The organism is Diaphorobacter nitroreducens (assembly GCF_002214645.1).
Classification (GTDB): Bacteria; Pseudomonadota; Gammaproteobacteria; order Burkholderiales; family Burkholderiaceae_C; genus Diaphorobacter; species Diaphorobacter nitroreducens.
The window spans coordinates 2,090,172-2,145,697 of sequence record NZ_CP016278.1; the positions used below are offsets into that span (position 1 = coordinate 2,090,172).

Below are 55,526 nucleotides of genomic sequence, written 5' to 3' on the forward strand. Positions count from 1 at the left end.
CGGGATTTCGCGCCGCGCACTACTGCGCTGCCAGCAACATGTCCTGCGACGGGCGCGGCTGCAGCGTGTGGTTGACGTACTTCGCCATCCGTTCGTGGGCTTGGTGCGTGTGGCGTTCCACCACCGCCTGCAGCACCCACAACTGCGCAAGGATGACGATGGCGGCACCCAGCCACATCCAGAGGCTGGGCATCGACGCAGACTTCACGGGCGGATCCCATGGCCGGGGCGCAGCGGGGGAGGCGGGATCATGGATGGGGCGGGACATGCAGTACTCCTGAAACACTGCAGCCATCCTAGGCAGCGCCACGCAGCCGTACCACCGGCGCAGGGCCAGCCCGCGTGTAGGACGGCGGCAAGCGCCGACGCAGGAGGCGGCGCGCACCCCACGGTCCAGGCCGCGGTCCTTCAGGCAGGTCCTTCAGGCCTTGGGCAGCGTCACCCCGTGCTGGCCCTGGTATTTGCCGTTGCGGTCCTTGTAGCTCACGGCACATTCCTCGTCACCCTGGAAGAAAAGCACCTGCGCGCATCCCTCGCCCGCGTAGATCTTGGCGGGTAACGGCGTGGTGTTGGAGAACTCCAGCGTCACGTAGCCTTCCCACTCGGGCTCGAACGGCGTGACGTTGACGATGATGCCGCAGCGCGCATAGGTGCTCTTGCCCAGGCAGACGGTGAGCACGTCGCGCGGGATGCGGAAGTACTCCACGGTGCGCGCCAGCGCGAAGCTGTTGGGCGGGATGATGCAGTAGTCGCCCTCGAAGTCCACGAAGCTCTTTTCGTCGAAGTTCTTCGGGTCCACCACGGTGCTGTGAATGTTGGTAAAGACCTTGAATTCGCGCGCGCAGCGAATGTCGTAGCCGTAGCTGCTGGTGCCGTAGCTGATGATCTTGCGCCCGTCCTGCTGCCGGATCTGGCCGGGCTCGAACGGCTCGATCATGCCGTGCTGCTCGGCCATGCGGCGGATCCATTTGTCGCTCTTGATGCTCATGGGGTACTCCTGGCGCGTATTCTAGGTGAATGAAAGCTACTTAAATGATAGCTGCTGACGCTTGATACATAAGCGTCAGAGGCAAATATTTCATGCAATGACAGTGCGCTCGATCAAACGGTCGTCGCCGAGCACGATCATCGCGAACAGCAGTTCGTCCAGGTGGGCGGCGCCCGCCGTGCGCCGCGCCAGCAGTGGGGTCGCCCCAGGATTCAGCACCACGAAGTCGGCTTCGCAACCCGGCTGCAGGTTGCCCACCACGCCATCCAGCCCCAACGCCCGCGCGGCACCGGCGGTATGCAGCCACCACAGCCGTTGCGGCGCCAGGCTCAGTCCCGTCTTGGTCTGCCCCTCCCGGCCTACGTAGTACGCGGCCAGCATCGTGTGGAAAGGGCTGAAGCTGGTGCCGCCGCCCACGTCGCTGGCCAAGCCGTAGCCGAAGCCCATGCGGTCCGCGCCCGCAAAGTCAAACTGGCCACTGCCCAGGAACAGGTTGCTCGTGGGGCACACGGCAGCCACCGCGCCGCTCTCGCGCATGGCGGCGCGGTCCTCGTCGTCGAAATGGATGCAATGCGCGTACACCGCGCGCTCACGCAGCAGGCCGACACGGGCATACACATCCAGGTAGCTGCGCGTGCCGGGGAACAGCCCCCGCGCCCAGCGGATCTCCTGCTGGTTCTCCGCCACATGGGACTGCACCCATACGTCGGGGTAGCGCGCGGCCAGAGCACCCGCGCCGCTCAGCTGCTGCGGCGTGCTGGTGGGGGCAAAACGCGGCGTGATCGCATAGCCCAGCCGCCCCTTGCCGTGCCAGCGCTGGATGAGCGCTTCGGTATCGATGAGGGATTGCTCGGTCGCGTCGCGCACGCCGTCGGGCGAGTGGCGGTCTTGCAGCACCTTGCCGGCAATCAGGCGCAGCCGCCGCGCCTGTGCCTGCGCCATCAGCGCATCCACCGAGCCCGGATGCGAGGTGGCGAAGGTGAGCGCGGTGGTCACGCCGTTGCGCTGCAGCTCGTCGAGGAAGAAGCACGCCACCTCGGCGGCATAGGCCGCGTCGCCGAAGCGCGATTCGTGCGGGAAGGTGTAGTTCTCCAGCCAGGGCAGCAGGCCGTCGGCGGGCGAGCCGATCACGTCCAGCTGCGGATAGTGCACATGCATGTCCACGAAGCCCGGTGCAATGATGCGGCCGGGCCAGTGGGTCACCGGCTGCGAGGCCTGAGGAAGATAGAGGGGCGCCAGCGCGCGCCACGCGCCGGCGGCGTGCACGCGCTGCACGCCCCGGTCATCGGGCGCGGTGGCCAACAGGCCGTCTTCTTCGTACAGGGCCGTGCCGTCATCGGCAAAGCGCAGGAGCGCAGATCGGTAAAGGTGCATGGCCCCGGATGATGCCCGCAATACCGGGGGGCGTCAGGGCGCGATGCTGGCGCCGTTTTCGTACCAGCGTTTGAAGGTTTCGCGCTCTTCGTCGGACAGTGCGCCCGGGTTGCCAAATGGCATCTTGCGCAGCTGCACCACCTGTTGGTAGATCTGCTGCGCGTGGCTCTTCACGTCCTGCGGGGTGTCGAACTTCACGTTCTTCTGCGCGATGGTGTTGGCGCTGTGGCACACCACGCAGTGTTTTGCATGACGGCGTGCAGTTGTTCGTAGCCTGCGGCGGCCGGCGCGGCGGCGGACACGGCCGGCGCAGCCGGCTTGAGCCATACCACCACGCCCAACAGCACCACCACGCAGACGGCCGCATAAGGCCAGGGATGGCCGTTGCGGCCCAGCTTGTAGCCGTGGCGCATCACGAAGAACTGGCGAATGGCCGCGCCCGCGAACATCATGAGGATCAGTACCAGCCAGTTCTGCCCATGGTTGTAGAGCCAGCCGTAGTGGTTGGAGAGCATGGCGAACAGCACCGGCAGCGTGAAGTACGTGTTGTGCACGCTGCGCTGCTTGCCGCGCTTGCCATGCACCGGATCCACCGGCTGGCCGGCCTTCAGTGCCGCCACCACCTTGCGCTGGCCGGGAATGATCCAGAAGAACACGTTGGCGCTCATCGAGGTGGCGAGCATCGCGCCCATCAGCAGGAAAGCCGCCTGGCCGGGAAAGATGCGGCAGGCCAGCCACGCGGCGATGCACACCAGGACCAGCACCAGCGCCCCCACGATGGCATCGCCGTTGACCTTCTGGCCGAACACGCGGCAGATGCCGTCGTACAGCAGCCAGAACACCACCAGGAAGGCCAGTGCCGCAGCGATGGCCATGGCGGGCGACATGAGCGGGTTGGCCGGATGCACCAGGTAGATGCCCGCGTTCCACAGATACGAGACCGTGAGCAGCGCAAAGCCGCTGAGCCAGGTGGTGTAGCTCTCCCAGAAGAACCAGTGCAGATGGTCCGGCAGCTTCGGGGGCGCCACGTTGAACTTGACCGGGTGGTAGAAGCCCCCGCCGTGCACAGCCCAAAGCTCGCCGTTCACACCCTGGCGCTGCAGGTCCTCGTCGACCGGCGGCGTGAGGCTGCTGTCCAGAAAGACGAAGTAGAACGAGGAGCCTACCCAGGCGATGGCAGTGATGACGTGCAGCCAGCGCAGCAGCAGATTGGCCCAGTCGAGGAAGTAGCTTTCCATCGTGTTTCAACCTTGGCGGCCCGGCGGGCCGCCTGCAAGCTGCTCACCACTGCGGGCGCTCTGAGCAGAAAAAGAGGGGCCGCGCACCGTGGCAGGAAGCTGCCGGGGCACCGCTGCGACCCGTTTTGTGAACAGGAAGTGTATGCACTTTTCTGACAACGTCCGCTGGAATGGCTCAGGGATTGTCCCTAATCCTGCAGGATGTAATCCGGATGCTGGGCGCATACGTCATCCACCGCGCTGAGCGTGCCCGACAGGTGCTCGCGCAACGCCTCCTGGGCCGCGGGAGCGTTCTGCCGGTCAATGGCGTCGAGGATGGCCCGGTGCTGGCGCATGATGACGCCCGTCTTGCCTGCGGTGGGCAGGTGCAGGCGGCGCAAGCGATCCACATGGCCGGAGTAGCGGCGCACCAGCGCCCACAGGCCCATGACGCCGGCCGCCTCATACATCAGGCGGTGAAAGCCATGGTCCGCACCCAGAAAGTCGTCATAGCGCTGCGCGGCGGCCAGCGATTCCTGCAGTGCGCACTGCGCCTGCAATTGCACTACCAGGCCGGGGGGCGGCTGCAGCGCCAGCGTGCGCACGATCTCCAGCTCGATGGAGCGGCGCAGGAAGTGCGCTTCGCGCGCAGCCGCCACGTCGATGCGGCTGACCAGCGTGGCGTGCTGGGGAAAGACTTCCACCAGGCCCTCCTCTTCCAGGCGCAGCAGCGCCTCGCGGATGGGCGTCTGGCTCACGCCGAATTGCCCGGCCAAGTCGCTGCGCACCAGCATCGCGCCGGGCACCAGCTCCAGCGTCAGAATGGCCTCGCGCAGGCTTTCGAAGACCTGCGGGGCGGCCAGGCGCGAACGGTCAAGGCGAAACTTGGTCAGTATGGGCATACGTGGATTCTCGCATTCGTGCACTAATATATTAGTGTTCCAATATTTCAAATGGCGCGCCTTCACGGCCGTGCCCGCCTCTCCTTTTCTCTGTCCACACACTTCCCAAGGATTCCCATGTCTGCTTCCTCCCCCCACGGCCTGCTCATCAACGGCGAATGGGTTTCCACGTCCCAGGCCGCACCCAACACCAATCCCAGCAACCTGGCCGATGTGGTGGGCGAATACGCCCAGGGCGACGCCTCGCACGTGGACGCCGCCGTAGCGGCCGCCACCGCTGCCTTCCCCGCATGGAGCACGTCGGGCATCCAGGCGCGCCACGATGCGCTGGACAAGATCGGCAATGAAATCCTCGCGCGGCGCGAGGAACTGGGCGCGCTGCTGGCGCGCGAGGAAGGCAAGACCCGTGCAGAAGGCATCGGCGAAGTCGCCCGCGCCGGGCAGATCTTCAAGTTCTTCGCCGGCGAATGCCTGCGCCTGGCGGGCGAGACCGTGCCCTCGGTGCGCCCCGGCATCGGCGTGGAGGTCACGCGCGAGCCCATCGGCGTCGTGGGCCTGATCACGCCGTGGAACTTCCCCATTGCCATCCCCGCCTGGAAGATCGCGCCGGCCCTGGCGTTCGGCAACTGCGTGGTGTTGAAGCCCGCCGACCTGGTGCCCGGCAGTGCGTGGGCGCTGGCCGAGATCATCCACCGCTCGGGCATCCCCGCCGGCGTGTTCAACCTGGTGATGGGCCGCGGGCGCGTGATCGGCGAGGCGCTGGTGCAGCACCCCGGCGTGGCCGCCATCAGCTTCACCGGATCGGTCGGCGTGGGCCGCGGCATCGCCCAGGCGTGCGTGCAGAACGGCAAGAAGGTGCAGCTGGAGATGGGCGGCAAGAATCCGCAGGTGGTGCTGGACGATGCCGACCTCGCGCAGGCGGTGGAGCTGTCCGCACAGAGCGCGTTCTATTCCACGGGCCAGCGCTGCACGGCGTCCAGCCGCCTGATCGTCACCCAGGGCATCTACCCGAAGTTCATCGAGGCGCTCCAGGCACGCATGGCGAAAATCAAAGTGGGTGATGCGCTGGCCACGGGCACCGACGTGGGCCCTGTGGTGAGCCAGGCTCAGCTGGAGCAAGACCTGTCGTACGTAGAGATCGCCAAGGCCGAGGGCGGCGTGCTGGCGGCCGGCGGCCTGCGCGTGGCCTGCCACACGGGCAGCGGCAACGAAGGCTTCTTCATGGCGCCCGCGCTGTTCGTGGATACGGCGCCGGCGATGCGCATCAACCGCGAAGAGGTGTTCGGCCCCGTGGCCAGCGTGATCCGCGTGCGCGACTACGACGAAGCCCTGGCCGTGGCGAATGACACCGAATTCGGCCTGTCCGCCGGCATTGCCACCACCAGCCTGAAATACGCCACGCACTTCAAACGCCATGCACAGGCGGGCATGGTGATGGTGAACCTGCCCACCGCCGGGGTGGACTACCACGTGCCCTTCGGCGGGCGCAAGGGCTCCAGCTACGGCCCGCGGGAACAAGGCCGTTATGCGCAGGAGTTCTTCACGACGGTGAAGACGGCCTATACGCTGGCGTGACCCACGATACTCCTGTAGTAATAGCTGCTGGCGCTCGCTCCATAAGCGCCAGCAGCCATTTTTATACGCAATCTCAGGCCAGCCGCTGCAGCAACTGCGCGGCCACGGCCACGGCGATCACCTCGGGCTGCTTGCCGGCGATTCCGGGCACGCCGATCGGGCAGGTCACCTGCGCCAGCTCGGTATCCGAGAACCCCCGCGCCGCCAGCCGGTGCCGGAAGGTGGCCCACTTGGTGCGGCTGCCGATCAGGCCGATGAACGGCAGATCGCCGCGCGCCCGCTGCCGTGCGAGGCACGCCGCCACGATGTCCAGATCCTCCGCGTGGCTGAAACTCATGATGAGCACGAAGGACTGCGGTGCCACACCCGGCACGGCCGCCTGTACCGGGTCGGACTGCTCACAGACCACGGACGCGCCGTCCCCCTGCGGCGGGAACACGCCATCGCGGCTGTCGATCCAGTGCAGCGCAAACGGCAGCGGCGCCAGCACCCGCGCCAGCGCATGCCCCACATGGCCGCCGCCGAAAAGCGCCACCGGCTGCAGCCGCGGCGCCAGGCGCTCGCGCAAGGCCGGCGCGTCAGCAGCCCCCACGCATTCAAACCGCAGCTGCACCACGCCGCCGCAGCACTGCCCCAGGCTGGGGCCCAGCCCATATCGCACGAGCGGCATGCGCGAAGGGTTGCCAGCCAGGTGCTCCGCCAGGCGTTCACGCGCTTCGCGCAGCGCCTGCAGTTCCAGATGGCCGCCGCCGATGGTGCCGACGAAGTCGTTGCCCACCGCGAACACCGCCAGCCATGCCCCGGCTTCCCGCGGCGCCGAGCCTTGGGTAGACTCCACCGTCACCAGGCAGGCGGGTGCGGTCTTGATACGCTCCAGCAGGCAGTCCAATGCCTTCACTCGCTGATTCCTCCAGCTTGATTCATGCGCGCCACCGCCTTGGTCGTGGTCGCGGTACAGCATAGCGACAAACACCATGCCACAGCTGCCTTCTGCCCCGTCCTCTTCGGCCCAGCGTGCATCCCGTGCGCGCCGAACGTGGTGGCTGCCCGCCGGGGTGATGGCATTGGTCGCGGCGATCGTCTCGGCCTGCAAGTCGGGGCCCGAGGCGCCCTCCGCCCAGGACTCGCGCCTACCGGGCAACGACGCGCGCGTCACCGGTCCGGTGCCGGCCGCCCAGGGCTCGGCACGCGCGTCCTCCGCGGCCACCCCGCGCGCCTACCGGCAGGATGCCGCAAGCCACATTTATGGCCTGAATGCAGCGCGCATCTACAAGGGCAAGCTGCCGCCGCTGCTGCATGCCATTGGCGTGCTGGAGGTGGACATCGACCGTGCGGGCCGCGTGACTTCGCTGCGCTGGATGCGTGCGCCCCGCCATGCGCCCGACGTGGTGGCCGAGATCGAACGCACGGTGCGCGCGGCAGCGCCCTTCCCCGTGCCCACGCGCATGGCGCGCGTGACCTACACCGACACCTGGCTGTGGGACAAGTCCGGGAATTTTCAGCTCGACACGCTGACCGAGGGCCAGCTCTAAGACGCCGCCGCACAGGCCTCCGCGATGGCGCGCGCCCTGGTTTGCAAGGCGCGAATCACAGCAATAGCCGTAGCGACTGCGGGCATCTGCACCGCCGCAGCCCGCCCAAAGCAGGCATGCGCGACTCGCAAGAATTGGCTCCGCGTTGCCCTGCGCCGCGCGGCACACGGCGCGGGCTTGCAGCATCAGGACCCGCGGTAGGTGGAATAGCTCCAGGGGCTGACCAGCAACGGCACGTGGTAATGCTGGTCGGCGTGGGCGATGCCGAAGTCCAGGCTCACGCGGTCCAGGAATGAGGGCTCGGGCAGCATCACGCCTTTCGCCTTGAAATACGCCCCCACATCAAACGTCAGCCGGTAGGTGCCGGTGCGCAGGCTGGCGTTGTCGAACAGCGGCGCATCGGTGCGCCCATCGGGGTTGAGCACCAGGCGCTTGACCAGCGTGGCCTGGTCACCCTGCGTGGCATACAGCGCCACCACCATGCCCGCCGCGGGGCAACCGTGCATGGTGTCAAGAACGTGGGTGCTGAGGCCCATGGTGAAGTCTCCTGCAATGGCAAGCCGCAGCCCGCCGATGGTGATGAGGAATGCGCTGGCGAATGGGGCAGGCGATTGATACGCCCCCCTCCCTACGATCAAAGTGTATACAACTTCTGTACGCGATAAACGCCACGTCCTGTGGTGCGCCATCCAGGACAGTTCCCGCGCGGATCGCCTGATGGGGAACAGCCGGCAGGCCGCGCGTACTCAGGCAGGGCGCGTCCACGCCAGCAGATCAAAAAAGTGAGCTGCCAGCGCTTTATAGAAGCCGCATTCAGATGCATTCGTATCTGAAATCCAGCAACAGCAGGCGTGGCAAGCTACAAAACAAGTAGCGCGCGGAAGTCGTTCACATTGGTGTGCGTGGGCCCGGTGACGACCAGATCGCCCAGCCGCTCGAAGTAGCCGTAGGCGTCGTTGCGGTCCAGATGGTCGCCGATGCGTGCGCCCTGCGCCGCCGCGCGCGCCAGCGTGTCGGGTGCCACGCGTGCGCCGGCGTTGTCTTCCACGCCGTCGATGCCGTCGGTATCGGCCGCCAGCGCCCACACCCCTTCCTGCCCCTGCAGCGCCTGCGCCAGGCCCATGCAGAACTCGCCCGCGCGGCCGCCGCGCCCCTTCGGCGCGCCCGGGGCGCGCGGGCGCACGGTGACCGTGGTCTCGCCGCCTGAAAGGATCACGCACGGCCGCGCAAACGGCTGGCCGTGGCGCGCCACCGCACGCGCCAGCGCGGCGTGCACCTTGCCCACCTCGCGCGACTCGCCCTCCATCTCGTCGGACAGGATGTACGCCGCCACCCCCGCCGCGCGCGCCGCATCCGCCGCTGCCTGCAGCGACTGCTGGGGTGTCGCGATCATGTGCACCGCATGGCCGGCAAAGCGGACATCGCCGGGCTTGGGGGTTTCCAGCGCACCGGCCTGCAGCGCTGTGTGCACGGCGGCGGGAATGTCGATGCGGTAGCGCGCCAGGATGTCCAGCGCGTCAGCGCAGGTGCTGGCGTCGGGGACCGTGGGGCCGCTGGCGATCACGGAAGGGTCGTCCCCCGGCACATCGCTGATGGTCAGCGTGACGACGCGCGCCGGCGCGCAGGCTGCCGCCAGGCGACCGCCCTTGATGCGCGAGAGGTGCTTGCGCACGCAGTTCATCTCGCCGATGGCCGCGCCGCTTTCCAGCAGTGCGCGGTTGATGCGTTGCTTCTCCTCCAGCGTGATGCCTTCGGCCGGCAGCGTGAGCAGCGCCGAGCCACCGCCCGAGATAAGACACAGCACCAGGTCGTCTTCGGTCAGCCCGCGGGTCAGCGCCAGGATGCGCTCGGCCGCGGCCAGGCCCGCCGCGTCGGGCACGGGGTGCGCGGCCTCGACGACTTCCAGGCGCTGCGCCAACCCCTCGGGCCGCGGCGGTATGTGGCCGTAGCGCGTGACCACGAGCCCCGACAGCGGTGCATCCTGCGGCCACAGCGCCTCCAGCGCCTGCGCCATGGAGGCACCCGCCTTGCCCGCGCCCAGCACCACGGTGCGCCCCTTGGGTGGCGGCGGCAGATGCTGCGCCATGCTGTGCAAGGGCTGGGCGCGCTGCACCGCCACGCGGTAGAGGTGCAGCAGGAAGGCTTGAGGGTCTCGCAAGGGGTCTGGGGCTGTCATGGTCATGGGTCGTTGTCTCCGCCGCGCATTATCCAAAGCACGCGGCCGGCACAAGCCCTACCGTCAATCCAGCGAAACCTTGGCTTCCTTGACCAGTCGCGCAAAGCGCGCCGTATCGTCCTTGATCTGACGCGCCATCTGCTCGGGCGTGTTGGCGATGGGATCTGCGCCGATGTCGTCCATCTTCTTACGGAACTCGGGCGACTGGATGATCTTCACCATGTCGGCGTTCAGCCGCGCCACGATGTCCTTGGGCGTGCCCGCTGGCGCCAGCATGCCGAACCACGTCCCCATGTCGAAGCCCGGGAGGCCCGCCTCCTCCAGCGTGGGCACGTCGGGCAGTGCCACCGAGCGCTTGGCCGTGGTCACGGCCAGCGCGCGCAGCTTGCCGGCCTTGATGTGCGGCAGCACCGGCGTGACGGTGTCGAACGACATGCTGATCTGCCCGCCCAGCAGGTCGGTGGTCAGCGGGCCGCTGCCCTTGTAGGGCACGTGCAGCAGCTGCACGCCGCCCATGCCTTCGAACTGCGCGCCGATCAGGTGTTGTCCCGTGCCTGTGCCGTTAGAGCCGTAGGTGAGCTTGCCGGGCTGCGCCTTGGCCTGTGCCAGCAGTTCCTGCACCGTCTTGGCAGGTACCTGCGGATTCACCACCAGCACATTGGGCACCAGGGCCACGGTAGTGATGGGAGCGAAGTCCTTTTCAAAATCGTAGCCCAGCTTGCGGTACACGCTGGTGGCGATGGTGTGGTGCACAGCACCCATGAGCAGCGTGTAGCCGTCCGCCTTGGCCTTGGCCACATAGTCAGCGCCCAGCGTGGCGCCGGCGCCGGGCTTGTTCTCCACCACCACGGGCTGGCCTAGGGTTTTGGAGAGCTCCTGCCCCAGCGCCCGTGCCAGCACGTCGGTAGTTCCGCCCGCGGGGAACGGCACGATGATGCTCACGCTGCGGCTGGGCCAGGTCTGGGCCCAGGCGCCGGGCAACGCGAGCGCCGCGGCGGCGGCCAAAGCACCCAGCAGGGCGCGTTTGCGAAGGTTCCTCATCTCTTGTCTCCTGTGTTGTCGTGATGAAAACGCATGGGCGGTGCGTGCCGCCCACCGGCTCAGGCCAGCGCTGTCTGCTGTCCCACCGGCTGCGCCAGTTGGGCGCACACCGCATCGGTGACCTGCTGCGTGGTGGCCTGGCCGCCCAGGTCGCCCGTGTGCAGCGCAGGGTTGGCGGTGACATGCTCCACGGCACGCATCAGGCGCTGCGCGGCGGCGTGTTCGCCCAGGTGCTCCAGCAGCATCACGCAGCTCCAGAACGTGCCCACCGGGTTGGCCAGGCCCTTGCCCATGATGTCGAAGGCCGAGCCGTGGATGGGCTCAAACATACTGGGGTAGCGGCGCTCGGGATCGATGTTGCCGGTGGGCGCTATCCCCAGGCTGCCCGCCAGCGCGGCGGCCAGGTCGCTCAGGATGTCGGCATGCAGGTTGGTGGCGACGATGGTGTCCAGCGATGCGGGGCGGTTCACCATGCGCGCGGTGGCCGCGTCCACCAGTTCCTTGTCCCACCGCACATCGGGAAATTCGCGGCTGATCTGCACCGCGATTTCGTCCCACATCACCATGGCGTGGCGCTGGGCGTTGCTCTTGGTGACCACCGTGAGCAGCTTACGCGGACGCGACTGCGCCAGTTTGAACGCAAAGCGCATGATGCGCTCCACACCGGCGCGGGTCATCATGCTCACGTCGGTCGCGGCCTCCAGCGGATGGCCCTGGTGCACACGGCCGCCCACGCCGGCGTATTCGCCTTCGGAGTTTTCACGCACGATGACCCAGTCCAGGTCCTGGGGCGCGCAACGCTTGAGCGGCGCATCGATGCCCGGCAGGATGCGCGTGGGGCGCACGTTGGCGTACTGGTCGAACCCCTGGCAGATCTTCAGGCGCAAGCCCCACAGCGTGATGTGATCGGGGATATGCGGGTCGCCGGCCGAACCGAACAGGATGGCGTCCTTGTCCCTGAGCGCCTGCAGGCCGTCGGCCGGCATCATCTCGCCGTGCGCGCGATACCAGTCTCCGCCCCAGCCATAGCTGGTGAACGCAAAGCCCAGGCCCGGCTGGGATGCCGCTAATGCCTCCAGCACGGCCTGGCCGGCGGGGATTACCTCCTTGCCGATGCCGTCGCCGGGGATGCAGGCAATGCGATAGGTCTTGCTCATGGAAATGCTCGCTCCTCAAATCAGAAGGCCGCGCAACATGCGTGGCATGGCCCTGAATCTAGCGATGCCATGCCCACATATCACCGCGTTAAAGTGATGCCATTGTTTACTTTCATTCAACAATGAGCACCCCCTCCACCGCCCCGTCAGAGATGGCTTTCTTCAGCCTGCTGGCGCGCTGGGCCAGCCTGTCGGCCACCGCGCGAGAGCTGGGCATCAGCACGGCGGCGGCCAGCAAGCGCCTGGCGCAGATGGAATCGCGCCTGGGCGTGCAGCTGGTCAGCCGCACCACGCGGCGACTGCACCTGACGGCCGAGGGCAATACCTACCTGCGGCACGCGCGCCGCATCCTGGCGGAGATCGACGCCATGGAGCAACTGGTGAGCGACATGCAGGCCGAGCCCCAGGGCCTGCTGCGTGTGAACGCCACCCTGGGCTTCGGGCGCAGCCACATCGCGCCACTGGTGCCTGCCTTCGTGCGCCGCCATCCGCAGATCCAACTGCAGCTGCAGTTGTCGGTGCAGCCACCGCCGCTGGCGGACGATGGGTTCGACGTGTGCATCCGCTTCGGCGAGCCGCCCGATGCGCGCGTGATTGCGCGGCGCCTCGCCCCAAATCGGCGGCTGCTGTGCGCCGCACCCGCCTACCTGGCGCGCCGCGGAACGCCCACGCGGCCGGCCGAGCTGCCGCAACACGACTGCATCGACATCCGCCAGGGCGACGACGCCCACGGCGTGTGGCGCTTCAACGGCCACCGCAAGCAGGAGACGGTGCGGCTGCGCAACCACCTGAGCACCAACGACGGCGAGATTGCTGTGAACTGGGCACTGGCGGGCATGGGGATCGTCATGCGCGCGGAATGGGACATCGCTCGCTACCTGCGCAGCGGGAGGCTGGTGCAGGTGCTGCGGGACTACGACACGCCGCCGGCGGACATCCACGCCGTGTACCCGCAGCGGCATGCGGCCACCGCGCGGGTCAAGGCCTTCGTTGATTTCGTGGCACAGCACTTCAACGGCAGCGCACCAGGCATTTAACAGTCCACAGAAACTGTATACAAAAATTGTCTTTCACGACTATGATGGCCGCATGGAAACCTCCACCACCGGCTTCATCGTCGAAAGCCTCACGCGCGCCATCGTCGAGCACCGCCTGCTGCCCGGCACCAAGCTGGCCGAGCAGAAGCTCGCCGACCATTTCGGCGTGTCGCGCACGCTGGTGCGCCAGGCGCTGTTCCAGCTGTCGCAGAACCGCCTGATCCGTCTGGAGCCCGCGCGCGGCGCCTTCGTGGCCGCGCCTTCGGTCCAGGAAGCGCGCCAAGTGTTCGCCGTGCGCCGCATGCTGGAGGCCGAGATGGTGCGCGCCTTTTTGGCGCAGAGCACGCCCGCGAAAATCCGCGCGCTGAAGGCCCATGTGGCGGCCGAGAAGAAGGCCATGGAGGGCAACGACGTGGGCCAGCGCACCGAGCTGCTGGGCGACTTCCACGTGCGCATGGCCGAGCTCATGGGCAACGACGTGCTGGCCCAGTTGCTGGGCGAGCTGATCTCGCGCTGCGCCCTCATCACGCTGATGTACCAGTCCACCACCGCCGCCGAGCATTCGCACGAGGAGCACGCCGCCATCGTCGCGGCACTGGCCGCGGGCGACGCGGCGCAAGCCGTGCAGCTGATGCAGCAGCACCTGGACAACGTGGAGGCGGGCCTGACCTTCGACCGCGACCTGCCGACCAACGACCTTTCGATGGCCCTTTCCTCCGTATCGCCATGACCTACGACACGACGGCGCCCTACCCCCGCGACCTGATCGGCTACGGCCGCACGCCCCCGCATCCGCACTGGCCGGGCAACGCCCGCGTGGCCGTGCAGTTCGTGCTGAACTATGAGGAGGGCGGCGAGAACTGCGTGCTCCACGGCGACCCCGCCAGCGAGCAGTTCCTGTCCGAGATGTTCAACCCGGCCGCCTACCCCGAGCGCCACATGAGCATGGAAGGCATCTACGAATACGGCGCGCGCGCCGGCGTGTGGCGCATCCTGCGCGAATTCGAAAAGCGCGGCCTGCTGCTCACGGTGTTCGGCGTGGCCACCGCGCTGCAGCGCCACCGCGAGCTGGCCCAGGCCTTTGCCGAGCTGGGCCACGAGGTGGCCTGCCACGGGCTGAAGTGGATCCACTACCAGAACGTGCCCGAGGAGGTGGAGCGCGCCCACATGGCGCAGTGCCTGGAGATCTTCGACACGCTCTACGGCCACGGCGGCGACCACGGGCTGGGCTGGTACACCGGCCGCGACAGCCCCCGCACCCACCGCCTGGTGGCCGACGACGGGCGCTTTGCCTATGACAGCGACTACTACGGCGACGACCTGCCGTTCTGGATGAAGGTGGCCAAGAGCGACGGCAGCGCGCACCACCAGCTCGTCGTGCCCTATACGCTGGATTGCAACGACATGCGCTTTGCGCTGCCGCAGGGCTACTCGCACGCCGACCCATTCTTTCAGTACCTGAAGGACACGTTCGATGCGCTCTACGCCGAGGGCGACCCGGCCGGCGACAACGCGCCGAAGATGATGAGCATCGGCATGCACTGCCGCCTGCTCGGCCGTCCCGGCCGCATCACGGCGCTGCAGCGCTTCCTGGACCACATCCAGCACCACAACCACGTCTCGGTGTGTCGCCGCATCGACCTGGCGCGCCATTGGGCGCAGCGCTTTCCCGTACCCGCCATTTAAGCCAGATCGGGCTGTAACGCTTATCCAATAAGCGCGAGCAGCTCTTTTTTTGATAGCTATAGGAACCGCCATGGCATGGACCCTGGAACAACTCAACGCCGCCTCCCCCACCGAGGCCCTGCAGATGCTCGACGGCCTGTACGAGCATTCGCCCTGGATCGCCGAGGCGGCGCTGCAGCTGCGCCCCTTCCGCTCGCTGGCCCAGCTCAAGTACGCCATGGTGCAGGTGCTGAACGGCGCCGGCATGGAACGGCAGTTGGAGCTGATCCGCGCCCACCCCGAGTTGGCGGGCAAGGCCATGGTGGCGCAGGCGCTCACGGCCGAGTCCACGAACGAGCAAAGCCAGGCGGGCCTGACCCACTGCACGCCCGAGGAGTTCGCGCGCATCCAGCAACTGAATGCCGACTACAACGCCCGCTTCGGCTTTCCCTTCATCCTGGCGGTGCGCGGGCCGCGCGGCACGGGGTTAGCGAGGCAGGAGATCATCGCCACCTTCGCACGTCGCTTGTCCAACCACCCCGACTTCGAGCGCGCCGAGGCGCTGCGCAACATCCACCGCATTGCCGAGATCCGCCTGAACGACAAGTTCGGCGCCGAGCCGGTGCTGGGCAACGACGTCTGGGACTGGCACGAGCGCCTGGCCCAGCACAGCGACCCGGGCTATGCCGAGAAAGGCCAGCTCACCGTCACCTACCTCACCGATGCGCACCGCGCCTGCGCCCAGCGCATCAGCCATTGGATGCGCGACTGCGGCTTTGACGAGGTCGAGATCGACGCCGTGGGCAACGTGGTCGGCCGCTACAAGCCAGCCACACCCGACGGCAAGTATTTGATGACCGGCAGCCACTACGACACCGTGCGCAACGGCGGCAAGTACGACGGGCGTCTGGGCATCTTCGTGCCCATGGCCTGCGTGCGCGAGCTGCACCGCCAGGCCAGGCGCCTGCCGTTCGGCATCGAGGTGGTGGCGTTTGCCGAAGAGGAAGGCCAGCGCTACAAGGCCACCTTCCTGGGCTCGGGCGCGCTCATCGGCGACTTCCGCAACGAATGGCTGGACCAGAAGGACGCCGACGGCATCACCATGCGCGAGGCCATGCAACACGCCGGTCTGTGCATTGGCGACATCCCCAAGCTGCGGCGCGATGCCGCCCGCTACCTGGGCTTCATCGAGGTGCACATCGAGCAGGGCCCGGTGCTCAACGAACTGGATATCCCGCTGGGCGTGGTCACGTCCATCAACGGCGGCGTGCGCTACGTCTGCGAGATGCTGGGCATGGCCAGCCACGCGGGCACCACGCCCATGGACCGCCGCCGCGACGCCGCCCTGGGCGTGGCCGAGCTGGCGCTGTACATGGAGCAGCGCGCCGCGCGCGATGGCGACAGCGTGGCCACCATCGGCATGCTGCAGGTGCCAGGCGGCTCCATCAACGTGGTGCCGGGCAAGTGCAGTTTCAGCATGGACATGCGCGCGCCCACCGATGCGCAGCGCGATGCCATGGTGGCCGACGTGCTGGCCCAGCTGGAGGAAATCGCCCAACGCCGCGGCCTGCAGTACAAGGCCGAGCTGGCCATGAAGGTCGCCGCAGCCCCCAGCGCCCCGGCCTGGCAGCACCGCTGGGAGAAGGCCGTCGACGCCCTGGGCGTCCCCATCTACCGCATGCCCAGCGGCGCCGGCCATGACGCCATGAAACTGCACGAAATCATGCCGCAGGCCATGCTGTTCGTGCGCGGCCTGCACGGCGGCATCAGCCACAACCCGCTGGAATCCAGCACCGCCGATGACATCCAGTTGGCGGTGGATGCCTTCAGCCATGTGCTGCAGCAGTTGGCCGCCGAATAACCCATCCATGGAACGCTCCGCCATGAACCAAGACCGCCAAGCCACCTATGCCGCACTGGATGCGTGGATCGACCAGCACTTCGACGAGCAGGTGCGCTTTCTGCAAGCACTGGTGCAGGTGCCCACCGACACGCCGCCCGGCAACAATGCACCGCATGCCGAGCGCACCGCTGAACTGATCCAGGCCTTCGGCTTCGAGGCCGAGAAGCACGCCGTTCCCGCGCAGGAGGTCAAGGATTACGGCATGGAGTCCATCACCAACCTGATCGTGCGCCGGCCCTATGGGCCCGCGGGTTCGGGCCGCACCATCGCCCTCAACGCCCACGGCGACGTGGTGCCGCCGGGCGAAGGCTGGACCAGGGACCCGTACGGCGCCCAGATCGAGGGCGGCGCCATGTATGGCCGCGCCACCGCGGTGAGCAAGAGCGACTTCTCCACCTTCACCTTCGCCGTGCGCGCGCTGGAGGCGGTGGCCAAGCCCACGCAGGGCGCGATCGAGCTGCATTTCACCTACGACGAGGAGTTCGGCGGCCTGCTCGGCCCCGGCTGGCTGCTGGCGCAGGGACTGACCCGGCCCGACCTGATGATCGCCGCGGGCTTCAGCTACGAGGTGGTCACCGCCCACAACGGCTGCCTGCAGATGGAGGTCACCGTGCAGGGCAAGATGGCCCATGCCGCGGTGCCGCACACGGGCGTGGACGCACTGCAGGGCGCGGTGGCCATCATGAACGCGCTGTATGCCGAGAATGTGCAGTACCGGCAGGTGACGTCGAAGGTGCCGGGCATCCGGCACCCGTACCTGAACATCGGCCGCATCGAGGGTGGCACCAACACCAACGTGGTGCCCGGCAAGGTGGTGCTGAAGCTCGACCGCCGCATGATCCCGGAGGAGAACCCCGCCGAGGTCGAGGCGCGCATCCGCGCCGTGATCACCCAGGCGGTGGAAGGCTTCAATACCGAGCGCGGCTACGGGAGCGCAGACGCCCTACGCGTGGACATCAAACGCCTGCTGCTGGCCAACGCCATGACGCCGCTGCCCGGCAATCAGCCGCTGGTGGAGGCCATCCAGCAACACGGCGAGGCAGTCTTTGGCGAGAAGCCTCCCGCCGTGGGCACGCCGCTGTACACCGATGTGCGCCTTTATGTGGAGCGCGGCATCCCCGGCGTGATTTACGGCGCGGGCCCGCGCACGGTGCTTGAATCGCACGCCAAACGCGCCGACGAGCGCGTGGTGCTGCAAGACCTGCGCCGCGCCACCAAGGTCATAGCGCGCAGCCTGGCAGACCTGACGGCCTGACGCACAGCCGCACCAATGCTCCAGCCCGGCCCATGCCGGGCTTTTTTACGCCCTGCGCCGATCCCATCGCGCCGACTGGTGGCGAGCACCCGCCGGGCGTAGCTGCGCCGTTGGCTGCCGACACCACCGCTTGGCAAGCAGCAAGGGCAAACCCCTAGCAATTCGACCTTGATCGGGGTCGCCTTACGACAGGCAATTCCGCATACTTTGTATACAGTTTTTGTATGGATTGCTGTGCGCAATGGCAGCCCTGTCCGGCACGGCGGAAGCCCCTTGAACAGCAAGCCAGGATTCCAAGGAACACCCATGTCCACGAACGTTCATCCGGTTGACGAAAAGCTGCCCTGGGGCCGCGCAGCCACGCTGGGTCTGCAACATGTGCTGGTGATGTACGCAGGCGCGGTGGCCGTGCCGCTCATCGTGGGGCGCGCGCTCAACCTGCCGCCCGAGCAGGTGGCGCACCTGATCTCCGCCGACCTCTTCGTCTGCGGGCTGGTCACGCTCATCCAGGCCTGGGGTGCCACGCAGTGGTTTGGCATCAAGCTGCCGGTGATGATGGGCGTGACCTTCGCGGCCGTGGCGCCCATGGTGTCCATGGCGCAAGCCACGGGCGGTCAGGCGGGCGCGGGGCTGATCTTTGGCGCGGTGATCGGGGCGGGCGTGGTCTCGATGCTCATCGCGCCGGTGATCAGCGGCCTGCTGCGGTTCTTTCCGCCGGTGGTCACGGGCACCATCATCGCGGTGATCGGCATCAGCCTGATGCGCGTGGGCATCAACTGGATCTTCGGCAACCCCGTGGGGCCCACGGCCCCGGCCGTTCCCAACCCGGAGCACCTCAAATGGCTGGCCGAGGCCCAGGCCGCCGCCGGCGCGCCCGGCTCCTCGCTGCCGCCAGTGCCCAAGGGCTTCGCCGTGGTGCCCACGCTGCCCAACCCGCGCTATGCCGACCTGACAGGCGTGGGCATCTCGGGCGTCGTGCTGCTCACCATCTTGCTGGTAGCGCGCTTTGGCAGGGGCTTCTGGGCCAACATCTCGGTGCTGCTGGGCATCATCGTGGGCGGGGTGGTCACTGCGTCCATGGGGCTGATGGACTTTCACAAGGTGGCCCAGGCACAGTGGTTCGACATGGTGCTGCCATTCGAGATCGCGCTGCCGGTGTTCGACCCCATCCTGATCCTGACCATGACGCTGGTGATGATCGTCGTGATGATCGAGTCCACCGGCATGTTCCTGGCCCTGGGCGAGATGACGGGGCGCGAGATCTCGCGCGACGATCTCACGCGCGGCCTGCGCACCGACGGCCTGGGCACGCTGATCGGCGGCCTCTTCAACACCTTCCCGTACACCAGCTTCTCGCAGAACGTGGGGCTGGTGGCCGTCACCGGCGTCAAGAGCCGCTGGGTGTGCGTGGCGGGCGGCATGATCCTGATCGTGCTGGGCGTGCTGCCCAAGATGGCGGCGCTGATCGAGTCGCTGCCCACCGTGGTGCTGGGCGGCGCGGGGCTGGTGATGTTCGGCATGGTGGCGGCCACGGGCATCCGCATCCTGTCGAACGTGGACTTTCAGAAGAATCGCAACAACGCGATGATCGTGGCGGTGTCCATCGGGGTGGGCATGATCCCGCTGATCGCACCCAACTTCCGCCAGTGGATGCCCCATGCCATCCATCCGCTGATCGAATCCGGTATTCTGCTGGCCTCGATCACTGCCGTGGTCCTGAACATCTTCTTCAATGGAGCCAGCCGCGACACCTCTGCGGCCGTGCTCGCCGCCCGGCAGGCCGACGCCCACTGAACGTCGCCCTGCCCCGCGCCTTCCACCCGAAGGATCGCGCCCCGCGTGCCGTATGGCGCACGGGGCGCGGAAGGTTTGTTGACGTCCACGCAGGCTGCCGTGCAGGCCCTCTGTTTGCGTCAGCATGCAGTAAGCTTGTCCGGCCCGTGTTGGCCTGTTTTTTCGTGCACCGCACCATTCGTATTTCGTATGACCCAGCCCCTGTCTGCCGCTGAAGCGGCACTGCGCGAAGCCGCGCTCGAATACCACCGCAACATGACGCGCGGCAAGATCGCCGTCACGCCCACCAAGCCCCTGTCCAACCAGCGCGACCTGTCGCTGGCCTACTCGCCTGGCGTGGCCTATCCCTGCCTGGACATCCAGGCCGACCCGACCAAGGCGTTCGACTACACCTCGCGCGGCAACCTGGTCGGTGTGATCACCAACGGCACGGCCGTGCTGGGCCTGGGTGACATTGGCCCGCTGGCCGGCAAGCCGGTGATGGAGGGCAAGGGGTGCCTGTTCAAGAAGTTCGCCGGCGTGGACGTGTTCGACATCGAACTGGACGCACGCGACCCCGACAAGATCATCGAGATCGTGGCAGCACTCGAGCCCACCTTGGGCGGCATCAACCTCGAAGACATCAAGGCGCCCGAGTGCTTCTACATCGAGCGCGAGCTGTCCAAGCGCATGAACATTCCGGTGTTCCATGACGATCAGCACGGCACGGCCATCATCTCCAGCGCCGCGCTGCTCAATGGCCTGGAACTGGTGGGCAAGCAGATCGACCAAGTCAAGGTCGCCGTCTCGGGCGCGGGTGCCGCCGCCATTGCCTGCGTGGGCGTGATGGTGGGCCTGGGCGTGAAGGTGGAAAACATCTTCATGTGCGACTCCAAGGGCGTGATCTACGAAGGCCGCCCCGGCGGCTTCGATGAATCCAAGGCACGCTACGCACAGAAGACCGATGCACGCACGCTGGCCGACGCGGTCAACGGCGCTGACGTATTCCTGGGCTGCTCGGCCCCCGGCGTGCTCACGGCCGAGATGGTCAAGACCATGGCGGACAAGCCCATCATTCTGGCGCTGGCCAACCCCGAGCCCGAGATCCGCCCCGAACTGGCCAAGGCCGTGCGCCCGGACTGCATCATCGCCACCGGCCGCTCGGACTACCCCAACCAGGTCAACAACGTCCTGTGCTTCCCCTACATCTTCCGCGGCGCGCTGGACTGCGGCGCTACCAAGATCACCGAGGCCATGAAGCTGGCCTGCGTGCGCCAGATCGCCGCGCTGGCCAAGGAAAACATCAGCGAGGAAGTGGCTGCCGCCTATGCCGGTCAGGAGCTGACCTTCGGCCCCGATTACCTGATCCCCACGCCGTTTGACTCGCGCCTGATCCTCAAGATCGCCCCCGCCGTGGCGCAGGCAGCGCTGGAGTCGGGCGTGGCCAGCCGTCCCATCGAGGACATGGAGGCGTACAAGGAGAGCCTGTCGCGCTTCGTGTACCAGACCGGCATCCTGATGCGCCCGGTGATCAACGCCGCCAAGACGCTGCCCAACGCGCAAAAACGCGTGGCCTATGCCGACGGCGAGGACGAGCGTGCGCTGCGCGCCGCGCAGTTTGCGATCGACGACCGTATCGCCCACCCGATCCTCATCGGACGCCCGGCGGTGATCGCCGCGCGCATCGCCAAGGCCGGCCTGCGCATGCAGCCGGGCAAGGACGTGGAGATCTGCGACCCCTCGGACGACCCGCGGTTCCGCCAGTATTGGGAGGCCTACCACCAGCTCATGAAGCGTGACGGCGCCACGCCGGAGGTGGCCAAGGCGGCCGTGCGCCGCTCCAACACCATCATCGCCGCGCTGATGGTGAAGCTGGGCGATGCCGATGCAATGATCTGCGGCCTGGTGGGTACCTACGAGACGCACCTGGAGCGCATCCACAGCATCCTAGGCCATGCACCCGGCGTGCAGCAATACGCCGCGCTGAACGCGCTGATGACGACCAACAACGGCACGCTGTTCATCGCCGACACCTACGTCAACGAAGACCCCACGGCAGAGCAACTGGCCGACATTGCCTGGTCTTCGGTGCAGGAAGTGCAGCGCTTTGGCATTCCGCCGAAGGTGGCGTTCCTGTCGCACTCCAGCTTCGGCTCGTCCAAGCGCGCCTCGGCGCGCAAGATGCGCGCCGCTCGCGACCTGTTCGTGGCCCGCCATCCCGAGATCGAATGCGATGGCGAGCTGCATGGCGACGCCGCGCTGGAGCCCAAGATCCGCAACAACTACCTGCCGGACTCCACGCTCACCGGCTCGGCCAACCTGCTGATCTGCCCGAACATCGACTCGGCCAACATCCTCTACAACGTGCTCAAGACCACGACCAGCGGCGGTGTCACCGTGGGCCCGATTCTCATGGGTACCTCCGCCACGGCGTACATCCTCACGCCCGCAGCCACCGTGCGCCGTGTGTTGAACATGACCGCACTGGCCGTCGCCAGCAGCGCCGCGCGCCGCAAGTAAGCGCAGCGCACAGCAGGGCCGCCCGCCAGTCCATGGTGCGCGGCCCTTATTTTTTGACAAATCATTTGAATTCAAATAATTTGTTAGAATAACAAAATGACTGCTGCCTCACCGTCCGATGCCACCCGCCTCGCCAACCCCAAGCGCCTGCTGGGCGTGCGGCTCGTGGGCCTAGGCCGGCGTTGGCGCAAGACGCTGGACGCACAACTGGCCGCCGAAGGGCTGAGCGACGCCGTCTGGACGCCGCTGGTGCACCTGCACCGCCTGGGCGACGGCATCTCGCAGACCGAGCTGGCAGCCGCCGTGGGGCTGGACGGCTCCAGCCTGGTACGGCTGCTGGACGCATTGGCAGCCCAGGGACTGGTCGAGCGCCAGGCGCACGCGAGCGACCGCCGCATCAAGCTCGTGCATCTCACTGCCGCTGGCAAGCGCACGGCCAACGGCATCCGCAAGCGCCTTGCCGCCATCGAGGATGAGTTGCTGGCCGATCTGGACGAGGCCACCGCCCGCACCCTGCTGCAGGCCTTCGAGCAGATCGAAGCGCGCATTGCCAGCGCCCAGCACGAGGACTGATGCCATGGCGTTGCCAACCGGCCCTCTTCTTCCCAGCTCCCACGGCCACGCTCTGCGCCAGGCATTGGCATCCGCGCGGCTGCGGGAGAGCCTGTCGCTGCAGCGCCCCGCCTCGTTGCGCAACGCCACGATTGCCGGCGCGCAGGTGGCGTTGGCGGTGATCCTGGTTGCCGGGCTGCTGCATGTCTCGCCCTGGGCCCAGGTGGCGGGCTTCGGCGGCCTGGGCGCTCTGGCGGCACTGTTCGGGCGCTTCGCGCCGCTGGCCCGCCGCCGCGGCGTCGTCCTCAGGGCCGGGGCGCTGCTGGTCATGCCCGTGGCGCTGCTGTCGCTGCTGGCCTGGTCGGGGCTGGGACCGGTAGCCATGCTGCTGGCCCTGTCGGGCATGGCAGGGCTACTGGCATCACTGGCCCACCGCATGCAGATGGGCGCGCCGGGAGCGGTGATTTTCATCTTCGCGGCCAGCGCCGCGATCAGTCCGGTTGACAGCGCGCTGGCACTGGCCGGGCGCGCCGGCGCCACCGTCCTGGGCGTGGCCGCCGCCTGGCTGTTGTGCCTGCTGACCGACCGCCTGCGCGACCTGGAAGTAGCACCGCCTGCCGCAACACCCGTCCAGGCAACGGCGGGGGCACGTGCCCCGAAGCCCCTCACTCCGGGTTACGCACCCGTGCAGTCGGCACGCGTGGCGCTGTGCGCCGCGCTGGCCGCCCTGCTGGCACACGCCGCGGGCTGGGCGCACCCGGCCTGGGCGTCGATTGGCGCGGTGGCCGTGCTGCAAGGTGCGCACCTGCCGGGCACGGTGCACCGCGGCTGGCAGCGCACGCTGGGCACTGTGGTGGGCGCTGGCATCGCCTGGGCGATCCTCTCGTCCGAGCCATCGTTCTGGACGCTGCTGCTGGCCGTGGCCGTGCTGCAGGTGCTGACTGAGGCGGTGATCGGGTTCAACTACGCACTGGGCCAGATTTTCGTGACGCCGATGGCTCTGCTGATGACGAACATGGCGCACCATGGCGAAGCCGCGGAAATGGCACTGTCACGCATCTTCGATACCACCCTGGGCGCGGCGGTAGGGATTGTGTTGGCGCTGGTACTGTCGTCGCTGGACGAGAGGGTGTACCTTGCGCGCCACCATGGCCGCGCGCAGTGATTTAAGGTCAAACAGGCCTCTAGCGCCCATCCAACAAGCGCCAGCAGCTTTTTTTTTGATAGCAAAACAACAGATCAGCGAGCCCGTGTCCGCCGCTCGCTGGCCAGCGCCGCTGTGAACACAGCCAGGCCGCCCAGGCCCAGCAGCGCCCCCACCCAGCCGGTGGAAGTCCAGCCGCCGCCCGCTGCGATGGCCACACCGCCCAGCCAGGCCCCCAGCGCATTCGCAGCGTTGAAGGCGGAATGGTTGAGCGCGGCCGCCAGGGTCTGCGCATCGCCCGCCACGTCCATCAGACGGATCTGCAGCGCGGGACCGATGGCCACCACCGTACCCAGCAGGAAGACGGACAGCGCCGCCGTCAGCGGGTGGTGCGCCGCCGCGACGAACACCGCCATCACCGCCACCGACCACCACAGCAGCTTGCCCACGGTGGGCATCAGTGCGCGGTCCGCCATGCGCGAGCCCACCAGGTTGCCCGCCACCATGCCCAGGCCAAACAGCGACAGCGTGAACGGCACCAGCGCCGCCGGCATGCCGGCCACTTCCAGTAGCGTGGGCTTGATGTAGCTGAACACCGCGAACATGCCGCCGAAGCCGATGGCGCCGATGCCCAGCGTGAACCACACCTGGCCCCGCGCCAGCGCGCCCAGTTCGCGCCAGGGGCTGGCGCCCTGCGGCGCGGGCATGTCGGGCACCCAGCGCCGCACCATGAACACCGCCGCCAGCGCGATGGCCCCCACAAACACGAAGGCCGCGCGCCAGCCCAGCAGACTGCCCAGCGCCGCCGCGATGGGCACGCCCACCAGCGTCGCGCTGGTCAGCCCCAGCATCACCCAGCCCACGGCCCGGGCGCGCTGGCCCGGCCGTGACAGTGCCGCGGCCACCAGCGCCGCGACGCCGAAGTAGGTGCCGTGCGGCAGGCCGCTGACCAGCCGCAGCAGCCCCAGCGACGCATAACCTGGCGCCAGCGCCGACGCAAAGTTGCCCAGGGCGTAGACCGCCATCAGCGCCATGAGCAGCGCCCGCCGGCCCCAGTGCGCCGCCAGCACGGCCAGCACCGGCGCGCCCACCACCACGCCCAGCGCGTAGGCGCTGATCACGTGCCCGGCCTGCGGAATGCTCACCCCCAGGTCGAGCGCCACCTCGGGCAGCAGGCCCATGATGACGAATTCGCCGGTGCCGATGGCAAAGCCCCCCACGCCCATGGCCAGCACGGCGCGCACCAGCGTGCGCTCGTCCGCGGGGCTGGCGGCCGCGGCATCGGCGGGGGGTGTGACAGTGCTGGAAGTGGGCGTGGCAGAAACAGTCATGGAAAGATCGAAAACCAGGGTTAACCCCAGGGCGCGCGACCATAGCACGCATGGCCCTTCCCCGCCGGCGCACGGGCTTGGGGCGGCTGCACGTACGCGATACAGGTGCTACGCTGCGGCGCAATGCCATCACAGGGCCGACCATGAACGCTGATTCCGCTCTTCAGGAGATCGCCCGCACCGTGCAGGTGCTGGCCTTTGACACCTTTGGCACGGTGGTGGACTGGCACGGCAGCATCGTGCGCGAAATGCAGCAGCGCCACCCCCGCGTGGACGCCGACGCCTTCGCCCGCGCCTGGCGCGCGGGCTACCAGCCAGCGATGGCCCGGGTGATGAGCGGCGCGCAGGGCTGGACGCTGATCGACGCCCTGCACCGCCAGATCCTCGACGAAATCCTGCCGCGCTTTGGCCTGGCGCACCTGGGCGAGGAAGAGCGCGTGCACCTGAACCGCGTGTGGCATCGGCTCTCTCCGTGGCCCGACTGCGTGGCGGGACTGACGCGGCTCAAACGCCGCTACACCATCACTACCCTGTCCAACGGCAACATCGGGTTGCTCACCCACATGGCCAAACGCGCCGGCCTGCCCTGGGACTGCATCCTGAGCGCCGAGGTCTTTCGCGCCTACAAGCCCGATCCCGCCACCTACCTGGGCGTGGCCCGCGTGTTCGACCTGCCGCCGCAGCAGGTGATGCTGGTGGCCGCCCACCACGACGATCTGGCGGGCGCGCGCGCCTGCGGCCTGCGCACGGCTTATATCGAGCGGCCGCTGGAGTTCGGTGCGGGCCACGCCAAGGATGTCTCGCCACGCCCAGCCAACGACCTGCACGCGCGCGATTTGCTGGACCTGGCGGACCAGTTGGGGGCGTGACGGCCGGCGTGCGGGCGCAATGAAAAAGGGCTGGCACCTGACGGCACCAGCCCTCGAGGCAGTCGCACGGACCTGGACAACCAGACCCGTGTATTTGCCGGCTTACTGCTTGACGGCTTCGATCTGCGCCACGATGCGCACGTTCTTGGGGAAGCCGTACTGCACGCCGTAATCCACGCCGAAGGCCGTGCGATCGATCGTGGTCTCGAAGTCGCCGCCGCACACTTCACGCTTGAGCATCGGGCTGTCGTAGCAGGCGAACTGGTTGGCCTTCAGGGTGACGGGCTGCGTCTTGCCCTTGATGGTCAGGTTGCCCGACACGGCCGTGAGCTTGTCGCCCTCGAAGGTGAACTTGTCGCCCACGAACTTGGCGGTGGGGAACTTAGCCGCGTCAAAGATGTCCGCGCTCTGCAGGTGCTTGTCGAACGGCGCGGTACCGGTATTGACGGAGTCGATGTGCAGCGTCAGCTCCACCTTGCCGGTCTTGCCGGCCTTGTCGAACTGCACGGTGCCTTCCTTCTTGTCGAAGCGGCCGCGGTTCACGCTGGCGCCGAAGTGGCTGATCTCGAACGTGGCGAAAGTGTGCGTGGGGTCCACGGCGTACGTGGCGGGCTGGGCGTGCACGGCACCTGCGGTCAGGGCAGCGGCGGCAGCGATGGTCAGGAAGGTGGAACGCATGTCGGTTTCTCCGTAGTAGAGGTTGGTGATTAAAAAGGGGGAAGCGTTAAAGCTTGGGCACGCCGGTCAGGGCCAGCTTGAACTTGACCTGCACCTCGTCGGCCACCATGGACGTATCGGCCCATTCGTTCTCGCCGATCTTGAACGCCAGGCGCTTGATGGCGAAGCTGCCCGCCGCGGTGGTGATGGCGCCGCTTTGGGTCAGGGTGACGGGCACCACGACGTCCTGCGCCGCGCCCTTGATGCTGAGCTTGCCGGCCACTTCGTACTTGCCCGCGCCCACGGCCTTGATGGCGCTGGACTGGAACGTGGCCTGCGGGAACTTGGGCACGTTGAACCACACGGGCTTGGGCAGCTCGGCATCGGTTTCCTTCACGCCCAGCGTGGCACTGCCGGTATCCACGGTGAACGCCACCTTGCTGGTGGCGGGCTTGGCGGGGTCGAACGCGACCTGGGCATCAAACTTCTTGAAGCGGCCCTCGACGGGCACGCCCATCTGCTTGCTCACGAAGACGATCTCGCTCTGCTCGGGCACGAGCTTTTGCTGCGCGAAGGCGCTGCCTGCGGCCAGCAGCGCGGCGCCGGCCAGTGCCATGCCAGCAAGACGGGGAAAGGACGACTGCATCATGGTGAATGCTCCATTCATGGATCTGGACGGGAAGAGAAACGGGCTCAGCCACGCGCCGGCAGCATGCGGCCTACCAGGCCGTCGCGGTCGATGAGCTGGTGCTTGACGGCTGCCGCCACGTGCAACACGACCAGGGCGGTCAAGGCGTAGGCGCTGATGGCATGCAGGGGCTTGATGGCCTCCGCCAGGGCAGGGCTGACCGGCACAAAGTCAGGCAGCGGCACCACGCCGAGGAAAACGATGGGAAAGCCCGCGGCCGAGCTGTAGGCCCAACCCACCAGCGGCACGATGAGGAACAGCGCATACATCAGGTAATGCACGCCATGGTGCGCGGCCTGCTGCCAGCGCGGCATGGCTGCCAGCACCGCCGCAGGCAATGCGGGCGGACGGTGAGTCAGGCGCCACAGCAGCCGCAGCACCGACAGCGCCAGGATGGCCACGCCCGCCCACTTGTGCCAGTTGTAGAGCTTCAGGCGCTGGGGCGAAAACGGCAGCCCCGTCATGTACCAGCCGACACAAATCACGGCCACGATGGACAGGCCCAGGATCCAGTGCAGGGCGATGGCGGTGGCGCCGTAGCGCGCGGGGCGTGGTGCGGAAGCGGTGGTCATACGGAATGGTGGCGGTAGAGGAACAGTGCGCGGCGATTGCCCGGATGGGACCCGCAGCAGAGACGGCGCTCTGTTGAAGTGACGCAGTCTAGAGTGCACTCCGTGCGGTAAGTTTCAACCGTATTGATGTTTCGATTCAAAATTTATGAACGACAGCGGTTAACCACGTTGGACAGGGGCCCTCGCGCACCCGCGTGCGCAGCAGGGCATGTCATGATTCGCGCATTGGCCTTCGCCACCTTTGCGTTCGCCGTCGCCGCACTTTCACCGCATCCCCATGACTCCTCCCTCCACTTCCGTCGTCTACGGCACCGAAGACGTGCTGGTCTCGCTGTGCAACTCCGTGACCCGTGTGCTGTCGGTCGCCACCCAGGGCCCCGTGCACTACTCAGGCATGGTGCAGCGCATCACCAAGACCTGCCTGAAGCCCGACATTGGCTGCTTCGTGCTGTTCGACGGCGGCTTCTCGGGGCTGGTGATCATCAATTTCTCGGCCGCCGCAGCCATGGAAATTTACGAGCGCTACATGCTCAGCATGGGCATGTCGGCGCAGGAGCTGGCCAGTTCTTTCACCTCTGACGAAGTCAGCAACGTCATGGGCGAACTGATGAACCAGGTGGTGGGTGACTTCACCGGCAAGGTGCGCCGCGAACTGCAGACCCACATCACGCAGAACCAGCCCAAGATGCTGGTGCTGAACCAACAGGTGGTGCTGAGCGTGGACGCCAACCTCGACCAGCCCGAGGCCCGCCGCGTGACCTTCTACACGGGCAGCAACAACATCTTCTATCTGGAACTGGCGATCGACCGCACACAGTTCATCAAGCTCTACGACTTCGAACCCCAGGACGCGCCCGACCCCGACGCACTCATGGCGCAGGCGGCAGCACCCGCGCCAGCGGCAGCCCCTGCCAGCGCAACGGATGCCGACACCGAGGCGCTGCTCCGGTCACTCGGGATGTAGCATCATTTTGCTATTAAAAATATAGCTTTTAGCACTTATCCGTAAAGCGCTAAAAGCCATTTTCACTCATAGTCCGCCCGCGTCCTACGACAAAGGAGGCCTGGTGCCGACGGCGCGCCCGCACACGCCTTCTAGGCTGGAAGCCATTTCCACAGCGGAGTGCCACCATGCCCCAACGCACCTGGAGCGCCAAACGCGAGCGCCAATACGAGCACATCAAGGACAGCCTGCTGGAGCGCGGCGAAAAGCGGGACACCGCCGAAGAAATCGCCGCACGCACCGTGAACAAGGAACGTGCCCAGCACGGCGAGGCCAAGCAGGCCGATCCCCACACACTGCAGGACACGCCCGCCCCGGTACGCGGAGGCCAGCGGTCGCACCAGGGCCCGCAAGGCCGCACGCGCGAGCAACTCTACGAGGACGCCCGCCGACGCGGCATCCCCGGGCGCTCCAAGATGAACAAAGCCCAACTGGCGGCTGCGCTAAAGCGCTGACTACGAGCCCCTACAGGGCCACACCACAAGCACTGCGCCGCCCCGCCACCCGCTTACAATAGGCGGCTTCGCGGAGACTTGGGTGAGTGGTTTAAACCAGCAGTCTTGAAAACTGCCGACGGGCAACCGTCCGTGAGTTCGAATCTCACAGTCTCCGCCACCGCCAGAAAAATCAGCGCCTCGCGAGGGCGCTTTTTTTATGTCCATTCGGGGGCGGATGAAGCGGGTTTGCCAGGTTCACATGCCAATCCGTGATGGGCCAATCGCCTCTGGCATTGCGTTCACAGCATGGTGCGCAATGACTCGCCGGTAGCGTCTCCAGCAGCTTCAGGCGCGCGTGTGCCGAGTGACATGGTTCGCATGCGCCTGGCACCACTTCTTTCATGGCCGGTGCGTGGTGCCCCTCCCGAAACACAACGGCCCAAGACCGTTGCGCACCACATCTATGCCGCTGCAAAAAGCAACGCCAATGCGAGTACGGTACCGCCAACATAGGTGCCCAGCGCCCCCACGGCACGGAAAGGGTTGGGACGCGCCAACGTGGCAGAACCCAACACGCCGATCACCAACAGATAGCGCGACGCGGTCACGCCCACCATCACCCAACTGACCCATTCCGCCGAACTCCGCTGACCCAGCAGGTAGATCAGAAGCGCCAGCATGGCTGCATATTCGGCAGTGTTGCCGTGGGCACGCACCGCCTTGGTCAGCGCATGGGCTGGATCGTCTGCCCCTGCGCACAGAATCCGAAACCGAGCGCGGGTCGCACTGACGTACAGGCCGCTCAGAAACAAAAGCAGCGCCAGCGCAGCAATGCAGAAAACAGCCACAGTCGAAGGTTGCATGGTGACTCCCCAAAGGTAGATAAAAACCCCGCCCACCGGCAACGTACGCCAGCCCGGTTACAGGCCTGTTGCGGAGTACCGTTCCAGTGCAGCGTCTTGTACGCAATGCCCAAACGTCCTGGCACCTCATGGAAGTACCGCCGCTCGCCAGGAAGCGTTCCGGCGCCTTTCTACCATCGACACCTGTGGTGCCACGCGGCGAGCGCATTCCGCTGCGCTCACTGCTCCATCAACGCCACCGGTCGCCGGGCACCCCCATTCGCCGTCATGGACCAACCAGTGCCAGCGGCACGCGGCCGCGCTCGCGCTGCAGACAGAGGTTCTGGACGGCGCTGGCGGTGCGCGCCAACGGCGCGATAAAAGGCCGCGCATTCGGCGGCGGTGTGGGCGTGGGGGCCGTTATGGCGTCTCGTTCAACCAATCGCGCTGCGCGGAAGTTTCTTCCAACGCCAGCAGCGCACGCTTGCGCGGCAGGCCGCCGCCAAAGCCGGTCAAGCTGCCGTTGCTGCCGATCACCCGGTGGCAGGGCACGACGATGGAGACCTTGTTCTGCCCGTTGGCCGCAGCGACGGCGCGCGTGGCCGTGGGCTGGCCGATGGTCCGCGCCTGCTGTGCATAGCTGCGCGTCTCGCCGTAAGGGATGGCCAGCAGCGCCTGCCACGCGGCGATCTGGAATGGCGTGCCCACCAGGTCCAGCGGCACACTGAACACGCGGCGGCGGCGCCCGAAGTATTCCGCCAACTCACTGGCCAGCAGCACGGTGACCGCATTGCCCTTCTCCTGCAGGGCCTTACCGCGAGCGGCCTGCACCTGGGCCAATTCACGCTCCACACCCGGCTGCCCCAGGAACTCCAGCAGACACAGCCCCCGGTCCGAAGCCACGGCCAGCATCTCGCCCAACGGGGTAGGCATGGTCTGCGCATACAGCATGGCGCGGCGCCCCCTCAGTCCTCGATGCCGCGCTGCGCGGGAATGCCCGCCTGGAACGCATGCTTGATGAGCTTCATCTCCGTCACCGTGTCGGCGATGGCGATGATTTCCTCGGGGCAGCGGCGGCCCGTCAGGCACACGTGCACGTCCTTGGGCCGCGCCGCCAGGGTGTCCAGCACCTCCTGCAGTGGCAGCCAGCCATAGATCAGGGGATAGGTGATTTCGTCGAGCACAACGAGGAAGTTCTCGCCCGACAGGATGGCCCCACGGGCCTTGGCCCAGCCGTCGCGCGCCAGTTGGGCGGAGTGGTCCAGGTCCTTGCTCTTCCAGCTGAAGCCGTCCCCCAGGCCTTCGATGGACAGGCCGATCTGCTCGAACATGCGGTGCTCGCCGAAGCGGGCGCTGGGCACCTTCATGAACTGGAAGACCTTCACGGCCTTGCCCCGGCCATGCGCGCGCAGCGCCAGGCCGAAAGCCGCCGTGCTCTTGCCCTTACCGTCGCCGGTGTTGACGATGACCAGGCCCCGGCGCTCGCCTTCGGCCTTGTCGTAGCGTTTCTCGGTGGGGGGAGTTTCAATCTGCATGCAATGCCTCAAAAAGAAGTTTTGGGAAATCAAGCCGTCACGGGAAACGATGGAGCACGCCGCGCCTGGAAGGCCGCATCTGGCGCACCAACTGCAGCGCCAGCTCCTCCATCGAGAGGCCGGGTGGCACGCGCAGCGAACGGTAATGCGGCAGGCGCCAGCGCTGCCAGGCTTGCATGAGCATGGAGCCGCGCATCCATAGGGCACGGAGAAAGGCCAGCGCCACCCGCACGGGCGCGGGCCACAGCAGCACCTGCGCGACCTGGGGAAAACCGGCGTCCAAATTCATGCGTTCACACTCCATGCCCTCTGCGGCCGGCCGCCCGCCGCAAGGGGTTCAAGGGAAAAGGGGCGCAGCGCGTTCACCGCTCCATGCGGGGCAGCGCCATCCACAGGCCGTCGATCTCGCGCACCTGGATGCGCCGCTCGAACACCTGCTCCAGCGCGGCGTGCGTGGCCGTGCTCTGGCATGGCCCGTGGTGCACCACGCCGCCGGCGGCCATGATGAGCATGTCGTCGGCCTGCAGCGCGATGGATACCTCGTGCAGCACGCTGACCACGGTACCGCCCTGCCCCACCAGGTCGCGCACGGTGTGCAGCCAATCGGTCTGGTGCGGCGGGTCCAGGTTGGCCAGGGGTTCGTCCATGAGCAGCACGGGCGCCTGCACGGCCAGCGCGCGCGCCAGCAGCACGCGCTGGCGCTCGCCTCCCGACAGTTCCGACAGCGGACGGTCGCGCCAGTCCCACGCCTGAGTGGTGTGCAGCGCCTGCTGCACGGCGGCATGGTCGGCATCGCTGGCCGGCGCCATCCAGGCACGGTGCGGCAGGCGGCCGAGCATGGCCACGTCGTAGGCGGGCAGGTCTTCGGCGGCGGACTCGTTCTGGCCCAGCCAGGCCAGTTGGCGGGCGCGCTCGCGCGGGGGAATGTCGGCCAGCGCGCGGCCCAGCAACTGCACCCGCCCTTGCACACGCGCATGGCGCAGCAGGCCTGCCAGCACCTTGAGCAGCGTGGACTTGCCCGCACCATTGGGGCCGACCACGCTGGTCCAGCGGCCAGCGGGCAGGTCCAGGTCAATGCCGCGCAATATAGAGGCATTTGCGATGCTGGCGCTTATCTGGCGTGCGCTAACAGCTATGTTCTTCATAGCGAGCTTCCCAACACCCGGCGGTGCATGAGCCACAGCAGGTAGCTGCCGCCCAGCGCGGCGGTGAGCACGCCCACGGGCAGTTCCTGCGGCGCCACCACCCAACGCGCCAGGATGTCGGCGGCCAGCAGCAGCACCGCGCCCATCAGGCTGGACAGCCATACGTGCCACTGGTGGGTGACGCGCGCAATCGATCGCACGAGGTGCGGCGCCGCCAGCCCGACGAAGGCAATCAGCCCGGTGTGCGCCACGGCCGTGCCGGTGGCCAGGGCCAGCGCCAGCACCAGCCCCGCGCGCATGGGCACGATGGGCAGGCCCAGGCTGGCGGCCGTGGCTTCACCCAGCATCAGCCCGTCCAGCAGGCGCGACAACGCCCAGGCCGTGGCGGCACACAGCAGCCAGCCGCCAGCCATGATGGCGCAGGCCTGCCAGCCCACGAAGGCCGAACTGCCCATGGTGAAGACCTGCATCGGCTCCAGAATGGCGGGCTGCGCCACCTGGATCAGGTCGCGCGCAGCGCCAAGCACCACGCCCACGATTACGCCCGCCAGCAGCAGGCGCAGCGTGTGTTGCACACCACGGGCCAACACCAGCGTCAGCAGCACGGCGCCCGCAGCACCCGCGAAGGCCAAGCCCGTCACGCCCAGTCGCGCCAGCCAGCTCGCCGTGCTGGGCGACACACCCAGAACGGCCATGGCCACGGCGCCGCCCAGCGCCGCGCCCGACGCGCTGCCCAGCAGGTACGGGTCGGCCAGCGGGTTGCGAAAGAGCCCCTGGGCAATGGCGCCCGCCAGCCCCAGCAGCGCGCCGGCCAACCATGCGCCCAGTGTGCGCGGCAGGCGGATGTCCCACACGATCTGCTGCGCCAGCGGGTCGCCCCGCAGGTTCAGCAAGCTGCCAAAGCCCGTGCTGCCGACGCTGGCGCCGAGCAGCAGCAGCGCCACGCTGGCGGCCAGCAGCCACAGGCCCAGCCAGCGCGCGCGGCGGCCGCTGGCGTCGGGGTGCAAGGAGGTGGCATAGGTTGCTGGCATGGCGGTGGTCGCCACCATGGTAGAGGGCTGCGGGAGGCGCGCGCTCATTCGTACTTCTCCGCCAGGCAGCGGGCCATGATGCGCGCGGCCTCGGCCATGCGCGGGCCGGGGCGCACCACCACGTCTGACAGTTCGGGGCCGAAGTCGCACACGCGGCCCGCCTTGACCGCGGCCAGGTGGTTCCACCCCGGGTATTGGGTCATGGGTTGCATGCTGCGGTTGGCCACCATCAGCACGTCGGGCTGTGCGCGCAGGACGAACTCGGGATTGAGACGCGGAAAGGGCCCCAGCTCGGGCGGGACCACGTTGCGCGCGCCCAGGCGCACCAGCGTCTCGCTGATGAACGAACTGGCCCCCGCCGCATAGGGGCCGCGGCTGACCTCGAAGAACACCCGCGCCCCGCGCGCGCGCTGCGGCAGCGACTGCGCGGCGGCCTGCACGGCGGCATCGATCACGCGCCACACGCGCTCCGCGCCGTGCTCCGGCGGCACGGCCAGCAGTTCACCCAGCACCCCCAGCACGCGGCGCACGTCCGCATGGGTCTTGTGGTCCAGCGCCAGCACCTTCACGCCCAGCGCCTCCAGCCGGTCGCTGACGCGGCTGCTGACCGACAGCAGTACCACGTCCGGGCGCAGCGCGACGATGGCCTCGATGTTCGGGTCCAGCCCGCCACCCACCTGGGGCAGGCGCCGCACGGACGCGGGCCAGTTGGAGTAGCGGTCCACCCCCACCAGGCGCTCACAGCGCTGCAGCTCGCACACGCTCTCGGTCAGCGACGGCAGCAGGCTCACGATGCGCTGGGGCGGCTGGTCGAACCGCAGCGCGCGGCCCCGGTCGTCGGTGATGGTTACCGCGTGGGCGCTGGGCAAGGCCAGCAGCAGGCCCAGCAGCCAGCCGGCGGCAGCAAGCTGGCGGCGCCAGCGAAGAGGCATCATGGTGCGTCCTTCAGGGTAAGCGACAGGCCCGCCGCCATCAGCGTGACGCGCTGGCAGGCTGCCGCCGCGCGCTGGTTCAGGGCGCCCAGCGCGTCCACGAAGGCGCGCACTTCGCGCCCCAGGGGGATCACGCCCAGGCCGATCTCGTTGCCCACCAGCACCACGGGGCCGGGCACGTGCGTCAACGCTTCAAAAAAGTGAGCTGCCTGCGCTTGCCAATCGGTCGCTAGAGGCTGTTTTTGCTCTACATCTTGGGGTTCGGCCGGCATGAGCCAGTTGGTGAGCCACAGGGTGAGGCAGTCCACGACGATCAGGGTCTGTGGGGTGCTGTGGCACGCCAGGGCGTGGGCCAGATCGCGCGGCTCTTCCACGGTCTGCAGGCCGGGCACACGCTCGGCACGCTCGCGCTGGTGGCGGGCAATGCGCGCACGCATCTCGTCGTCCCACGGCTGGCCGGTGGCCAGCAGCAGCGCGCGGTGTGCCGGCGCGGCCTGCAGCCACTGGCGCGCCAGCAGTTCGGCGCGGCGCGACTTGCCGCTCTTTTGTCCACCCAGGATGAGTTCACTGCGGGCGATGGTCTGCGGCGCCGCGTTCATGGCCCCGCCTCCGCACCCAGCAAGGCTGCGGTCGCCTGCGGGCTGGACGCAAACCATGCGTGGAAGTAACTCGCGTGGATGCTGCCGTGGCGGTACACGGCTTCACCGTCGTCCGGTGCCCCTGCATGGTCCGGACGCTGGGCGCGTGCGCACACGGCGGCGGGGCTGTCGGTGACCGAGTAGTGAAAGGTGTGGCCGCGCAACTCATGCGTGCCCATGCGCAGCGCGCGCGGTCCCAGCGCGGCCAGGCGCCGCTGCATGGTGGCATGACCCGGTAGCAGCCCCCACAGGGGCACGCGGCGCCCGTCGGCCAAGGTGATGGACTCCAGCAGCGCCATCATGCCGCCGCACTCCGCCCACACGGGCCGACCCGCCGCCACGTGCGCCTGCAGGCTGTCGCGCATGGCCGTATTGGCGGCCAGCGCATCGGCGTGCAGCTCGGGGTAGCCGCCGGGCAGCCACAGCGCGTCGCAGGCTGGCAGCGCAGCGTCGCGCAGCGGCGAAAAGCGCACCACGCGCGCGCCCAGCTGCTGCAGGGTATCGATGTTGGCTTCGTAGATGAAGCAGAAAGCCTCATCCGCCGCCACGGCCACGGTGCGGCCGGCCAGCAGCGGCGTGATGGCGGCACGGCCCACGGGCGTGCCGCCGAAGTCCACCGCCCAGCGCTGCAGGTCCGCGGCGGACATGCGGCCCAGGGGCGTGCCGGCCAGCGCATCGGCCACGGCGTCCAGCCGCTGCAGGGCATCGGGCAGTTCGTGCGCTGCCACCAGTCCCAGGTGCCGCTCGGGCAGAAGGCCACCAGGCTCCCTCCCGCCCGCAGCGTCACCCACGACCCGTGGCAGCGCACCCAGCCAGTCCGCAGCGTCGGCCAAGCCGTCCCGCAGCATCTGCGCATGGCGGTCGCCCGCCACACGGTTGGCCAAGACACCGGCCCATGGCAGGCCCGCACGGTAGTGCCGCAGCCCATGCACGATGGCGCCCAGCGTGCCCCCCATGGCAGAGGCATCCACCACCGCAAGCACCGGTATGCCGAAGCGCTGCGCCAGGTCGCCCACGCTGTGCTCGCCGTCGAACAATCCCATCACCCCTTCGATGAGCAGCAGGTCTGCTTCGGCCGCCGCGGCGCGCAGGCGTTGCGCGCAATCTGCCGCACCGGTCATCCACAGATCGAGCTGGTGCACGGGGGCGCCGCTGGCCAATTGGTGCCAGTGCGGGTCCAGGAAGTCGGGCCCACACTTGAACACCCGCACGCGCCGGCCTTGGCGTGTGTGCAGGCGCGCCAAAGCGGCGGTGACGGTGGTCTTGCCCTGCCCAGAGGCGGGCGCGGCGATGACCAGGGCGGGACAGCGGCTCATGGTGTGGCAGTCGGTGATGGCGTTACTGCGGCGCCCACTTCAGGCCCACGTAGAACGTGCGGCCGCCGGTGGCGTAGGTGCGCGCCAACTGGTAGTCCTTGTCGGCCAGGTTGTCGACGCGGGCCAGCAGCGTCACGTCGCGCGCCACACGCTTGCTGGTGTAGAGGTTGAGCGTGGTGTAGCCGCCCAGTACGTTGGTGTTGGCCGCGTTGTCGTACCGGCGCGCGGATGCGTAGAGCTCCGCCCCCAGCGTCCAGCCTGCCACCAAGGTGTCGGCACCCAGCGTGGCGTAGCGCTTGGCACGGCGCGCCAGCAGTTTGCCGCTGTCCAGGTCACGCGGGTTCTGCCAGTCGATGGAGCCATGCAGCGACACGCCCGCGATGCGGTGCGCGGCCGACAGCGTCACGCCCTTGTACTCGGCGCGGCCCACGTTCTCGTAGCAGCCGAAGCTGGAATCACAGCGGCCCGCGGCGCCGAAATTGATGAGGTTGCTGACGCGGTTGCGGTACGCCACGACACCCACGCTGCTCTCTCCTTGCGTCCACCGCGCGCCCAGCTCCACGTTGCGCCCCTTCTCGGGCTGCAGGTCGGGCGCGCCGTATTCGCTGAAGCGGTGGTAGAGCGTGGGTGCACGGAAGGACGTGCCGGCCGCTGCGGTGACGCGCCACTGCGGCGTAATGGCGTAGCCATAGGACAGGCTGCCCGTGCTTTTGCCGCCGAACTCGCTGTCGTCGTCATAGCGCAGGTTGGCCTGCAGCGTATGGGCGCCCTGGTTCAGGCCATATCCCAGCGCGAGCGCGTTCTGTGAGCGGTCACGCTGGAGGTCGCCCACGAACTCGGTGGCGGGGTTGTGCAGTTCGTCCTCGCGGCGCTCCAGCGCGGCTGTGAACAGATGCGCGCCCAGGCGCCACTCGTTTTGCAGCAGGTAATTGTGCAGCGTGGTCTCGGTCATGTAGAAGTTGGGCCGGGTGCTGTATTCACTCTGCCCCTGCGTGACCTGCAAGCGCGTGCTGTACACGTCGCTCCACTTGGCCAGCCATGCCAGGCTGGCCGTGCGCAATTGGTGGTGATTGCGGTCGTCGGCCGTTTTGCTGCCGTCGTACTGCGAGTTGAGGTTGCTGGCCAGCAGCGTGCCCTCCAGGCGATGGGTCGTGTCGAACTGCACGCCCAGTCGGGCATTGGCAGAGGTGCGGCGGTAGCCGTCTTCGTCCGGGTTGTAGGCGGAGCCTACGCGGGCACTGAAGCCATCGGCGCGCTCATGCGACAGCCCCAGCGCATAGTCCACCTGCTCGGTGCCGCCACTCACGCCGGCCTGCACCGTCCGCGTGCCCTGGTTGCCCAGGCCCACGCCCACGTAGGGCGCCGGCGCACCCTCGCCCTTTTTGGTGAAGAGCTGGATCACGCCTCCCATGGCATCCGAGCCGTACACAGCAGCCGCTGGCCCGCGCACGACCTCGATGCGGTCGATCTGCGACAACGGGATTTGCTCCCACACCACGCCGCCGGTGGATTGCGAGTCCAGGCGCACGCCGTCCAGGTACACGGCGGTAAAGCGCGACTCCGCGCCGCGCAGGTAGACGCTGCCATTGCTGCCCTGGCCGCCATTGCGCGTGATCTGCACGCCTGGCAGGCGCGAGATCACGTCAATGACGCCTACCGCGCCGCTGGCCTCGATGGTTTCACGGTCGATGACGGACACATCGGACACGATGTCGGCCAGCGGCCGGGCCACGCGGGTTGCCGTGATGACGGTTTCACGCAGTTGGGGTTCTGTGGCTGCCTGGGCCAGCAGGGTCTGGGACACGGCGGGGAAAGCGGCGGCCAGCGCCAGCGGCAGCACGGCGACGCGCGCGTGCACGGAAAGCGCACTCAAGCGCACATTGAACGGACGGGTGTTTGTCATGTGGGGCAAACAGAGAGATCGCCACGGCCGACCTCCCCGTCGGCACCTGGGCATAACGGCCCAGGTTTCACAAAAGGAAACGCGGAGCCACCTCGTTGGCCGGTATCCGGGCTGGCGGAACGCTCTGCATCGCCTTCCCAAACGCTTGTTCAAGGCGCTCAGTGGCTTGTCAATGAAGAGGGAGCCGAGGTACGGCTCATCCGCTGACCGTTGCGGGGGCAGCGCAGGCACAGGACACACTCCATGGCGGAGAGTCCCTCCCTGCTTCCCGTTGAACTGCGGCATGTGAACCACGCCGCGAGCACCAACTGCGCAATTTTACGATGGTTCGCACGCCGATCCCTACAATCGGCAGCGTATGGCCTCCCCCTCTTCCATCGACCAGATCGCCGAGCGCGTTGAGCGGCTGCTGCTGCGCCATGCCGAGTTGCAGCGCACCAATGCCCTGTTGGCGCAGCAGGTCGCGGCGCTCACCCAGGAGCGCGATTCCCTCCAATCCCGCCTGCAGGCTGCCCGTGCGCGCGTGAACGCATTGCTGGACCGCCTGCCTGCCGAGCCCGAACTCCCCGGCACTGCCGAGACGAAAGACGCGCCATGAAGCAGATCGAGGTACAGATCCTCCAGCAAAGCTATCTCCTGGCCTGCCCGGACGGCCAGGAGTCGCGCCTGCTGGAGGCGGTCGAGCGCGTGGATACCGCCATGACGCGCATCCGTGACGCGGGCAAAGTACGCGCGCGTGAGCGCATCGCCGTGCTGGCGGCCCTCAACCTGGCTTTCGAGATCGCCGACCGCGAAGCCGCCGATTTGGCAGCCGCCTCAGCCCCTGCGCGCATCGTCCCCACCCCGGTCGCGCTGCACGTGCACGACAGCGATGAGCGCGTGCAGCAGTTGCTCCTGCGCCTGGACGAGGCGCTGGGCGAGGATGGGCGCCTCCTATAACCATTACGGTAAAAGCCTGGCCCCTGGCTGCACACGGACGGCCCACTACAATGAACATGTCTGCGGTGCTGCCGGGCTTTATATTTCCTTGAACCAATGCTCATTGAGCACGGGCTTGGTACATCGCCCGGTGAGCGTGATCATCTCGCGTCAGATGAACCCAACGCCTGGCTGCCCTCGCCCACCTGAACCCCCGGTTCAGGATGCCGGTCCGGTGGCATTCGCAGACACCTTTTCTCCGGTAATCGCTTGCGCCCTCGCTCCGGGTGAGTGCCAGCGACCTCAATACCTGCTCAGAAAATCCGGCGCTCCGCGGCCAGCGCGCGCAACCCACCCATCTGCAAGGCACAGAGCAGACCTTGGTAGTCGTCGCACCGATGGCAAATATCCTGGCGTGGTTCGGGCGTTTCCCAGTCCTTCGGCAATCACGCCGACACGCAGCGCGCCCTCATACGCACGATGGCGCATCCAGTAAGGCAGCGATGTGTAGCTGGATTTCTCCACGTCGATGAGAACAGACTCGTCACTTCCGCTGGTATAGATCTGACAGCGATACGTCACGCCTGAGCGCCTCGGTTTGCGCCATTCGCTTGCCACGGCATGCTTCGCGGAGTCGCTGTGGTTCCAAAAAACGCTGTTTTCAGGGCACGCACCACGGCGCCGGCTGCCCATGGACAACCTCCATCCACAGCGCCCATGCACCCAGGGAAAAAAGCACGCCACCTGCCAGCCGAGACCCCCACGCCCCACCCTTCACGCCGATCCAAGCGCGAATGCGGCCAAAAGTCCACGGCCCCAGCACCAGCCATACACCGCTTCCTACGCCAAACAGGACCATGCACAAGGCTCCGCGGAGCACGCTTCCGCTGAGAGCGGCAGTCAACAGTGCGGTGTACAGAAGGCCGCATGGCAGGAGCGCCCAGGCCACACCCGCGGTCAGGAGCCCGCCAGGCCGAGAGACCAAGGGCTTGACCTTCGCCCAGGCAGCACGCCCCGCCCGCTCAACCCACAAGGGCTGCTGCGCTTGCACCATCATCATCCCGCCCCACGCGAGGATGAGCACATGCATCAGCGTCCAAAGGGGGCGCAATGCCGAGGTGCTTTGCCCCAGCCATGCGAGTTGCTCCATGGCCAGCGCAACCACCGCCCCTGCAGCGCCGTAACCGATCAGGCGCCCCACGTGAAACTGCGCTACCCGTTGGAGGATTCCGCGGCGGGACGCCCATTGAATGGTGTGGGTGGCGTCCGGCGTGCCACCCAGCCCCGTAAGCGCCGCGCAGGGAACAGAACACATCGCCAAACAGTGAGCCCCTCCCATCAGCCCCATCAGGAAGGCCGTCGTGGCCAGCGCCCACAGCATGGGTCAAATAATCCGGGAAAAGCGAGCGCGGTTACGGTCAGCCTGCAGATACTTGTCGAACACCATGGCCACGCCGCGCACGAAATACCATCCCATGGGCGTGACTTCAACGCCCTCATCACTGATTTTCACCAAGCCCTGAGCCGCCATTTCTTGCAGTTGCTGTAATTCCGCATCGAAATAACTGCGGAAATCAATCAGCCAGGACTGTTCCAACGGCTCAAACAGCAATTCACCTTGGCACATCAACGCCATGATGACTGCGCGGCGCACCAAGTCGTCCTTGGTCAACGCCAGCCCGCGCACCACAGGCAAATGCCCCTGGTTAATGCAGTCGTAATACTCGTCCAGCGTTTTCACATTTTGGCTGTAAGTAGCGCCCACGCGCCCGATGGCAGAAACGCCCAGACCAATCAGGTCGCAATCGGGCTGCGTGCTATAGCCTTGGAAATTGCGGTGCAGCCTGCCTTGCCGCTTGGCCACCGCCAGCGCATCGTCAGGCAGCGCAAAATGGTCCATGCCCACGTAGACGTAGCCGGCTTCCTGGAACACATCAAGTGACCGGGCCAGCATGGACACCTTGGCCGAAGCCATGGGCAACTCGGCCGTGATGATGCGTCGCTGCGACTTGAAGCGTTCTGGCAAGTGAGCGTACGCATACAGCGCGATCCGGTCTGGCCGCAGCTCGGCTACCTGCTCCAAGGTGCGATCAAACGACTCCGGTGTCTGTCGCGGCAGCCCGTAGATCAAATCCACGTTCACCGATTCAAACCCGAGCTTCCGAGCCGCATCGACCAACGCGAACACCTTTTCGGCAGGCTGAATGCGGTGCACGGCCTTTTGTACTTCAGGGTCGAAATCCTGCACGCCAAAGCTCAGGCGATTGAAACCCAGCTCCGCCAACAATCCCAGCCGCGCTTCATCCACGGTCCGGGGGTCCACTTCTATGGAGTACTCCCCCCCCGGAACGAGGACGAAACTGCGCCTCAGCATGCCCATCAGTTCGCGCAAACCGTCATCCGTCAGAAAAGTAGGCGTGCCTCCGCCGAAATGCAGCTGGCTCACATGCTGACCCACACCGCAGTGCGCCGTATGCAGGTCGATCTCACGGCTGAGGTAACGCAAGTAGACCTCTGCCCGCTCTGGATGCCGGGTAATGATCTTGTTACACGCGCAGTAATAGCACAGCGATTCACAAAACGGGATGTGGACATAAAGCGACAAAGGCATCGCCTTGGCTACCGAACCCACGCGACGCTGCTGCAGCGCAAGGATGTATTCCCGCTCGCCAAAAGCCTCGACAAAACGATCAGCAGTCGGATAAGAGGTGTAGCGCGGCCCTGGGACGTCAAAGCGACGCAGGAGCTCTGTTGTAACAACGGTCATGACGGGATTCCTTGCACTTTCATATCACTGTGCCGTAGAGTCCCCCATGAGTCCTTGACGTTGATCAAGCGCCCATAAGGTCCTTGTGGCGACAATTTGACTTCGGCTCAAAGTCGTCCAACGGCCTACGGCATTCCATGTCTCCCAGCCGTTCAGAGGTAAGCTCAAGCCATGAACAGGGTTCCCATGCATACGAATCTCCAGACCATCAAAGTTGCCTGCTCAAACTGCAATCTGCGTGAGCTGTGCATGCCCGTGGGTCTGGACGACCAGCAACTCAAGCGCATCGATGACATTGTTGCTGTACGACGCAAGATCAAGCGTGGCGGCACGCTTTTCCGGAACGGTGAACCCTTCACATCCCTTTTTGCCATCCGCACCGGATTCTTCAAGACCTGTGTCGCCACCGAAGACGGTCGCGATCAAGTGACGGGTTTTCAAATGGCGGGCGAGATCATCGGCCTGGATGGCATCGTGAGCGACCGCCACACTTGCGATGCGGTGGCGCTTGAAGACGCCGAAGTATGCGTCATGCCCTTCGACCGTATTGAAGAGTTGTCGCGCGAAGTAACGGCACTACAGCACCATGTGCACAAGATCATGAGCCGCGAGATTGTTCGTGAGCATGGGGTCATGCTGTTGCTGGGGAGTATGCGTGCCGAGGAACGCCTTGCCGCATTCCTGTTGAATCTCGTACAACGCTTGCATGCTCGGGGTTTCTCACAATCCGAATTGGTGCTGCGCATGACACGCGAAGAGATCGGCAGCTACCTGGGATTGAAACTGGAAACCGTCAGCCGCACGTTTTCCAAGTTCGTGGAAGAAGGTATTGTGGAAGTAAAACAGCGCCATGTGCGCATCGTCGATACCGATGCGCTGAAGCGCATTGTCAACAGCCAGCAAGCCTGCCATTAAGCCTCGGTTTTTTGTTCATTCATAACTGATCGGCGGAAAGATCAGGAAACGTATTTGGCGCAATCAGCCGGCCGCGCCCCTTTGGGCACGGGGCAGCGATTCAACTCAAAGGGCGAGAGTGACAACAGCGTCGTCAATGCGCTGGAAGCCATGAGTACGAACCAGAACGTGAAGAAGGCGATGGTATACACACCTTCGCGCGAGAGATGCAGGGGTTGATCAAACCACTGCAGCGCTTCTGGATCCACGAAGGCGAACACTACCATTTCCATGACGCCCGCCATCAAAAAGGCCGGCCACGCGATCCACATCAATCGTTGCATCCACATTCGCCCATCTCCTAGCAAGTGTAGTTGACAGCCTAGCATCTGTTCTCCGGCATGCAAAGAGGACTCGCCCTGCCGGTCAGCGCGGTTGATCCTCCAGCGGAGTAGCTGCATGGTTGCGCCCCTTCATGGCAGGCGTCATGTCGCCCCCAGACTCCTTCAGGGTCTCGTTGATGTTCAAGCCCCGTTGGTAATAGTCTTCCGCGATGACGGGGTCGGGTTTGCTCACGGCCAGCCAGAGGGTCACGAAGCCCGCAATGATGACAATCACCGGCCCCGCGATGACAAGCCAGACATGGCCAAACGTCCACCAAGGCTTTCCGTCGTCGTCCAGTTTCATGGGGGAATTACTCAACATTTATATTAACTCCTCGCTCATTTATGAGCACAGCTTGTTCATTTGTATTCCACGACCGCCTTCAGCGGGGTACGAGGAATACGGATTTCTCTGCCACTTGGGCTTTATCACCCTGCGCTTGAATATCGAAATACACCGTATGCGATCCAGGAGATGCTGAGCCATACGGAATTTGAAGACGGACAACCACCCATCGGGATTCCGCCGGTCCAATGTCAATTGCGGTCTCGGACGCCACTTCCAGCCCTTCCATACCGTGGGCGCTGATGGTGTAGCGCTGCGCCCCCTCCGTGGCGTTCATGATCTGCAGCCGGTAGATATTTTCCAGCTTGCCTCCCGCCACGATGCGCGAGAGCGCAGCGCGGTCGCGCACGATGTCCACCTTCAACGGGGTGCGTACCACCAAGCTGGCCAGCATGCCGATGCACAACACCACCAGCACCGCTGAATAGAACAACACACGGGGTCGCAGCACGCGTTTGAGCATTTGCGATTGGGTCCAGTGGTTCTTGACGCCGTTCTGCGTTGAGAAGCGAATAAGCCCGCGCGGATACTTCATCTTGTCCATCACGGTATTGCAAGCGTCCACGCAGAGACCGCAACCAATGCATTCATATTGCAGTCCGTTGCGAATATCGATACCCGTTGGGCAGACCTGGACACACAGCGTGCAATCGATGCAGTCACCCAGTCCCGCAGCTTTGTGGTCTACCGTCTTGTTACGGGGCCCGCGAGGCTCGCCGCGCTCAGGATCGTAAGAGACGACCAGCGTGTCCCTGTCGAACATTGCGCTTTGGAAACGCGCATAAGGGCACATGTATTTGCATACCTGCTCGCGCAGGAATCCTGCGTTACCGTACGTGGCCAACCCATAGAAGATCACCCAGAATATCTGCCACCCTCCTTGCAGGGCCAGCAACTCTCCCCCCAGCTCGCGAATCGGAACGAAATAGCCCACGAAGGTGAAGCCGGTCCAGAATGCGACCGCAATCCAAATGGCTTGCTTGACAGATTTTTTCCAGATCTTCTCAAATGTCCACGGACCATTGTCCAGGCGCATACGGGCACTGCGGTCGCCTTCGACTTTGTGCTCGATCCACATGAACATTTCCGTGTATACGGTCTGGGGACAGGAGAAGCCGCACCACAGGCGTCCCGCCACTGCGGTAAACAGAAAAAGCGACAGCGCGGAAATAATCAGCAAACCCGTCAGATAAATGAAGTCCTGCGGGTAAAGCACCAAACCAAAAATATAGAAACGGCGTGCTCCGAGGTCAAAGAGCACCATCTGGCGCTGGCCCCACTCCAGCCATGGCAGGCCATAGAAAACCAGCTGTGTCAGAAACACCATCGCCCAACGCCAACGTGCGAACACTCCACTTATCGAGCGTGGATAGATTTTCTTTTGCGCCTCATAGAGCGAAATGACCTCGGTCTGCGAACTTTCGGCCCCCACTGGCGTGATAGGAATCACCTTACGGGGCTGACCTTCGGCTGGCTTCATGGTGGAATCTCAAAAAGGAAGTGCAACTTCCAAAACGCAAAACGGCCGGCGCCCCTCGACGGGGAGCCGGCCGCACAGGGAGCATCAGCGCGGGGCGCCGGCCTTATTGGACAAACCCCAGACGTATGCCGTCAACACCTTGATCTGTGCATCGGTCAACTTGCCCGTTTGGGCAGGCATCTCGTTGGTCTTGCCATTGTTGATCATAGCGGTGATGGCAGCTTCGCCCCAGCCATGCAGCCAGATGTCATCCGTCAGATTAGGGGCACCCAGGGCCACATTGCCCTTGCCGTCCATCCCGTGGCATGCAGCGCACGCAGTGAACTTCGACTTGCCCAGAGACGCCTTCAGGGAGTCATGCGGGCTTCCCGAAAGGCTCAGGACATAGTGGGCGAGGTTGCGCACATCTTCCGGCGAGCCCACGGCGGCCGCCATGGGAGGCATGACGCCAATGCGCCCATCGTGGATGGTCTTCTGGATCTGATCAGGCGCACCGCCGTGCAGCCAGTCACCGTCGGCCAGGTTGGGGAAGCCCTTGCTGCCGCGGGCATCGGAACCATGACACTGCGCGCAGTTGTTCATGAACAGACGCTCACCAATTGCCATGGCCGCTGTGTCGGCCGCCATCTCTTGGGGCTGCATGGCCTCGAACCGCGCGTACAGGGGCTGCAACTCTGCGTTAGCCTTGTCCACTTCGGCTTGGTACTCGCCCAGCTGCGTCCAGCCCAACTTACCCTTAAAGGTCCCCAATCCGGGATAGGCAGCCAGATAGCCAGCGCCGAATACCAGCGTGATGATGAACAGCCACATCCACCAACGGGGCATGGGGTTGTTCATTTCCGTCAGGTCTTCGTCCCAGACGTGACCGGTGGTGTTGTCGGCCGTAGCCTCGACCTTCTTGCGGGACGTGATCCACAGCAGCAAGCCGCAGGCCACGATACCGATGATGGTGATTCCGGCCACGTAGAAGGACCAGAAGTTACTCGTGAAATCGCTCATGGGTTATCTCTTTTCTTGTGGAGACTTCTTCAGTCCTCGGCGAAGGGCAACTGCGCTGCCTCCTCGAACCGGGCCCGGTTGCGGCGCATGAAGGCCCAGAACCAGATGCCCACGAAACACGCCAGCGACGCCAGCGTGGCCACGATACGCATGGTGGTGATGTCCATGACCAGCTCCTCGATTACTTGAGCGCACGGCCCAAAACCTGGAGATAGGCCACCACGGCATCCATCTCTGTCTTGCCCTTGACCTGCTCGGCGGCGCTGGCGATCTCCTCATCCGTATACGGGACGCCGACCGTGCGCAATGCCTTCATGCGAGGAGCGACGACGGAAGGATCGATCTGGTTCTTTTCGAGCCAGGGGTAGGCGGGCATATTGGACTCGGGCACCACGTCGCGCGGATTGTTCAGGTGAATGCGATGCCATTCATCGCTGTACTTTCCACCCACGCGATGCAGGTCGGGCCCAGTGCGCTTGCTACCCCATTGGAAGGGATGGTCGTAGACGAACTCGCCAGCCACCGAGTAGTGACCATAACGCAGGGTTTCCGCGCGGAACGGACGGATCATCTGCGAGTGGCAGTTGTAGCAACCCTCGCGCAGGTAGATATCGCGTCCGATCAGTTGCACTGCCGTGTAAGGCTTCACGCCTTGGACGGCCTCAGTCGTCGATTTTTGAAAGAACAGAGGAACGATTTCCACCAGGCCGCCGACGGCCACAACCAGCAAGATCAGCACGATCATCAGGAAGTTGCTGGTTTCGACCTTCTCGTGCGTGAAGCCGGTGGATGCTTTGTTATGCGTATTGGACATGTAGTTGACCCTCCGAACTTCAGGCGTGAGCGGGTTTCACGGCGGGAATGGCCACCTTGACGGAGCGTCCGGAGATCGCCGTCACCCAGACGTTCCATGCCATCACCAACATACCGCCGAGGTACAGCAGACCGCCAAAGAAGCGGATCGCGTAGAACGGATAGGTCGCCTTGACTCCTTCCACGAAGGTATAGGTCAGCGTGCCGTCGGGGTTCACTGCGCGCCACATCAGACCTTGCATCACGCCAGCAATCCACATGGCGGCGATGTACAGCACGATGCCGATGGTGGCCATCCAGAAGTGCAGTTCAATTGCCTTGATGGAGTGCATCTTCTCCTTGCCGAACAGGCGAGGCACCAGGTAATACAGCGAACCCATGGTGATCAGACCCACCCAGCCCAGCGCGCCTGCATGCACGTGGCCCACAGTCCAGTCGGTGTAGTGCGAGAGCGCGTTGACGGTCTTGATGGACATCATCGGGCCTTCGAACGTGGACATGCCGTAGAACGACAGCGACACGATCAGGAAGCGCAGGATGGGATCGTCACGCAGCTTGTGCCAGGCACCGGACAGCGTCATGATCCCGTTGATCATGCCGCCCCAGCTGGGCGCCAGCAAGATCAGCGAGAACACCATGCCCACAGATTGCGTCCAGTCAGGCAGCGCGGTGTAGTGCAGGTGGTGCGGACCCGCCCACATGTACGTGAAGATCAGCGCCCAGAAGTGGACGATGGAGAGGCGGTAGCTGTACACCGGACGGCCAGCCTGCTTCGGGATGAAGTAATACATCATGCCCAGGAAGCCGGTCGTGAGGTAGAAGCCCACGGCGTTGTGGCCGTACCACCACTGCACCATGGCGTCCTGCACGCCTGCGTAGGCGGAATAGCTCTTCATGAAGCCCGCCGGAATGGCCGCACTGTTGACGATGTGCAGCAGCGCCACGGCGATGATGAACGCACCGAAGAACCAATTGGCCACGTAAATGTGCTTCACCTTGCGCTGGCCGATCGTTCCGAAGAACACCACCGCATAAGAGACCCACACGGCAGCGATCAGGATGTCGATCGGCCATTCCAGCTCGGCATATTCCTTGCCGGAGGTATAGCCCAGCGGCAGGCTGATGGCCGCCGCTACGATGACCAGTTGCCAGCCCCAAAAAGTGAACGCCGCCAACTTGGGCAGAAACAGCCCCGCCTGGCAAGTGCGCTGCACCACGTAATAGCTGGTGGCGAACAGGCCGCAGCCGCCGAATGCGAAGATCACGGCATTGGTGTGCAGCGGACGCAGCCGGCCATAGCTCAGCCATGGAATGCCGAAGTTGAGTTCAGGCCAGGTCAGCTGGGCGGCGATGAACACGCCTACCAGCATGCCGACCACCCCCCATACGACAGCCATGATAGAAAACTGGCGTACTACGGTGTCGTCGTAGTGCGCAACTCTTGTTTGTGAAGAATCCATCGGGCACCTCTAGTATTTGCAGTAAAAAGTTTTAACCAGGCTCGCAGTAGGCCTATTGACGAACATCAACCGTCCCTCAGAATGCGCTCCCCCTCCTGATCGACGTTCTCAAATTGGCCACGGTAGACGGCCCACCACAGTCCCGCCAGTACAAACAGCACCAGTACGACGGAGAGCGGAATCAACAAATACAGGATGTCCATATCAGACGACCTCCAAGGGCGTGCTCACGGCACGTGGGGCACCAGCGCAGTCGTCGGAACTCTCGTGGCTGATCGGGTCCGGCAGGCGCGCCAGGCGGGCCGCGTTGAGCACGACGAGCAGTGAACTCAGCGCCATGCCCAGGCCCGCGAGCCAGGCCGGCATGTAGCCCGCAATCGCCAGGGGCACGCACAGCGCGTTGTATGCAGCCGCCCACCACAGGTTCTGGCGGACGACGCGCAAGGTGCGCCGCGCCAGCCAGAGCGCCTGCGCAACAAGGGCGAGATTTTCGCCCATAACCACGAAGTCGGACCGTGACTGGGCCAGGGGCACGGCACGGCCGAACGCAAACGAGACATGCGCACCGGCCAGCACGGGGCCGTCGTTGAGCCCGTCGCCCACCATCGCCACATGGTGTCCTTGCGCCTGCAACGTCTGCAGATGCGCGAGCTTGTCCTGCGGGGTGCAGTCTCCCCGGGCCTGGCCGATGCCCGCCTGGGCAGCCACCCGCTGCACGGACTCGGCCCGGTCGCCGGACAGCAGCTCGACCGCCACGCCTTCGGCGCGCAGCCCGCGCACGGCCGCCGCGACCTCGGGGCGCAGTTGTTCGCTCAGCACGAACCGCGCGATTTCCACTGCCGCGCCTTCGCATTCCATCGACAGCACGACCTGCGGCCCCGCATCGCCGCCCACGGCAGGCACGCGGGCATGGGCCGCAGAGCCCAGGCGCAGAATCGTTTCCTGGGCGTGTGACGGTGACGATGCACGGGCCACCAGGCCTGCACCCGTCAGCTCCTGCACGGCATGGACCGTCCAGTCCGCGGGCACCGCGGCAGACTGCGCCGCGGATGCCAGCGCGCGCGACGCGGGATGCAGTGAATGCGCCGCCAGCGCCGAAGCCAGGGCCAGCGCCTCGCCCTCGCCCCAGCCGGCCCTTGGCGCCACATGTACGGCATGCAGCGCAAGCCCATCGCGGGTCAGCGTGCCCGTCTTGTCGAAGACCACCGTATCCACCGCGGCCAGCGCCTCCAGCCCTTGCAGATTGCGCACCAGCACGCCCCGCCGCGCCAAGGTGCCCGCAGCCGTCAGCATGGCCACCGGCGTGGCCAGAGACAGCGCGCAGGGGCACGTAACGATGAGCACCGCCACCGCCACCATCAGAGCATGGCTGGGGTCGCTCGGCCACCACCACACTGCCGCCAGCACCGCGGCCAACAACACCGCCACCAGGAAAGGCCGGGCCACCCGGTCCGCCAGCTGCGCCAGGCGGGGCTTTTGCAAAGACGCGCTCTCCATCAATGCCACGATCTGCCCAAAGCGCGTCTCACTGCCCAGCGCCAAAACCTCCACCGTGACCGGTGCGCGCAGGTTGTAGCTGCCCGCCGTCACGCGGCTGCCTTCGGGTCGGTCCACAGGCGTGGATTCACCGGTGAGCAGCGCCTCGTCGGCCTGGGTACCGCCTGAAAGGATGCGGCCATCCGCGGGAAAGGCCTCCCCCGGCAACACGCGCACCACGTCTCCGGCCTGCAGACGGCGCGTGGCCACGCGCGTGAAGCTGCCGTCTTCCGCCCGCCGCTCCACGCTGTCGGGCAACCGGTTCATCACGGCTTCCAGCGCCCCTGCCGTGCGATCGCGCAGGCGCAGCTCCAGCCAGCGGCCCGTGAGCAGGAAAAAGACGAACATGGTCAGCGAGTCGTAGTAGACCTCGCGGCCAAAGGGGCCGGTCGGATCGAACGTGCCCGCCATGCTGACCACGAAGGTGATGAGCATGCCCAGCGCCACGGGCAGATCCATGCTGACCCGCCGCTGCCGGATATCGCGCAGCGCGCTGGAGAAGAAAGGCCCGCAGGCGAACAGCACCACCGGCAGGCTGATGACCCAGGAGGCCCAGCGCAGCAGTTGTTCCATTTCCATGGTCAGGTCGCCGGGCATGGCTTGGTAGGCAGGCCATGCGTACATCATGACCTGCATCATGCAAAAACCCGCCACCAGCCAGCGCCACAGCGCCTTGCGGTTCTCGCGCTGGCGCTGCTCCCGCGCCAGCGCATCCAGGGCAGGCAGCGCGCGGTAACCGGCCTTCTGGACCGCGCCCATCCACTGCGACGGGCGCACTCGTCGCGGGTCCCATACCACGCGTGCGCGGCGGGTGGCGGCGCTCACGTCCGCTTCCGCCACGCCGGGCACACGCCGCAGGGCTTCCTCGATGGTCAGGGCGCAGGCGGCGCAGTGCATTCCGTCGAGCACCACATGCGACTCCCACGGACCCGCCTGGGCATCCGCACCTGCGGGGGTAGATGTGCAGGGCTTGCCAAAGGCCGACCATTCCTGGGGGTCATCAAGCAGCGCGACCTCATCCGGTGCAGCCGTGGAGAGGGGCGACGCCCACGGGTCGGCATCAGGATTTGACATAGCCTGAAGACTATTCGGATTGCGCGAAGGACTCATTGACTTGAATCAAGACATGGACCACGAACTATCCTATGCTTTTACCGTTCTTAACGAAATGAGGAGCTGCACATGTACAAACGCATCCTGATCGCCACCGACGGTTCCCCCTTGTCGCAAAAGGCCGTGGAAAGCGGGCTCTCGCTGGCGGGACTCACAGGTGCGTCGGTGGTCGCCTTGAAGGTCGTTCCCCGGTATCCGCGCAGCTATTTCGAAGGTGGCCTGCCCGTGGACGCCGCGGACATCAAGCGCATCGAGAAGCAGTGGGCGGATGCGGCCCAGGAACTGGTGGACAAGGTCAAGGTGCAGGGCACCGACGAAGGCGTGACCGTGAAGACCGTAGTCGCCAAGTCCGACCTGATCGCCGAAGCCGTGATCGCCGCCGCCAAGAAGCACAAGTGCGACCTGATCGTGATGGCCTCGCACGGCCGCAAGGGCATCAAGCGCCTGCTGCTGGGCAGCGAGACGCAGCACGTGCTGACGCACTCGCACATTCCGGTGCTGGTGCTGCGCTAAGCATCAAATCAGGCTCTAGCGCCCTACCATCAAGCGCTAGCAGCTATCATCTAAATAGCAAAAGGCGGCCCAGGCCGCCTTTTTGTATTGCAATGCCGCGCCGGCTCAGGCGAACAGCCCCTTGTACTGGTCGCGCAGCAGGTTCTTTTGCACCTTGCCCATGGTGTTGCGCGGCAGTTCGGTGGTGACGAAGCAGCGCTTGGGAATCTTGAAGTTGGCCAGTTGGCTCTTGAGCGATGCGATGACCGCGTCGCCGTCCACCTTTGCACCGGGCTTGGGGATGACCACCACCACACCCACTTCGCCGAAGTCCGGGTGCGGCACGCCGACCACGGCGCTCTCGGCCACGCCGGGCATCTCGTTGACGTAGCCCTCGATCTCGGCCGGGTAGACGTTGTAGCCACCGCTGATGATCAGGTCCTTGCTGCGGCCCACGATGCTCACGTAGCCGCGCTCATCCACCTTGCCAACGTCGCCGGTTTTGAACCAGCCGTCGGCGCTGAACTCTTCCTTGGTCTTCTCGGGCATGCGCCAGTAGCCCTTGAACACGTTGGGGCCCTTGACCTGGATGTTGCCGATCTCGCCCACGGGCACCGGCTTGCCGGCATCGTCCACCACGCGCAGGCCCACGCCGGGCAGCGGAAAGCCCACGGTGGAGCCGCGGCGCTCGTCCTGCCCCCCATGGCGCGCGTCGGCCGCGTAGGGATTGCTGGTGAGCATGATGGTCTCACTCATGCCATAGCGCTCCAGGATGGTGTGGCCCGTGCGGTCCTGCCATTCTTTGAAAGTCTCGATGAGCAGCGGCGCCGAGCCCGCGATGAACAGCCGCATGTGGCTGGCCGCGGCCTGGGTCAGCGCCGGCTCGGCCAGCATGCGCACGTAGAGCGTGGGCACGCCCATGAACACCGTGGCGCGCGGCATGGCAGCGATCACCGCCTTGGGGTCGAACTTCGCCATCCAGATCATCTTGCTGCCATTGATCAGCGCACCATGGATGGCCACGAACAGGCCGTGCACGTGAAAGATGGGCAGCGCGTGGATCAGCACGTCGCCGGGCTTCCAGCCCCAGTAGTCCTTGAGCACCTGGGCATTGGACAGCAGGTTGCCATGCGTGAGCATCGCGCCCTTGCTGCGTCCCGTGGTGCCGCTGGTGTAGAGGATGGCAGCCAGGTCGTCAGCCTTGCGCGGGACGGCGCGGTGCTCGTCGCCGAAGTGCGCGGCACGCTCCAGCAGGCTGCCGGTGCGGTCGTCGCCCAGCGTGAACACATGTTGCGTGCCCGCAGTGAAGGCGATCTTCGACACCCAGCCGAAGTTGCCTGGCGTGCAGACCACCACGGCCGGCTCGGCATTGCCGATGAAGTACTCGATCTCTGCGCTCTGGTAGGCGGTGTTCAGCGGCAGGAACACATAGCCGGCGCGCAGCGTGGCCAGGTACAGCAGCATGGCTTCGACCGACTTTTCCACCTGCACGGCGATGCGGCTGCCCTCGGGCAGCTTCAGCGATGCCAGCAGGTTGGCGATGCGGGCGCTGGCGCGGTCCAGGTCGCGCCAGGTGTAAAGCAGCGGCGCACCCGCGGCCGAGGCGGCCTCGACGGCGGTCTGGTCCAGGTCAGCAGGAAAGGCGGCGCGCAGCGCGGAAAACAGGTTCTGGGAGGAGGAGCTCATGGTGGTGCACACACAAAGGATTCAGAAAACGGGAGCGCGCTTGGCCAGGAAGGCGTTGATGCCCTCGCGGTGTTCGGCGCTGTCGGCATAGGCGTAGGGGTCGGCCAGTGCGTTATTTGCTATCAAATCAGAAGCTGCTTGCGCTTGCTGGTCGGGCGCTAGCGGCACATTCTTCCGTATAGCGCGCAAGGTCTGCTTGTTGAGCCGGGCCGCACCGGGCGCCAAGGCTGCGATGCGCAGCGCCGTGCCCAGGGCTTGCGCATCCAGCTGCTCGGTGTCGACCACGCGGCTCAGAAAGCCCCGCTGCGCCATCTCGGCGGCGCTGAAGGTGGCCGCCTCCAACAGCATCTGGCGCGCCGTCACGTCGCCCACGGCGCCCGCCACCAAGGCGGCCTCGCGCGGCGCCATCGGAAAGCCCAGCTTGGCGATGGGCGCGCCGAAACGCGCGCCGGCAGCGGCAATGCGGATGTCGCAGCAGCTGGCGATCTCCACGCCCGCGCCCATGCAGGCGCCTGCGATGCGCGCGACGATGGGCACGTCGCAGTCCAGCATGGCCGCCAGCCCGCCCCAGACATCGCTCTCGTGGAAGTCGCGCAGCTGCGCGGGGTCGAAGCGAAAGGCGGGGTACTCGGAAATATCCCCCCCCGCACAGAACGCCTCCCCTGCCCCCTCGATGAGCACGCAGCGCACGCCATCGCTGCGCTGGATGTCCTGGAACACCGTGCGCAACTGGCGCCACATGGCGCGCGACATGGCGTTGAGCCGGCCCTCGTGGCGCAGCGTCACGCGCACCACGCCGCGGCCGGCGGCCTCTCCTGCGGCCATGGCCGCGACAACTTCACCTGGCATGCGATCGGACTCTCTTCGTGGGGGTGGCGGCGGCGCCACTGGAGGGGCGCCGCAGTGGGGGACTACATCACTCCAGCTTGGCGCCCGAGGCCTTCACCACCTGCGCCCAGCGCTTGATCTCGCTGCTGACCATCTTGGCGAAGTCCGCCTGCGACAGCGTGCCGAACTCCGCGCCGTTGCCGGCCCAGATGGCCTTGAGCTCCTCGGCCTGGCCGAGCTTGCGGATCTCCTCGACGATGCGCGCCTGCAGATCGGCCGGCGTGCCCTTGGGCGCCCACAGGCCATACCAGGTGGACACGGTGTAGTCCGGCAGGCCCACCTCTGCCGCGCAGGGCACGTCGGGGAAGGCCGGGTTGCGCTTGGAGCCCGACACCATCAGCGCCTTGATGCGCCCGCCCTTGATGTGCGAGGCCGACGAGCCCAGGCCGTCGAACAGCATGTCCACGTTGCCGCCGATCAGGTCCTGCAGCGCAGGGCCCGCGCCGCGATAGGGGATGTGGGTGATGAAAGTCCCCGTCTGCAGCTTGAACAGCTCGCCCGCCAGGTGGTGCGAGGTGCCCGAGCCGGCCGACGCATAGTTCAGCTTGGCGGGGTTGGCCTTCACGAAGTCCATGAACTGCTTCATGTTGGTGGCCGTCACGTTGCGCGGGTTCACCACCAGCACCTGCGGCACGTTGGCCACCAAGGCCAGCGGCACGAAGTCCTTTTCCAGGTCGTAGTCCAGCTTGGGGTACATGGACGGTGCAATCACATGGTGCACGCCACCCATGAACAGGTTGTAGCCATCGGCTGGCGCCTTGGCCGCTACGCTGGCACCCACGGTGCCGCCCGCGCCGCCGCGGTTGTCGATCACCAGCGTCTTGCCCGTGGATTTGGCGAACTGCGCAGCCAATGGGCGCGCAAAGGCATCCGTGCCGCCGCCCGCGGGGAACGGCACCACCATGTTGACCGGCTTGGTCGGCCAGCCGCTGGCGCCTTGCGCCCAGGCACCGCCCGTGGCCAGCGCCAGGCCCGCAGCGCCGGCTGCGCGCAGCATGTCACGGCGTTGCAGCGCGGCGGTGGCGATCTGGCTCAAGTTCT

Annotated in this window: 55 protein-coding genes, 1 tRNA gene, 1 other RNA gene, 1 pseudogene and 1 riboswitch (1 of these 59 only partly in view); of the genes and pseudogenes, 20 read left to right on the forward strand and 38 right to left on the reverse strand. The window is 66.2% G+C overall.

Going from position 1 to position 55,526, the window contains the following annotated elements:
• Window positions 1-19: 19 nt before the first annotated feature.
• From BA022_RS19160 to BA022_RS09795, 5 genes and pseudogenes are all read right to left on the reverse strand, one after another.
• On the reverse strand, window positions 20-268 hold the full coding sequence (locus BA022_RS19160) for a hypothetical protein (protein ID WP_015912758.1): 249 nt from the start codon (window positions 266-268) through the stop codon (window positions 20-22).
• A gap of 153 nt (window positions 269-421) precedes the next feature.
• Window positions 422-988: a dCTP deaminase gene (gene dcd / locus BA022_RS09780; RefSeq protein ID WP_011804563.1), complete on the reverse strand. Its 567-nt coding sequence runs from the start codon at window positions 986-988 to the stop codon at window positions 422-424.
• 90 nt (window positions 989-1,078) lie between these two features.
• Window positions 1,079-2,362 (reverse strand): guanine deaminase, encoded by a 1,284-nt coding sequence (guaD, locus tag BA022_RS09785; RefSeq protein WP_088887389.1) that lies wholly within the window; start codon window positions 2,360-2,362, stop codon window positions 1,079-1,081.
• Window positions 2,363-2,395: 33 nt separating this feature from the next.
• Window positions 2,396-3,600, reverse strand: a pseudogene (locus BA022_RS09790) (urate hydroxylase PuuD).
• 188 nt (window positions 3,601-3,788) lie between these two features.
• Window positions 3,789-4,481, reverse strand: coding sequence for a GntR family transcriptional regulator (locus BA022_RS09795; protein ID WP_088887390.1), 693 nt, complete (start codon window positions 4,479-4,481; stop codon window positions 3,789-3,791).
• Between the two features lie 117 nt (window positions 4,482-4,598).
• On the opposite strand from BA022_RS09795, the gene BA022_RS09800 reads away from it, so the two are divergent.
• On the forward strand, window positions 4,599-6,056 hold the full coding sequence (locus BA022_RS09800; RefSeq protein WP_015912754.1) for an aldehyde dehydrogenase family protein: 1,458 nt from the start codon (window positions 4,599-4,601) through the stop codon (window positions 6,054-6,056).
• Window positions 6,057-6,129: 73 nt separating this feature from the next.
• Here the strand turns inward: BA022_RS09800 and xdhC are convergent, their stop codons facing one another.
• Complete coding sequence (gene xdhC / locus BA022_RS09805; RefSeq protein WP_088887391.1) at window positions 6,130-6,954, reverse strand: xanthine dehydrogenase accessory protein XdhC; 825 nt, start codon at window positions 6,952-6,954, stop codon at window positions 6,130-6,132.
• A gap of 160 nt (window positions 6,955-7,114) precedes the next feature.
• Between xdhC and BA022_RS09810 the strand changes: the two genes are divergently transcribed.
• Complete coding sequence (locus BA022_RS09810; protein WP_011804557.1) at window positions 7,115-7,588, forward strand: hypothetical protein; 474 nt, start codon at window positions 7,115-7,117, stop codon at window positions 7,586-7,588.
• Between the two features lie 185 nt (window positions 7,589-7,773).
• Here BA022_RS09810 and uraH read toward each other — a convergent pair whose 3' ends face one another.
• The 4 genes from uraH to BA022_RS09830 form a co-directional block, all read right to left on the reverse strand.
• A complete protein-coding gene (gene uraH / locus BA022_RS09815; protein WP_011804556.1) occupies window positions 7,774-8,124 on the reverse strand; it encodes a hydroxyisourate hydrolase in 351 nt (116 codons plus the stop codon).
• A 323-nt stretch (window positions 8,125-8,447) separates the two neighbouring features.
• On the reverse strand, window positions 8,448-9,770 hold the full coding sequence (locus tag BA022_RS09820) for a glycerate kinase type-2 family protein (RefSeq protein ID WP_088887392.1): 1,323 nt from the start codon (window positions 9,768-9,770) through the stop codon (window positions 8,448-8,450).
• Between the two features lie 57 nt (window positions 9,771-9,827).
• Window positions 9,828-10,805 (reverse strand): tripartite tricarboxylate transporter substrate binding protein, encoded by a 978-nt coding sequence (locus BA022_RS09825; RefSeq protein WP_011804554.1) that lies wholly within the window; start codon window positions 10,803-10,805, stop codon window positions 9,828-9,830.
• 59 nt (window positions 10,806-10,864) lie between these two features.
• On the reverse strand, window positions 10,865-11,962 hold the full coding sequence (locus tag BA022_RS09830) for a tartrate dehydrogenase (RefSeq protein WP_088887393.1): 1,098 nt from the start codon (window positions 11,960-11,962) through the stop codon (window positions 10,865-10,867).
• A gap of 122 nt (window positions 11,963-12,084) precedes the next feature.
• Here BA022_RS09830 and BA022_RS09835 point away from each other — a divergent pair, with 122 nt between their 5' ends.
• From BA022_RS09835 to BA022_RS09875, 9 genes are all read left to right on the forward strand, one after another.
• Window positions 12,085-12,999, forward strand: coding sequence for a LysR family transcriptional regulator (locus BA022_RS09835; RefSeq protein WP_015912748.1), 915 nt, complete (start codon window positions 12,085-12,087; stop codon window positions 12,997-12,999).
• A 52-nt stretch (window positions 13,000-13,051) separates the two neighbouring features.
• Entirely contained in the window at window positions 13,052-13,729 is a 678-nt protein-coding gene (locus BA022_RS09840; protein WP_011804551.1) for a GntR family transcriptional regulator, read from the forward strand.
• A complete protein-coding gene (puuE, locus tag BA022_RS09845; protein ID WP_088887394.1) occupies window positions 13,726-14,685 on the forward strand; it encodes an allantoinase PuuE in 960 nt (319 codons plus the stop codon). Before BA022_RS09840 ends, puuE begins: the two co-directional genes overlap by 4 nt.
• Before the next feature lie 70 nt (window positions 14,686-14,755).
• Window positions 14,756-16,525, forward strand: coding sequence for a 2-oxo-4-hydroxy-4-carboxy-5-ureidoimidazoline decarboxylase (gene uraD / locus BA022_RS09850; protein WP_088887395.1), 1,770 nt, complete (start codon window positions 14,756-14,758; stop codon window positions 16,523-16,525).
• A gap of 7 nt (window positions 16,526-16,532) precedes the next feature.
• Window positions 16,533-17,822 carry a M20 family metallopeptidase gene (locus tag BA022_RS09855; protein WP_228403560.1) on the forward strand — a complete coding sequence of 430 codons (1,290 nt, stop codon included), beginning with the start codon at window positions 16,533-16,535 and terminating at the stop codon, window positions 17,820-17,822.
• Window positions 17,823-18,128: 306 nt separating this feature from the next.
• Window positions 18,129-19,616, forward strand: a complete 1,488-nt coding sequence (locus BA022_RS09860; protein WP_088887397.1) for a nucleobase:cation symporter-2 family protein — start codon at window positions 18,129-18,131, stop codon at window positions 19,614-19,616.
• Between the two features lie 189 nt (window positions 19,617-19,805).
• Entirely contained in the window at window positions 19,806-22,115 is a 2,310-nt protein-coding gene (locus BA022_RS09865) for an NADP-dependent malic enzyme (protein ID WP_015912743.1), read from the forward strand.
• A gap of 96 nt (window positions 22,116-22,211) precedes the next feature.
• Entirely contained in the window at window positions 22,212-22,688 is a 477-nt protein-coding gene (locus BA022_RS09870; RefSeq protein WP_088887398.1) for a MarR family winged helix-turn-helix transcriptional regulator, read from the forward strand.
• A gap of 4 nt (window positions 22,689-22,692) precedes the next feature.
• Complete coding sequence (locus tag BA022_RS09875; protein WP_088887399.1) at window positions 22,693-23,832, forward strand: FUSC family protein; 1,140 nt, start codon at window positions 22,693-22,695, stop codon at window positions 23,830-23,832.
• Between the two features lie 74 nt (window positions 23,833-23,906).
• Here the strand turns inward: BA022_RS09875 and BA022_RS09880 are convergent, their stop codons facing one another.
• Entirely contained in the window at window positions 23,907-25,142 is a 1,236-nt protein-coding gene (locus BA022_RS09880) for an MFS transporter (protein ID WP_088887400.1), read from the reverse strand.
• A 143-nt stretch (window positions 25,143-25,285) separates the two neighbouring features.
• On the opposite strand from BA022_RS09880, the gene BA022_RS09885 reads away from it, so the two are divergent.
• A complete protein-coding gene (locus BA022_RS09885) occupies window positions 25,286-26,011 on the forward strand; it encodes a haloacid dehalogenase type II (protein WP_088887401.1) in 726 nt (241 codons plus the stop codon).
• A 102-nt stretch (window positions 26,012-26,113) separates the two neighbouring features.
• Here the strand turns inward: BA022_RS09885 and BA022_RS09890 are convergent, their stop codons facing one another.
• From BA022_RS09890 to BA022_RS09900, 3 genes are read right to left on the reverse strand one after another with little or no spacing between them, the layout of a single operon-like run.
• Entirely contained in the window at window positions 26,114-26,689 is a 576-nt protein-coding gene (locus tag BA022_RS09890) for a YceI family protein (protein ID WP_088887402.1), read from the reverse strand.
• A 46-nt stretch (window positions 26,690-26,735) separates the two neighbouring features.
• Window positions 26,736-27,317, reverse strand: a complete 582-nt coding sequence (locus tag BA022_RS09895) for a YceI family protein (RefSeq protein WP_418236219.1) — start codon at window positions 27,315-27,317, stop codon at window positions 26,736-26,738.
• Between the two features lie 44 nt (window positions 27,318-27,361).
• Window positions 27,362-27,928 carry a cytochrome b gene (locus BA022_RS09900; RefSeq protein WP_088887404.1) on the reverse strand — a complete coding sequence of 189 codons (567 nt, stop codon included), beginning with the start codon at window positions 27,926-27,928 and terminating at the stop codon, window positions 27,362-27,364.
• A gap of 277 nt (window positions 27,929-28,205) precedes the next feature.
• Between BA022_RS09900 and BA022_RS09905 the strand changes: the two genes are divergently transcribed.
• From BA022_RS09905 to BA022_RS09915, 3 genes are all read left to right on the forward strand, one after another.
• On the forward strand, window positions 28,206-28,892 hold the full coding sequence (locus tag BA022_RS09905) for a DUF3334 family protein (RefSeq protein WP_011804539.1): 687 nt from the start codon (window positions 28,206-28,208) through the stop codon (window positions 28,890-28,892).
• Between the two features lie 167 nt (window positions 28,893-29,059).
• Window positions 29,060-29,386, forward strand: coding sequence for a hypothetical protein (locus BA022_RS09910; RefSeq protein ID WP_015912735.1), 327 nt, complete (start codon window positions 29,060-29,062; stop codon window positions 29,384-29,386).
• Between the two features lie 72 nt (window positions 29,387-29,458).
• A tRNA-Ser gene (locus tag BA022_RS09915) sits at window positions 29,459-29,546 on the forward strand.
• A 283-nt stretch (window positions 29,547-29,829) separates the two neighbouring features.
• Here BA022_RS09915 and BA022_RS09920 read toward each other — a convergent pair.
• The 10 genes from BA022_RS09920 to BA022_RS09965 form a co-directional block, all read right to left on the reverse strand.
• Window positions 29,830-30,231: an MAPEG family protein gene (locus BA022_RS09920; RefSeq protein WP_088887405.1), complete on the reverse strand. Its 402-nt coding sequence runs from the start codon at window positions 30,229-30,231 to the stop codon at window positions 29,830-29,832.
• 399 nt (window positions 30,232-30,630) lie between these two features.
• Window positions 30,631-31,143, reverse strand: coding sequence for a methylated-DNA--[protein]-cysteine S-methyltransferase (locus BA022_RS09925; protein WP_228403562.1), 513 nt, complete (start codon window positions 31,141-31,143; stop codon window positions 30,631-30,633).
• Window positions 31,144-31,175: 32 nt separating this feature from the next.
• Complete coding sequence (gene cobO, locus BA022_RS09930) at window positions 31,176-31,745, reverse strand: cob(I)yrinic acid a,c-diamide adenosyltransferase (protein WP_088887407.1); 570 nt, start codon at window positions 31,743-31,745, stop codon at window positions 31,176-31,178.
• A 37-nt stretch (window positions 31,746-31,782) separates the two neighbouring features.
• Window positions 31,783-32,034, reverse strand: a complete 252-nt coding sequence (locus tag BA022_RS09935; protein WP_148665169.1) for a hypothetical protein — start codon at window positions 32,032-32,034, stop codon at window positions 31,783-31,785.
• 73 nt (window positions 32,035-32,107) lie between these two features.
• A complete protein-coding gene (locus tag BA022_RS09940; RefSeq protein WP_015912729.1) occupies window positions 32,108-32,890 on the reverse strand; it encodes an ABC transporter ATP-binding protein in 783 nt (260 codons plus the stop codon).
• Entirely contained in the window at window positions 32,887-33,921 is a 1,035-nt protein-coding gene (locus tag BA022_RS09945) for a FecCD family ABC transporter permease (protein WP_187148609.1), read from the reverse strand. Before BA022_RS09945 ends, BA022_RS09940 begins: the two co-directional genes overlap by 4 nt.
• 44 nt (window positions 33,922-33,965) lie before the next feature.
• Window positions 33,966-34,856 (reverse strand): ABC transporter substrate-binding protein, encoded by an 891-nt coding sequence (locus BA022_RS09950; protein ID WP_088887409.1) that lies wholly within the window; start codon window positions 34,854-34,856, stop codon window positions 33,966-33,968.
• Window positions 34,853-35,452 carry a bifunctional adenosylcobinamide kinase/adenosylcobinamide-phosphate guanylyltransferase gene (locus BA022_RS09955; RefSeq protein WP_088887410.1) on the reverse strand — a complete coding sequence of 200 codons (600 nt, stop codon included), beginning with the start codon at window positions 35,450-35,452 and terminating at the stop codon, window positions 34,853-34,855. The genes BA022_RS09950 and BA022_RS09955 overlap by 4 nt, the downstream gene beginning before the upstream one ends.
• A complete protein-coding gene (locus BA022_RS09960) occupies window positions 35,449-36,807 on the reverse strand; it encodes a cobyrinate a,c-diamide synthase (RefSeq protein WP_088887411.1) in 1,359 nt (452 codons plus the stop codon). The genes BA022_RS09955 and BA022_RS09960 overlap by 4 nt, the downstream gene beginning before the upstream one ends.
• 22 nt (window positions 36,808-36,829) lie before the next feature.
• The gene (locus tag BA022_RS09965; protein ID WP_088887412.1) at window positions 36,830-38,710 is read right to left on the reverse strand and encodes a TonB-dependent receptor domain-containing protein; all 1,881 of its coding nucleotides are present in this window, start codon (window positions 38,708-38,710) and stop codon (window positions 36,830-36,832) included.
• Window positions 38,711-38,790: 80 nt separating this feature from the next.
• Window positions 38,791-39,034: riboswitch (cobalamin riboswitch) on the reverse strand.
• A gap of 34 nt (window positions 39,035-39,068) precedes the next feature.
• Here BA022_RS09965 and BA022_RS09970 point away from each other — a divergent pair.
• The 3 genes from BA022_RS09970 to ssrS all read left to right on the forward strand — a co-directional run bounded on the left by BA022_RS09970 (window position 39,069) and on the right by ssrS (window position 39,883).
• Window positions 39,069-39,308 carry a hypothetical protein gene (locus BA022_RS09970; protein WP_015912724.1) on the forward strand — a complete coding sequence of 80 codons (240 nt, stop codon included), beginning with the start codon at window positions 39,069-39,071 and terminating at the stop codon, window positions 39,306-39,308.
• The gene (locus tag BA022_RS09975) at window positions 39,305-39,649 is read left to right on the forward strand and encodes a cell division protein ZapA (protein WP_088887413.1); all 345 of its coding nucleotides are present in this window, start codon (window positions 39,305-39,307) and stop codon (window positions 39,647-39,649) included. The genes BA022_RS09970 and BA022_RS09975 overlap by 4 nt, the downstream gene beginning before the upstream one ends.
• A gap of 54 nt (window positions 39,650-39,703) precedes the next feature.
• Window positions 39,704-39,883, forward strand: a non-coding RNA gene (ssrS, locus tag BA022_RS19680) — 6S RNA.
• 406 nt (window positions 39,884-40,289) lie between these two features.
• On the opposite strand, the gene BA022_RS09980 is transcribed toward ssrS, so the two are convergent.
• Together BA022_RS09980 and hemN are read right to left on the reverse strand one after the other, a co-directional pair.
• Entirely contained in the window at window positions 40,290-41,009 is a 720-nt protein-coding gene (locus BA022_RS09980) for a sulfite exporter TauE/SafE family protein (RefSeq protein ID WP_088887414.1), read from the reverse strand.
• A 3-nt stretch (window positions 41,010-41,012) separates the two neighbouring features.
• Window positions 41,013-42,395 (reverse strand): oxygen-independent coproporphyrinogen III oxidase, encoded by a 1,383-nt coding sequence (hemN, locus tag BA022_RS09985; protein ID WP_011804527.1) that lies wholly within the window; start codon window positions 42,393-42,395, stop codon window positions 41,013-41,015.
• Between the two features lie 171 nt (window positions 42,396-42,566).
• On the opposite strand from hemN, the gene fnr reads away from it, so the two are divergent.
• A complete protein-coding gene (fnr, locus tag BA022_RS09990) occupies window positions 42,567-43,310 on the forward strand; it encodes a fumarate/nitrate reduction transcriptional regulator Fnr (RefSeq protein ID WP_011804526.1) in 744 nt (247 codons plus the stop codon).
• A 41-nt stretch (window positions 43,311-43,351) separates the two neighbouring features.
• On the opposite strand, the gene BA022_RS09995 is transcribed toward fnr, so the two are convergent.
• The 9 genes from BA022_RS09995 to BA022_RS10035 all read right to left on the reverse strand — a co-directional run bounded on the left by BA022_RS09995 (window position 43,352) and on the right by BA022_RS10035 (window position 51,380).
• The gene (locus BA022_RS09995; RefSeq protein WP_015912721.1) at window positions 43,352-43,639 is read right to left on the reverse strand and encodes a hypothetical protein; all 288 of its coding nucleotides are present in this window, start codon (window positions 43,637-43,639) and stop codon (window positions 43,352-43,354) included.
• Between the two features lie 76 nt (window positions 43,640-43,715).
• On the reverse strand, window positions 43,716-43,994 hold the full coding sequence (locus BA022_RS10000; RefSeq protein WP_088887415.1) for a FixH family protein: 279 nt from the start codon (window positions 43,992-43,994) through the stop codon (window positions 43,716-43,718).
• A 61-nt stretch (window positions 43,995-44,055) separates the two neighbouring features.
• Window positions 44,056-45,498, reverse strand: coding sequence for a cytochrome c oxidase accessory protein CcoG (ccoG, locus tag BA022_RS10005; protein WP_088887416.1), 1,443 nt, complete (start codon window positions 45,496-45,498; stop codon window positions 44,056-44,058).
• An 84-nt stretch (window positions 45,499-45,582) separates the two neighbouring features.
• Window positions 45,583-46,497 (reverse strand): cytochrome-c oxidase, cbb3-type subunit III, encoded by a 915-nt coding sequence (gene ccoP, locus BA022_RS10010; RefSeq protein ID WP_015912718.1) that lies wholly within the window; start codon window positions 46,495-46,497, stop codon window positions 45,583-45,585.
• A gap of 29 nt (window positions 46,498-46,526) precedes the next feature.
• Entirely contained in the window at window positions 46,527-46,664 is a 138-nt protein-coding gene (locus BA022_RS10015) for a cbb3-type cytochrome oxidase subunit 3 (RefSeq protein WP_011804521.1), read from the reverse strand.
• 14 nt (window positions 46,665-46,678) lie between these two features.
• On the reverse strand, window positions 46,679-47,311 hold the full coding sequence (ccoO, locus tag BA022_RS10020; protein ID WP_011804520.1) for a cytochrome-c oxidase, cbb3-type subunit II: 633 nt from the start codon (window positions 47,309-47,311) through the stop codon (window positions 46,679-46,681).
• Between the two features lie 19 nt (window positions 47,312-47,330).
• Window positions 47,331-48,770: a cytochrome-c oxidase, cbb3-type subunit I gene (gene ccoN, locus BA022_RS10025; RefSeq protein WP_011804519.1), complete on the reverse strand. Its 1,440-nt coding sequence runs from the start codon at window positions 48,768-48,770 to the stop codon at window positions 47,331-47,333.
• A 65-nt stretch (window positions 48,771-48,835) separates the two neighbouring features.
• On the reverse strand, window positions 48,836-48,973 hold the full coding sequence (ccoS, locus tag BA022_RS10030; protein WP_011804518.1) for a cbb3-type cytochrome oxidase assembly protein CcoS: 138 nt from the start codon (window positions 48,971-48,973) through the stop codon (window positions 48,836-48,838).
• A gap of 1 nt (window position 48,974) precedes the next feature.
• A complete protein-coding gene (locus BA022_RS10035) occupies window positions 48,975-51,380 on the reverse strand; it encodes a heavy metal translocating P-type ATPase (protein ID WP_187305957.1) in 2,406 nt (801 codons plus the stop codon).
• A 108-nt stretch (window positions 51,381-51,488) separates the two neighbouring features.
• Between BA022_RS10035 and BA022_RS10040 the strand changes: the two genes are divergently transcribed.
• Window positions 51,489-51,932, forward strand: coding sequence for a universal stress protein (locus BA022_RS10040; RefSeq protein ID WP_011804516.1), 444 nt, complete (start codon window positions 51,489-51,491; stop codon window positions 51,930-51,932).
• Window positions 51,933-52,037: 105 nt separating this feature from the next.
• Here BA022_RS10040 and BA022_RS10045 read toward each other — a convergent pair whose 3' ends face one another.
• The 3 genes from BA022_RS10045 to BA022_RS10055 form a co-directional block, all read right to left on the reverse strand.
• Window positions 52,038-53,597 carry a malonate--CoA ligase gene (locus tag BA022_RS10045; protein ID WP_088887418.1) on the reverse strand — a complete coding sequence of 520 codons (1,560 nt, stop codon included), beginning with the start codon at window positions 53,595-53,597 and terminating at the stop codon, window positions 52,038-52,040.
• Window positions 53,598-53,618: 21 nt separating this feature from the next.
• Window positions 53,619-54,446 (reverse strand): enoyl-CoA hydratase/isomerase family protein, encoded by an 828-nt coding sequence (locus BA022_RS10050; protein ID WP_041838800.1) that lies wholly within the window; start codon window positions 54,444-54,446, stop codon window positions 53,619-53,621.
• A 67-nt stretch (window positions 54,447-54,513) separates the two neighbouring features.
• On the reverse strand, window positions 54,514-55,526 hold the 3' portion of the coding sequence (locus tag BA022_RS10055) for a Bug family tripartite tricarboxylate transporter substrate binding protein (protein ID WP_088887419.1). Its footprint extends 13 nt past the window's final position; 1,013 of the gene's 1,026 nt are visible here — the last part of the coding sequence; the start codon falls outside the window, past its right edge; its stop codon occupies window positions 54,514-54,516.

Coding starts and splice junctions, on each gene's coding strand:
- BA022_RS19160 (WP_015912758.1), bottom strand. CDS start 268: ATGTCCCGCCCCATCCATGATCCCGCCTCCCCCGCTGCGCCCCGGCCA.
- dcd (WP_011804563.1), bottom strand. CDS start 988: ATGAGCATCAAGAGCGACAAATGGATCCGCCGCATGGCCGAGCAGCAC.
- guaD (WP_088887389.1), bottom strand. CDS start 2,362: ATGCACCTTTACCGATCTGCGCTCCTGCGCTTTGCCGATGACGGCACG.
- BA022_RS09795 (WP_088887390.1), bottom strand. CDS start 4,481: ATGCCCATACTGACCAAGTTTCGCCTTGACCGTTCGCGCCTGGCCGCC.
- BA022_RS09800 (WP_015912754.1), top strand. CDS start 4,599: ATGTCTGCTTCCTCCCCCCACGGCCTGCTCATCAACGGCGAATGGGTT.
- BA022_RS09810 (WP_011804557.1), top strand. CDS start 7,115: ATGGCATTGGTCGCGGCGATCGTCTCGGCCTGCAAGTCGGGGCCCGAG.
- uraH (WP_011804556.1), bottom strand. CDS start 8,124: ATGGGCCTCAGCACCCACGTTCTTGACACCATGCACGGTTGCCCCGCG.
- BA022_RS09820 (WP_088887392.1), bottom strand. CDS start 9,770: ATGACCATGACAGCCCCAGACCCCTTGCGAGACCCTCAAGCCTTCCTG.
- BA022_RS09825 (WP_011804554.1), bottom strand. CDS start 10,805: ATGAGGAACCTTCGCAAACGCGCCCTGCTGGGTGCTTTGGCCGCCGCC.
- BA022_RS09830 (WP_088887393.1), bottom strand. CDS start 11,962: ATGAGCAAGACCTATCGCATTGCCTGCATCCCCGGCGACGGCATCGGC.
- BA022_RS09835 (WP_015912748.1), top strand. CDS start 12,085: ATGAGCACCCCCTCCACCGCCCCGTCAGAGATGGCTTTCTTCAGCCTG.
- BA022_RS09840 (WP_011804551.1), top strand. CDS start 13,052: ATGGAAACCTCCACCACCGGCTTCATCGTCGAAAGCCTCACGCGCGCC.
- puuE (WP_088887394.1), top strand. CDS start 13,726: ATGACCTACGACACGACGGCGCCCTACCCCCGCGACCTGATCGGCTAC.
- uraD (WP_088887395.1), top strand. CDS start 14,756: ATGGCATGGACCCTGGAACAACTCAACGCCGCCTCCCCCACCGAGGCC.
- BA022_RS09855 (WP_228403560.1), top strand. CDS start 16,533: ATGGAACGCTCCGCCATGAACCAAGACCGCCAAGCCACCTATGCCGCA.
- BA022_RS09860 (WP_088887397.1), top strand. CDS start 18,129: ATGTCCACGAACGTTCATCCGGTTGACGAAAAGCTGCCCTGGGGCCGC.
- BA022_RS09865 (WP_015912743.1), top strand. CDS start 19,806: ATGACCCAGCCCCTGTCTGCCGCTGAAGCGGCACTGCGCGAAGCCGCG.
- BA022_RS09870 (WP_088887398.1), top strand. CDS start 22,212: ATGACTGCTGCCTCACCGTCCGATGCCACCCGCCTCGCCAACCCCAAG.
- BA022_RS09875 (WP_088887399.1), top strand. CDS start 22,693: ATGGCGTTGCCAACCGGCCCTCTTCTTCCCAGCTCCCACGGCCACGCT.
- BA022_RS09880 (WP_088887400.1), bottom strand. CDS start 25,142: ATGACTGTTTCTGCCACGCCCACTTCCAGCACTGTCACACCCCCCGCC.
- BA022_RS09885 (WP_088887401.1), top strand. CDS start 25,286: ATGAACGCTGATTCCGCTCTTCAGGAGATCGCCCGCACCGTGCAGGTG.
- BA022_RS09890 (WP_088887402.1), bottom strand. CDS start 26,689: ATGCGTTCCACCTTCCTGACCATCGCTGCCGCCGCTGCCCTGACCGCA.
- BA022_RS09895 (WP_418236219.1), bottom strand. CDS start 27,317: ATGATGCAGTCGTCCTTTCCCCGTCTTGCTGGCATGGCACTGGCCGGC.
- BA022_RS09900 (WP_088887404.1), bottom strand. CDS start 27,928: ATGACCACCGCTTCCGCACCACGCCCCGCGCGCTACGGCGCCACCGCC.
- BA022_RS09905 (WP_011804539.1), top strand. CDS start 28,206: ATGACTCCTCCCTCCACTTCCGTCGTCTACGGCACCGAAGACGTGCTG.
- BA022_RS09910 (WP_015912735.1), top strand. CDS start 29,060: ATGCCCCAACGCACCTGGAGCGCCAAACGCGAGCGCCAATACGAGCAC.
- BA022_RS09920 (WP_088887405.1), bottom strand. CDS start 30,231: ATGCAACCTTCGACTGTGGCTGTTTTCTGCATTGCTGCGCTGGCGCTG.
- BA022_RS09925 (WP_228403562.1), bottom strand. CDS start 31,143: ATGCCTACCCCGTTGGGCGAGATGCTGGCCGTGGCTTCGGACCGGGGG.
- cobO (WP_088887407.1), bottom strand. CDS start 31,745: ATGCAGATTGAAACTCCCCCCACCGAGAAACGCTACGACAAGGCCGAA.
- BA022_RS09935 (WP_148665169.1), bottom strand. CDS start 32,034: ATGAATTTGGACGCCGGTTTTCCCCAGGTCGCGCAGGTGCTGCTGTGG.
- BA022_RS09940 (WP_015912729.1), bottom strand. CDS start 32,890: ATGAAGAACATAGCTGTTAGCGCACGCCAGATAAGCGCCAGCATCGCA.
- BA022_RS09945 (WP_187148609.1), bottom strand. CDS start 33,921: ATGCCAGCAACCTATGCCACCTCCTTGCACCCCGACGCCAGCGGCCGC.
- BA022_RS09950 (WP_088887409.1), bottom strand. CDS start 34,856: ATGATGCCTCTTCGCTGGCGCCGCCAGCTTGCTGCCGCCGGCTGGCTG.
- BA022_RS09955 (WP_088887410.1), bottom strand. CDS start 35,452: ATGAACGCGGCGCCGCAGACCATCGCCCGCAGTGAACTCATCCTGGGT.
- BA022_RS09960 (WP_088887411.1), bottom strand. CDS start 36,807: ATGAGCCGCTGTCCCGCCCTGGTCATCGCCGCGCCCGCCTCTGGGCAG.
- BA022_RS09965 (WP_088887412.1), bottom strand. CDS start 38,710: ATGACAAACACCCGTCCGTTCAATGTGCGCTTGAGTGCGCTTTCCGTG.
- BA022_RS09970 (WP_015912724.1), top strand. CDS start 39,069: ATGGCCTCCCCCTCTTCCATCGACCAGATCGCCGAGCGCGTTGAGCGG.
- BA022_RS09975 (WP_088887413.1), top strand. CDS start 39,305: ATGAAGCAGATCGAGGTACAGATCCTCCAGCAAAGCTATCTCCTGGCC.
- BA022_RS09980 (WP_088887414.1), bottom strand. CDS start 41,009: ATGCTGTGGGCGCTGGCCACGACGGCCTTCCTGATGGGGCTGATGGGA.
- hemN (WP_011804527.1), bottom strand. CDS start 42,395: ATGACCGTTGTTACAACAGAGCTCCTGCGTCGCTTTGACGTCCCAGGG.
- fnr (WP_011804526.1), top strand. CDS start 42,567: ATGAACAGGGTTCCCATGCATACGAATCTCCAGACCATCAAAGTTGCC.
- BA022_RS09995 (WP_015912721.1), bottom strand. CDS start 43,639: ATGTGGATGCAACGATTGATGTGGATCGCGTGGCCGGCCTTTTTGATG.
- BA022_RS10000 (WP_088887415.1), bottom strand. CDS start 43,994: ATGTTGAGTAATTCCCCCATGAAACTGGACGACGACGGAAAGCCTTGG.
- ccoG (WP_088887416.1), bottom strand. CDS start 45,498: ATGAAGCCAGCCGAAGGTCAGCCCCGTAAGGTGATTCCTATCACGCCA.
- ccoP (WP_015912718.1), bottom strand. CDS start 46,497: ATGAGCGATTTCACGAGTAACTTCTGGTCCTTCTACGTGGCCGGAATC.
- BA022_RS10015 (WP_011804521.1), bottom strand. CDS start 46,664: ATGGACATCACCACCATGCGTATCGTGGCCACGCTGGCGTCGCTGGCG.
- ccoO (WP_011804520.1), bottom strand. CDS start 47,311: ATGTCCAATACGCATAACAAAGCATCCACCGGCTTCACGCACGAGAAG.
- ccoN (WP_011804519.1), bottom strand. CDS start 48,770: ATGGATTCTTCACAAACAAGAGTTGCGCACTACGACGACACCGTAGTA.
- ccoS (WP_011804518.1), bottom strand. CDS start 48,973: ATGGACATCCTGTATTTGTTGATTCCGCTCTCCGTCGTACTGGTGCTG.
- BA022_RS10035 (WP_187305957.1), bottom strand. CDS start 51,380: ATGTCAAATCCTGATGCCGACCCGTGGGCGTCGCCCCTCTCCACGGCT.
- BA022_RS10040 (WP_011804516.1), top strand. CDS start 51,489: ATGTACAAACGCATCCTGATCGCCACCGACGGTTCCCCCTTGTCGCAA.
- BA022_RS10045 (WP_088887418.1), bottom strand. CDS start 53,597: ATGAGCTCCTCCTCCCAGAACCTGTTTTCCGCGCTGCGCGCCGCCTTT.
- BA022_RS10050 (WP_041838800.1), bottom strand. CDS start 54,446: ATGCCAGGTGAAGTTGTCGCGGCCATGGCCGCAGGAGAGGCCGCCGGC.